Source organism: Stenotrophomonas sp. PS02301, assembly GCF_029959485.1.
Taxonomy (GTDB): Bacteria; Pseudomonadota; Gammaproteobacteria; order Xanthomonadales; family Xanthomonadaceae; genus Stenotrophomonas; species Stenotrophomonas maltophilia_Z.
Window position 1 is genome coordinate 1 of the sequence record NZ_JASCOO010000019.1, and the last position, 53,605, is coordinate 53,605.

Sequence of the window (53,605 nt, forward strand, 5' to 3'; positions counted from 1 at the left end):
TGGGCTATGCTCTGGGGCTCTGCTGAGTGCGTTTGCTGAGTGGCTTTGCTCTGTGGCTTTGCTCTGTGGCTTTGCTCTGTGGCTTTGCTCTGTGGCTTTGCTCTGTGGCTTTGCTCTGTGCTTGGCTACTCGGCTGCACGGCATCGCCTTGATGCTCTGCACTTCTGCTCTGAGCAGCTGCGTACTTCGCTGCTCAGCATCCGCACAGCGGATTGGCACTTGGACGTGCACCCCGGCGCTACCACTCAGCCTTGCCGCTCAGCGCTGTTCGCTGGCTTTTGACCTCAGCATGGCCACCAGCCAATTGTCAGGGGGCGGGCACGTGCAGGCTGGAGGGACCGTATGCCGCCATGGATGGCGGCATACGAGCTTATTTGGGTGAAGGCGCATTGCTTGCGAGGCACTGCCTCGCATGCGACTGAACGCACAGCCGCCAGCGGCTGGGCCGGGCCGCGGAGCGGGACTTGCAGCGGGTCCCGGAAGCCTGCACGTGTCCGACCTAACCATCAGACACGGGCACTCGCGAGTACCGACCAACGATCGGCACCTACCGCTTCAAGGCCAATCAGCAAGCACGCCAGCCGGCACATCCATACGCGTGCATGCGCGCGTCGCCAGGCCATCCTGCAGGGCACGTCGGAACAAAGGCGCCATGCCTCTCAACATCACCGCAGAGGCACGCGACTGCGCACGCTGCATTGGCGTGCGCGCCAGCATCGTCGTAGCCCAGTCCGGCAACAGCGCCGCGCCCGCACCGAGGAACAGCTCGCGCGACAACCCCGCCATCGGTACCGGCAAGCGGATGCCGGACAACACCGCCAGTACTTCTTGCGAACGGGCATCGAACACCAGCCCGGATTGCTGGCGCGCGAAGTACGCGTCGACCTCCGCTTCCGAGGCGGGTACATCGGTGGCGCCGAGCGCCTCGGCCACGCGCTTGTACTCGCGGTAATACCGGTCGGCGACCGCCGTGGGCACGTCGCGGCAATAGCGTCGGCAGCCCTGCAGGAAGCCGTAGGCTTCGGTGACGTGCACCCAGGTGAGCAGCGCCGGATCGTCGGCGGAATACGCGCGGCCGTCGGCGGTGTGCCCGCGTACCTGTGCATGGATGCGGGTCACCTTGGCGATCAGCGCCTCCACTTCCGCGCTCGGTGCGTACGTGGTGCCGGCGACGAACGCGGTGGTGCGGCGCAGGCGGCCCACCAGGTCATCGCGGAAGTTCGAGTGGTCGTACACCCCGGCCAGTGCCAATGGATGCAGGGTCTGCAGCATCAGGGCACACAGGCCGCCGGCGAGCATGCCGGGAAACTCGGAGTGCACGCGCCAGGTGATGCTGTCCGGGCCGAACCAGCCGGGATCGCCCAGCGGATGGTCGTAATCGATCCCGCTCTGGCCGCGGGGGAAGGCGCCCAGCACCCAGCGGCGGATCGGGGCGGTGGCAGGGCGGGCAAGCGAACGCAGCAGGGAAGACATCAACAGTACCGAGGGCGGAGCGGACCGGCGTTTCGCGCGGATGCGTCAATTCTGCGTGATACCGCCGGGGCTGGCGAGGGCACGGTGGCGCTGGGCCTGCGCATTGTGCAACTGCAGCATGAGAACCGGCGTCCGCGGCCTATTTACCCGGTGATTTACGTGCCGCAGTGCGCAAATCCGCTGCGAGTTTGCCCATTCAGGCAGGAATGACGCCGGATCTTTGCGCTTTGCCCATTGCCAAGCGCCGTGAAAGTGCTAGAACTGGACGTGCCACAACGTCGTCCAATGCGCTGCCGCACGTTCCAGAAGGAGCTCGTCATGATCGCTTTGTTCAAAGGTTTGGGTTTGCTGTTGCAGGACAACGAGCTGTACAGCAGCCCGTTCGAAAAACAGGTCGCGCATTGGCGTAACAAGAGTGAACAGCAGATCCGCGAAGAAGTCGCGGTGCTCGCCAAGGCCAAGGGCCAATGGCTGATGGCCTCGATCGTCGGGTGGCAGGCGTCCTCGCTGCTGATCCTGGGCCTGATCAGCAACTACCTGTGGAAGGATGACTTCCATATCACCTTCACCCGCGTGGTGATCGTGTTCGGGTCATGGGTCTCGATCCTGTTCGTGATCTGGTTCATGGCCAACATGTTCGATCACACCGCCGGCTTCGAGCGCTGGATGAAGGCCTTCAACAGCCGCGCCCGGATCACCTCCGATGCCGATACGGTGGAATGCGTGGCCGAAGCGCTGGACATGGCCCATCACTATCCGGAAGTCCTGGATTACAAGCAGGCCGTGAGCGCCAAGCGCGAGCTGCGCCACGAGGACATCCGCATCATGCGCGAGATCGGCCGGATGAAGCAGCACACCGAACTGGTCGGGCAGCTCAACCACGTCGGCGAGCAGCCCAACGGCACCAACCTGCATCTGCAGCCCGCGTTCTGACCCTACTGAAAAGCGGGGGGAGCCACGATGCCACCGTGATCATTCACGGTGGCATTGTTCTTTCTGGACTGCGCTGACGCAGTGCCGGAAGCCGGCCGGAAGCCCGGCCATCTGCTCGGTCTTGCCGACCGCCACTGCCAACCGGTGCAGAGGCGGATAGGGGCAGTCGGTGTCCTTCCCGCAGCGCGCGTCCAGCACCAGGTAATGGCAGTGGCCGCTGCTGCTGGCGATGCAATCGAAGTTGGCCACCCCGTTGTCGACCGTGGTCTTGCTGTACAGCGTATCCACGCCATTGGCGCGGATGCGGGTGACGGAGGTGTTGCTCGATTGCTGGCAGGCAGCCAGCACCAGCACGCAGAGACTGACGAGAACGGCGATACGCATGGCAGGCTCCAGACGAAAGAAAAGGCGCGTTACATCCCGCGGAACAGACTCATGAAGGGCTGGCTGACATTGAGCACTTCGGCGCGGTGCTTCAAGCGCAGCTGGCCGCGGCCGGTGTCATCGCGGGTGACCGCGGCGACGGCTTTCATGTTGACGATGGTGGAGCGGTGGATCTGGCGGAACCGTTGTGGGTCGAGCGCATCGAGCAGTTCGCGCAGTGAGGTACGCAGCAGGCTTTCGCCCTGCTCGGTGACCACGGTGGTGTATTTGCTGTCGGCACGGAAGTAGATCACGTCTTCGAGCATGATCAGCTGCGTGTCGCGTCCGTTGCTGGCCGTGATCCAGGCCAGTGGCGGCGCGCTTGAGGCGGCGGCGGGCTGATTGCCGAGGCGCTGCAGCAGCTGCTCGAGCATCCCGCTGTCCGGTCGGCCCAGCTGCATGCGGGCCAGGATCCGCTCGCGCGTGGCGAGCAGACGCTCATCGCTGACCGGCTTGAGCAGGTAGTCGATCGCGCCTTGTTCGAAGGCATCGATCGCATACTGGTCGTAAGCGGTGACGAACACCACCTGGGTGCGCGGGCTGATCTCGGGCAGCGCGCGGGCCACCTCGATGCCGGTGATGCCCGGCATGCGGATGTCGAGCAGGGCCAGGTCCGGCTTCAGCTCGGCCAAGCGCTCCAGCGCACTGGCGCCATCCTCGCATTCGGCCACCAGCCGCAGCTCGGGCCATAGCCGCTGCAGCTGGGCGACCAGCGACTGGCGCAGCAGGTCTTCGTCTTCGGCAATGAGTGCATCAAGCTGCATGGATCGCCTCCCGGGCATCGCGCGGCAGGGTGATCGTTGCCGCCACGCCGCTGGGGAAATTGGACACGATGGCCACGCCGGCGCGCTCACCGCAGGTCAGGCGCAGGCGCTCGCGCAGGTTCTTCAGGCCGATCCCGGTACCGCTGGTGCCCTGCCCGAAGCCGAGGCCGTCATCGGCCACGGTGAGGGTGACATGGTCCTCGAAGGCGCGCGCGATGATCCACACCGTGCCACCACCGGGCTTGGGTTCCAGCCCGTGTTTGATCGCATTCTCCACCAGGGTCTGCAGCGCCATCGACGGCAGCGGCAGGCTGGTCAGCGCCGGCGGCACATCCAGCTGCAGGGCCAGGCGTGCACCCATGCGGATCTTGAGGATTTCCAGGTAGGCCTGGGTGCGCTCCAGCTCCACGCCCAGGGTGGACATCGATTCGTCCACGCTGGGCAGCGAACTGCGCAGGTACTGGATCAGGTGCCCGAGCATCTGATCCGCGCGCGGTGGATCGGTGCGAGTCAGCACCTGCGCGTTGGCCAGGGTGTTGTAGAGGAAGTGCGGCTCGACCTGGGCATGCAGCAGGTTGAGTTTGGCCACCGAGAGTTCCTTCTCGGTCGCTGTCTGCTCGGCGGCGGCCTGCTCATCGCGGCGCTGCTCGGCCACCCGACGGGTGATCGCACGGCCGACCGCTTCGGCGTTCTCATGGTTGCTGCCTTCGTCGACGGCGAGCAGATCGGCCCAGACCCCGGCATCGGGCTCGAACAGCAGCGTCACGCTGCTGGTGCCCTGCCCCGGCGTGACCGTGGCGAGCACGCTGTTGCGCTTGATCGCCAGCCGCGCAGGCAGGTTCCAGCGTGACGGTGGGCGGCCGTTGTAGGGATCCACGCGGCGTACGTAGGCACGGACCTGCAGGCTGCCCGGAGCGCTTTCGATGTCTTCCACCCGCGGCAGCTCGGCGATGGCGGCTTCGACCAAGGCGAAGGCGGGGCCCGCATCCATTGGGACCTCGATCTGGCGCCGCTGGCGGCTGGACAGGGTGGCCGCGTCCAGGCGCCCGGCCGCATGCTGGACCCGGCGAATATGGGCGATGCAGCTGCCCAGGGCCGTCACCATCACGAACAGGGCCAACAAGCCGAACACCCAGCCGGGGCCTTCGTCCATGCCATGGAAGAAGCCACTCCAGACAAACCCCGCCACCACGATGGCGGCGGCCCAGGCCAACAGAATGCGGAAGATCAGGGAGAGGCTGGCGAACACGGCGGCGTCATCACATAGGGAGTGAGGCGAGCATAGCCCTGCCGCGAGTGCGAACAAGCGGCATGCGACGAAGGCGGGGTTTGGGGGGATGAAGCCGCGTAGCGCCACCCCATGGGTGGCTGGCGTTCGTTCCGGGATCGCGAAGCCACGCATGACGTGGCTCTACATCGGGATCCGGGACTGCCAGCCACGCTTGGCATGGCGCCGGGTTGGGGGTCCGGCCGGCGATACCGGCCGGACGCGGTCTTACTTCCGCTCGGCGGCGCTGGCGTCACGCGGGGCGCGGAACTGGGAGTCTTCGCTCCAGTTCGGCCAGGCGCGCGAGTTGGCCAGCTGGTTGCCCAGCGTGTACAGCACTTCCAGATCGCGCGAGGCACCGGCGAAGGTCCAGTCCGGCTGCCATTCGTCACCCTGCTGGTGATAGCGCTTGGCGGTGTAGTCATCCGACGCCGCCTTGCCCGCGGCGACGCCGCCTTCCACCCAATCCTGGCCCGCCGAGTACGACACCGCCGGCACGCCGCGCTTGGCGAACGGGAAGTGATCGGAGCGGAAGAACAGGCCGGCTTCCGGCTTCGGATCGGGGGTGTAGCGGATGTCCCAGCCCTTGGCGACGTCCTTGAGCTGGTCCAGCAGTTCCAGCTTGGCCGAGCCGTAGATGCCGAAATCACGCGACGGGCTGAAGGGCGCCATGCCATCCATGTTGATCAGCGCCACGGTCTTGCCGAGCGGATACAGCGGGTGGCTGGCGTAGTACTCCGAGCCGAGCAGGCCCTTTTCCTCGGCGGTGACGGCCAGGAACAGCACCGAACGCTCCGGACGCTTGGCCTTGGCGAAGCCGCGCGCCAGCTCGACCAGCGAGGCGGTGCCGCTGGCGTTGTCCAGCGCACCGTTGAAGATGGTGTCGCCGTTGGCGTCGGGCTTGCCCACGCCGATGTGATCCCAGTGCGCGCTGTAGATCACGGTCTCGTCGGGATGCTTGCTGCCTTCCAGGCGCGCGGCCACGTTGTGCGAGGTGATCACCTCGGTCTTGACCGCGTACTTGGCCGAGAAGGTCTCGCCCTTCAGCTCGACCGGCTTGAAGTCGCGGGTCTGCGCCTGCTTCTTCAGCGCCTCGAAATCCAGGCCCGAGCGCTTGAACAGTTCCACCGCCAGATCGCGCTGGATCCAGCCTTCCAGCAGCGGATGCGCTTCGGCCGGGTTGTCGCGGACCACGTCGAACATGGTGTTGGTGTTGGAGCCGGCCACGGTGGCCCAGCCATACGAGGCCGGTGCGGTCTCGTGCACGATCAGCACACCCAGGGCGCCCTGGCGCGCGCCTTCTTCGTACTTGTAGGTCCAACGGCCGTAGTAGGTCATGCCCTTGCCGTCGAAATCGCCCTGGCCGGTTTCGAAGTCCGGATCGTTGATCAGCACGACCGCGATCTTGCCCTTCAGGTCCACGCCCTTGAAGTCGTCCCAGTTGCGCTCGCCGGCTTTGACGCCGTAGCCCAGGAAGACCAGCGGCGCGTTCTTGATGTCCACCTCGCTGGCACCGTTCATGGCGGCACGCACGGCGATTTCCTTGCCCTGGCTCAGCGTCTGCGGCGTGCCCTTGCTGCTCAGCGACAGGCTCGGGGTGCCGACGATATCGCCTTTGAGCAGCGGCACGGCCTGTGTCCACAGGCGCTTGCCGTCCTTGAGGTCGCCGCCCGGCTGCAGGCCGGCCGCGGCGAACTGCTTGCTCAGGAAGGCGATGGTCTTTTCTTCACCGGCCGTGGCCGGCGAGCGGCCTTCGTAGGCATCGGAGGCCAGCTCCTTGACGTCGGCGGAGATCCGCGCGCCGTCGAATTTGGGCGTCGCCGCCATCAGGGCGCCAGACACCGACAGGGCCAGCACGCTCAGTACTACTCGCTTCATCGCTCTCTCCACAACGGGACCAAACCTGGACCCCGAGTGTAGGCGATGCCGCAGCTGGACAGGCGCCGGGCCAAGGCCCGGCGCCATCGTTTACCAGTTCGGATCTTCTGCCGGCTTGGCCGCCGCGGCAGGCTTGGCGGCACGGACTGGTGCCTTGCCGCTACCCGACGGCGCCGCAGCGGTCGTGGCCGGCTTCACCGCACCCAATTGCTTGCGCAGTTCAATGGCACCCGGGCGGAAGCCTGCGCCGCCGAGATCCGCACCTTCTTCCAGCGTCCCGTACGAGGTCTGCGCGGCCACGCGATCAATGCGGATCGTGCAGCACGGGGTCTCATTGCGCCCCAGCGAGCGGCCGGTCTGCGGGTCCTTCAGGGCCTCGCCCAGCATCACCGCCTGCCAGCGCTGGCCGACCTGCAGGGCGTCGCCGCCCTGGCTCAGCACCACCTGGTCACCGCTCAACGATACGACCGAGACCGGGAAAATCTCGGTGATGATCGCGGTCCCGATCTGGCCGGACAGCGAATCCATCATCGTCGCGGCCATGCCTTTGCCGTCCACCACACGCGGCAGCGTGCTCGGCCCGGTCGAGGCCAACTGGTGGTCGAAACTGTCGGACATCACCACTTCACCGGTGGCCGCGTTTATCAGCCGCAACGTGATGCGACCGCCGCCGGAGTACGAGCTCACCTGGCGATCGGACATGCGCAGCTGACGCACGCTGCGCGGGTACTCGAAACGCTCGATGCTCGGAATCAGGATCAGATCCGTCGCCAACTGCTGGCCCAGGCGTGCGGTGTCCTGCAGGCGCACGTTGCCGCTGTTGATGTGATCGATCTCGGCCTGCATTTCATCGCCGAACTCACGATCGAGCACGATGAAACGCTTGGTCTGGGTCAGCGTGTCGGACAGGCGTGCACGGATGGCACGCGCCACCTCTTCGCTGCTTACCCGGCCATCGCCGACGGCATAGCTACCCGACCGGACGTGCGGCAGGGCGACGACGATCTTCGGCCGGCCCTGCTCGTCCGGTGCGCGGTACTTGGCGATGTCGGCACGGATGCGGACCTTCCAGTAGCTGCGCATGGTGCGATGGCTGACGTCGGACTCGTACGAACTCGCCCCCCGCTTGGCATCGACCTTCGCGCTTTCCTTGTAGCTTTGCTTGACGCTGGCCGAAGCCGAACCGCCTTGTCCGCTCGCGTCGGCCTGCGCCTGTGCCGAGCCACTGGCCGACGCCGAGGCGGCGTACGTGAAGCCGGCATCGCTGGCCCGCACGCGTTCAATCACTTCCTCATCAATCTGACGGATTTCCTCCTGCGAGAGGATCTCGTAGCCCAGCACGGCTCCCTGCGACGCCGCGATCGCCTGCTGGGCGAAGGCATTGGCCTGGAGGCTGCCGACGTGGTGACCGTCGACATCGACATCCAGACCGGCGCGGAGCGTCTGCATCTGGCTGGCGACACGGACGCCGTTGACCTGCGCCACGGCCGACTGCAGCGCAGCCAGTACAGCCAGTTCCGGCGTGCTGCCGATACCGTCGGCTTCCCGCGCGACCTGGGTGGTGCCGCCGAAATCAGGCGTACCGCGCAACGCCCCGGTGTCGGCATTCGCAGCCGAAAGCACCTTGGATTCAGTCTTGCTGGCAACCTCGTCCACCGGCGCCTCCTGCTTGCCGCACGCGGCAAGCAGGGTAGCGGCGATGGCCAGGCTCAGCAGTCGGGTAGAAATCTGCATGCGTGGCCGTCCCGGATCAGTTCAGGCCGTCGAGCATCGCATCTGCATTGCCCGGCACCTTGATCTTGCTGGCGCGGGCGAACGTCATCGCCGACTTGGAGGTGTCGTACAGGCCCTTGAGGTAGCCCGGGGATTCCTTGGCGACCCACGCACCGGCGACCAGCTTGCGGCCCAGCGTGGCCATCTGCGCCGCGCCGAGGTTCTTCATGCCACCGGCGAAGTTGCTGGCTTCGCCACTCAGCTTCTGGCCTTCAGCCGCCGAGGCGATCAGCGAGACCAGGCCTTCGGTGTAGTACTGCTTGGATTCGGCGCTGAGTTCCGGCTGCGCGGCAACGCGCTCATCGATCGCCGCTTGGGCGGCTTCGCTGACGGACACGGACTTCTTCATTTTGCTCACGTCCACCGCACCGGACGACAGCGCCTGACGCTCGGCTTCCAGCAGCTGCACCTGCTCGGCCAGACCGAAGGCCTTGGCGAAGGAGGTCTGCGCGGCCAGCGAATGCGACTGCGACGCGACAAAACGGCGCACCAGTGCATCCTGCGCGGCTTCGTCCGGGGCGCCGGCGGCGCTGGCTTCGGTGGCGGTCGCGCCGCCGACCAGACCCTTGAGCTTGCTCAACTGAGCATGCGCGGGCGCGGCGAAGGAGGCAGCGACGGCGAGTGCGATGACGGTAGTACGGATCATGGGATGGGTCCTGTGTGAGGGAAGAACGCCCGTGCAGGCACGGGCGAAAAAAACGATCTGGAGGCAATGGGGCGTGCGGCGCACCGATGTTCGCCGCACGGCGTCAACGAACGGCTTTGACGTTCAGCTCGTTGATCATCTGCTGGGCGGCCTGTTCGGCAGCCTCGCGCAACGCATTGGTACGGGCGACGGTTTCGTTCGGGCCCAGGCCGGCGTACTGCACCGGGCCGACCGAAGAGACGGTGCGCGGGAAGCGGCCGGTCACGTCCAGCACTTTGCCGGTCACCGTGACGTACACGCGGGTATTGCCCGAGGCCGGATCGCGGTCACGCATGCCGATATCCAGGGTGCCGACCGCGATGTACGGAATGTTCGCGGCGCGGATGCCGTTGGCGGTATCACGCAGGGTGGCGGCAGACAGGTCGTTGCCGGTGCTGAAATCCTTGCGGATGCGATCGATGCTGAGCAGGCCGCCGCTTTCGCCTTCGACGTACTCCGCTTCAACCACTTCGTAGCCGGCGCTGCTGAAGGCACCGGTCATCGCGGTGTTGACCTCGGCGGCGTTGGCCACCTTCCAGCTGATGGTTTCGCTGCGCGCAGTGGTGCTGCCGCCGCTGGTCACCGACACCGACGCGTTCTGGTTGACGCTGCCGTTGGTGCTGACCGAGTTGCCACGGAAGGAGTCGCCTTCGCGGGTGTTTTCGTCATAGCTGCGGCTGGCGTCAACGCGGCGGTATTCCTTGTCCTGGAACGACTGCACGGTGTCCTGCGAGCGCGCCATGAACAGGAAGGTCAGCAGCGAGCGTTCGTTGCTGCGTGCGCCGGCCACGGCCGAGCCGGCATCCAGCTTGGTCTGCAGCAGCGTGGTGTTGATCTCGGCGCGAACGCTGATCGTGTAGGTCTTGGCCTTCTTGTCCTCGTTCTCCGACAGGGTCACGGTGGAGAGCACGAAGCGGTCGATCTCGCCGATGAACTCCGGACGGCGCGACTCGAACAGGCGCAGCTTGGCCGCGCCCGATTCGGCGATATAGGCTTCCAGTGCGTTGACCTTGGCTTTGTTCAGGGCCTGGGCACGGGTATCGGCGCTCAGGCGCAGACCATAGCTGGCCGAGCCCATGCCGCGGGAACTGGCGGTCTGCGCCGCGACCGGCGCGGTGACCATCAATGCAATGAGAATCAGCAGTACAGCACGAATCAACGACATGACTTGATCAACTCCTGGAGGGCCTGGATCTGTTGTTGCAGGGGGCGTCCGCCCGGCTTCTGCTCATCCAGCCAGGCGCGCGAATCCGCCCGTTTGGCAGCAGCGCCAGCGAACGCATCAAAGCCGGCCAACACGGTTTCGTAGTTGGCCGACCACTGGTCCACCCGCCACTGCGTGACCGGCACCACCTTGGTGGCACCCTTGCGCAGGGGCTGGTCGAAATACACCTTGCCGGAGAAGGGCTCGGTCACCTTTACCTGGAAGAACGCGCCGAACAGCATCGTCTTCATGGCCGCGGTTTCATTGACGACGCCGCTCTTCATTGCGTCGAGCGTCAGCGTGACCACGTAATCGGGTTCGGGAATCTTGAGCTGATACACCTTTCCGTCGGCAAAGCGCGCGGCCATCGCACCGCCGATCGCTTCCCCGGTGGCCGGTGGCAACAGGCCGATACCGGTGTTGGACGACAGCGTCTTGGACAGCTCATGGGCCAGCGTGGCGCGCAGGGTGCCTTCCATCGCAGGGTCGGGCAGCTTGACCCGGGCCGCATCGGACAACGTCACCCCACCCACCTGCAGCCGCCGCATCGAGGCGTTGGGAAGCTGCGCGTTGGCCAGGGTCTGTGCGAGTACCTGCGGCAGTGCGGTGGCAGCAGTGCCATAGAGCAGATCGGCGATGATCGCGTCGATATCCCCTTCGGACGGGCGGTCGTCCTGCAGGTCGATACGCTGCAGCGTCACCGGGTAGGAGGCGATGACCTGGCGCTCGCGGAAATCGAAGAACAGCGCCTGCAGTGCCACCTCCACCAGCACCTTGTACTGCTCGCCGATCGGCTCGACCGAGACCAGTTCACGGTCCAGCGCCGCGGCGAGCACGGTGGCGCTGGTGGTGCCATCCAGCTTGGCAAGCTGGTCGCTGATCAGCTGCAGGTGACTCGGCGGCTGGCGGCGCAGGGCACCGGCAAGCTGTTGGTTCAAGGCCTCCGCACCGCGCCGGTCGATGACCCGGGTGCTATGCGGCGCAACCTCGCTGCGGGCAGCCTGCTCGCCGGTATAGGCGAAGCCAGCCCAGTACGCCTGCTGTACCTTGTCGGCCGCATGCGCGAACGGGGTGATGAGGAACACGCACAGCAGCAACCACGCGCGCATCGCGCGTGGCGGTTTCTTCCCTGACGGCATCAGCCTTTGTCCCTGTGGTTGCTGACCGGGGGTCAGCCCCAGTCATGCTTGTGAAGGGCGCAACGATAGCCGCAACCATGCAGACCGACAAGATGAGATTGCGTCAGCCTTGTGCCAGAGCCTCCGCGCGCGCCTGCAACAGCGCGCGTTCGCGGCCGTTGGCGGTCAGCGCTGCTGCCCGCTCGAACGCCGCCCGTGCGTCGGCCGCACGGCCCAGCTGGGCCAGCAGGTCGCCCTGCACTACGGCCAGCGGCGCATAGCCGCGAAGGCGCGCATCAGCGCTGAGCTGCTCGACCAGCGGCCAGGCCGCCGCAGCTCCCTGCGCACGCGACACGGCAACGGCCCGATTGAGGTCCACCACCGGCGAAGGCTGCACCTGCGCAAGCCGCGCGTAAAGCGCCGCCATCCTTGCCCAATCGGTGTCTTCGGCGCGGCGTGCGCGTGCGTGGCACTCGGCGATGGCCGCCTGCAGTGCATAGGGATCGTCACCACCACCGAGCGCAATCGCCTGCTGCAGGGCCGCCTGGCCACGAGCGATCTGCAGCCAGTCCCAGCGCGTGCGGTCCTGGTCGGGCAGCAGGATCGGTGTGCCGGTCGCATCGGTGCGCGCGGCGGTGCGCGATGCCTGCAGTTCCATCAACGCGAGCAGCCCGTGCACCTGCGGCCAGCTCGGCAGCCGGCTGGCCAGCACGCGGCCCAACCGCAGCGCTTCATCGCACAACGCCGGGCGCATCCAGTCATCGCCGGCGCTGGCCGCATAGCCTTCGTTGAAGATCAGGTAGACCACCTCCAGTACCGAAGCCAAACGCTCCGGCAAGGCAGCTTGGCGCGGCACGTCGAACGGCACCTGCTTCTGCGCCAGGGTGCGTTTGGCACGCACGATGCGCTGGGCGATGGTCGGCTCCGGGGCGAGGAACGCGCGCGCGATCTCCTCGGTGGTCAGCCCGCCGAGCAGCCGCAGCGTCAACGCCACACGCGCATCGGCGGCCAGCACCGGATGGCAGGCGACGAACATCAACCGCAGCAGGTCATCGCCGATATCGTCTTCCAGTGCGTCGCTGTCGTCCGGCGCCGGCAATGGCAGGGGCTCCAGCTCACTGCCGTACTGCGCATGCTGGCCGGCGACGCGCTGGTGCTGGCGCAGCACATCGATGGCGCGGTTGCGCGCGGTGGTCATCAGCCACGCTCCGGGATTGTCCGGCACGCCCTGGCTGGGCCAGCGCTCCAGCGCGGCCAGCCAGGTGTCCTGGACCAGCTCTTCGGCACGGCCGACATCGCCGCCAAGCAGGCGGGTCAGGCGGGCGGTCAACACTGGCGATTCCATGCGCCAGATCGTCTCCAGTCGTTGCGTCAGTGCCGTGTCCATGCGGCCGATCAGAGCACCGGTGCGGCCGGGGCACAAGCCGCACCGCGGCGTGCCGTCACCCGGGTTCGCCCTCCATGTGCGCGATCTCCCACAGGTGCCCATCCAGGTCCTGGAAGCCGCGCTGGTACATGAAACCGTAGTCACGCGCGGGCTGCGGCTCACGGGCACCGGCCTTCAGCGCCGTGTCCACCAGCACATCGACCGCCTTGCGGCTCTCGGCCGACAGGCAGGTGATCACCTCGGTCTGGCGGCGTGCATCGCTGATCGGCTGGGTCGTGAACTGCGCGAAGAAGGTCTCCACCAGCAACATCACGAAGATGCTGTCGCTGATGATCATGCAGGCCGCTTTCTCATCGGTGAAAGTCGGGTTGAAGGTGTAGCCGAGGGCGGCGAAGAACGTCTTGGACGCCTCCAGATCGCGCACCGGGAGGTTGACGAAGATCATCTGCTGCGTCGTGCTGGTCATGCGGAGGGTTCCTGTTGAGCGGAGGAATCAAGGCTGCTTCATGCAGTTGACCATCCACGGCTTGCCGTAGCGGTCGATCAGAAAGCCCCAGCGATGGGCCCAGAAGGTTTCGGTCATCGGCATCTTGATCTCACCCCCGTCGGCCAGCGCCTTGAATACGCGCTCGGCCTCGTCGATCGAGTCGAGCTCGATGTTGATCGTGGTGCTGCCCTGACCGTCCGGCGACGGGCCATCGGCGGCCATCAGCACCGCCGAGCCAACCTCCAGCTGGCTGTGGGCAACGTGGTCCAGCGTTTCCGGCGGCATCTCGCCACAGCCCTCCTGGCTCTCCATCGGTGGCATATCGCGGTACTTCATCTCCGAGGTGACCTTGCCGCCGAGCACCTGCGCGTAGAAAGCCATGGCCTCATGGGTCTTGCCGTTGAAGCCGAGGAACGGAATCAGTTTCATGGGAATGCTCCAGGAATGCTCCAGGCATGCGGGATGGATTAATCGGCCGTGCCGATCTGGTCGCGCAGACGTTGTTCCTGCGCCTGTAATTCAGGAGTGAAGGCATCGCCGAAATCCTCGGCGCTGAGAATCGGGCGGAGCTCGACCACATCGCCCGGGGCGAACGGGGCGCGCTTGAGCCATTCGGTGGCCTCGTCCAGCGAGCGCACCTGCCAGAGCCAGAACCCGCAGACGAGCTCGCGGGTTTCGGCGAACGGGCCGTCGATCACCCGCGGCGGTTCGCTGCCGAACGCCACCCGGCGTGCGCGCGAGGTCGGGTGCAGGCCCTCGCCCGCCAGCATGATCCCGGCCTGGACCAGCTGCTCGTTGTAGGCGCCCATGGCGCGGATGTCCTGCTCGGTAGGCAGTTGACCAGCCTCGGTGGCTGCCGTCGCCTTGACCAGTACCATGACTTTCACGGGGTGCTCCTGTGTGCCAGCCCGTAACCCGGGCCGTTCACTGGATACAACGTACCCGCGGGGCGGAAATCGACACGCCGCACGGATGTATTTTTCCGCTCCTGAACAGGGCGCCGCTGCGGCGCTGCAACACGTCACGGGCGCGGGCTGGGGCATCATGCGCGTTCCCCCGCTCATCCCGGTCCGGCCATGCAATTCCTGTTGCTGATCTATATCGACGAAGGCCTGTTGCAGGCCCTGCCCGGCGACGAGTACGACCGCCTGATGCACGACTGCCTGCAGCACGCCGACCGGCTGCAGGCCGAAGGCACGCTGGTGCTCGCGCAGAAGCTGGAACCGGTCGACAGCGCGCGCACCGTACGTGTGCGTCAGGGCCAGACCCGGATCACCGATGGCCCGTTCGCCGAGACCCACGAACTGTTGGCCGGCTTCAACCTGATCAACGCGCCGGACCACGCCGAGGCGATGCGCATCGCCCAGCAATTCCCGTGGTCGCGTTTCGGCAGCATCGAGGTGCGCCCCCTGGCCGACATGGACGCCGAGCGCGTGCGCGTCGGCGCCTGATGTCGCTCAGGGAAGCAGCGTGATCTTCAGATCGCGCGGGCCGACCGCCTCATTGCCACTGTAGTCGCGCGCACTGGCACGCAGGGTGTACTCGCCGGCCGGCAACGCATCCGGCTGCCAGCGCCCGGTCTCGACCAGCCCATCGCGCACGGTGTTGGTGACCAGATAGCGGAACCGGGTGACCGCGCTGCCATGCACGGTGATGCCACTGTCCGGCGCATAGGCCACGCGGGTGGCGCTGTCTTCGCGCGGCATCCGGTTGAACACGATGTTGAAGCGCGGCTGCTCGTAGCCGGCCAACGGCTGGCCCTGCGCATCCAGCACCTGGTAGCCGACCTGGTACAGCCCCAGCCGCCGCCGTGGCAGATTGCGGTCCACCTGGTCCCACGCCTCCACGACGATCTGCACGCCCGGGCCCTGGCGCGGGACCGCAACGCGGCCATCGGCGCCGGCCTGGATCGGCTGATCCAGATCGTCCAGCACGGCCACCTCGGTGATGCGCGGCGCGAAGGTGTCGGCGTAATCGATGAAGCCCAGCGCCACCGCATTGCGCTCGAAGCCACTGGCGCCCACGCTCAGGTGGACATGCGCCATGCGGTTGATGCTGCCCAGCGCTTCGCCGGCGGCGAAACGGGTGCCGCGACGCACGCGGATGCGCTCCAACGTGCCGTCCTCACCGGACACCTGCTGCCAGCGCGGATCGAACGGACGATCGCGCGGGTCACGGCCGACCTTCATGTGGATGTACTTGAGCCGGCCCAGCGAAAGGCCTTCGGCCTGGCCGCCGACCGACCACGCCGCGAACGGCGTATCGACCTTGCCGTCGGCAATCGCCAGCACCGGCTGACCGACATCGCCGCGGATGTCGAAGCCACCGTGCAGGTGGTGGCGACTCTCGCCCTTGAAATCCCCGCGCACTTCACCCAGCGTGCCGACCACCTCATGCCACCCGTCCTGCGGGGCCAGTGGCCAACGGCCGGCGGTGTCGGGCAACGGCGCGTCCGGTGCCGGGCCGATCAGGGCCGGCGGCGCAGTCTGGCCCGCGGCCAGCGCACGCAGCCGGTGCACCCGGTAGGACGCGGCATCGGCCAGATACAGCCCGCCATCGGCATCCAGTGCGAGTGCGGTCGGCCGGGCGAAGCGCGGCTGCGGCGGCACACCGGCCAAGGCCAGCTGATGACCCTGCGCCGAGATCTGCACCACCTTGCCGTTGATGTCGCTGGCGTAGATCACCCCGTCATGGGTTACTGCCACGGACAGGGGCCCACTGAGCAGACCGCCGTCGGCCACGCGCGTGCTCAGCGTGCCATCCGGCGCAAGCTGGCGGATCGCGTTGTTGAACAGGTCGGCGATCAGCAGGTTGCCCTGCGGATCCAACGCCAGCGCCACCGGCGTATCCAGGCGGGTGGCCGCGCCGATGCCCTCCACCAGCCCTGGGCGCTCACCACCGGCGACGGTATGCACCCGTCCGTCGGGTTCGATGACGCGGATGCGGTCGTTGTAGGTATCGGCCACGTACACGCGGCCGCCGGCATCCACCGCCACGCCCATCGGCCCATCGAAGCGCGCCTGCGCGGCCGGGCCATCGACGAACCCCCGCTGGCCATCACCGGCCAGCGTGCTCACCGTGCCGTCCACCGCGATGCGGCGGATCACGTGATTGCCGGTATCGGCGACGAAGACGTTGCCGGCCGCATCCAACGCGATGCCGGACGGTGTATTGAACTGCGCCTGCAGCGCGGCGCCATCGCGCCAGCCCTCGCCGTGCCCGGCCAGCGTGTCCACGCGGCCGTCGGGGTGAACGCGGCGGATGCGGTTGTTGTCGCCGGCATCGGCGATGTAGACCACGGCGTGCGCGTCCACCGCCAGCCCGTAGGGATCGGCGAAGCGCGCCTGGGCGGCGGGGCCTTCGGTGCTGCCACCGACACCGTCGCCGGCCAGCACGCTGAACTGCGGCGTCCAGCCGAGCACGGTCGCCACCGGGCCCGGCGGCGGCGCGGGCGCGGCCGGTTCGCGCAGGAAAGTCCATGCCAGGGCCGCCGCCATCAGGGCTGCTATCAGCACCACCATTGCCCATCGTCCGCGCGTCATCGCTGTCCTTGCCTGCTGCTGTTCGGGACACGACCTTAGCCGCTCGTGGCGTGCCTGCAAACCCTGCGCGGCGACAGCGACCTGTGTGGATGCCTCGTTCCTGTTTCAATACGGGCTGACGCCATGGAAGGACGTACCGCATGAAACCAGTGATGTGCGGCACAGCGCGTGCCCAGCGCGGACGTTCCGCCCTGAAACGCCGCGCTATTTCGCCGGCGTTTCCACCTTGAACCCCATCGCTTCGCGGTAGCGCACGTACAGCGCACTGACCTTCTCCACGTAGGCCAGCGTTTCCGCATACGGCGGCACGCCCTTGTAGCGCGTCACCGCACCGATGCCGGCGTTGTACGCGGCGGCCGCCAGCACGCGGTCGCCCTTGTAGCGGCGCAGCAAGGCCTTCATGTAACGCGCGCCACCGCTGATCGACTGTTCGGCCGAGAGGGGATCGGCCACGCCGTATTCGGTGGCGGTATCGGGCATCAGCTGCATCACGCCCTGGGCGCCCTTGGGCGAGATCGCGCCCGCATCGAAGCCGCTCTCGGCATGGGCGATCGCGCGCAGCCAGGCATCGTCCACGCCGGTGGCCTTCGCGGCCGCCTTGAACTGCTTGGCATGCCGGTTCAACTGCGGCGTGCCGACCTTGCCCAGGCCTTCGTGCGCCGGCTCGCCCGGGGGCGTGGCCACGGTGAACTTCAGGAACACGCGCGAGCCGGGCAGGTTGCGGGTGGAGTAGACCAGCGCACCGTCCTGCTCACGCTCATACAGCGTGCCGCTGAAGACGCCCATGTTGCCCCACAGGTTGGGGGTCTGCACGGCGTTGTCGTCGATCTGCTGCGGCGTGCATCTGGAGCCCGGTTCGGGTGCGGTGGCCAGGCTGACCGTGTTGCTCTGCACGCAGCGATAGACCGTGCGCGCCGATGCCAGGCCAGGCAACAGCAACGACAACAGGGCCAACGCGGCAGGCAGGGTCGGATTCATCGGGCTCGGATCGGGGCACGGAAGGGTGCGGCGCGATGATCCGGCCGGGGGCGCGAACCGAAGGTGAATACCGGGTCGCTATGCCGGCAAGCGCCGGCGACCTGCCCAAGGGTGACGGATTCAACCCCTAATGGAGCGTCCCGCCTCCTATCCCGCCCGTCCCGGCGCGCGGCATTGTTTCAATCCCCGCGCACTGATGGTCATATAGCGGCTCGGGGCGGTGAGTCCCCTGGCCCGCCGGGCTGCCATGGAACCCCTTTTCGACTAGGCATCGAGGTCTGCTTGAACCGCGTCAGGATCATTGCCGTCACTGTAGTGCTCGCCCTGCTTGGCGCCCTGGTGCCGATCGCCACGGTGTTCTATTTCACCTGGAGCCGCGCCAGCGAGTTCGAACAGGTGCGGCTGCAGACCACCGCCGAGCGCACCCTGCAGCGCGCGCACCGCGCCTACGAGGGCGCGTTGAACACCCTGCGTGAACTCAACCGCAGCACCCTGGTGCCCTGCTCGCCCGAGCACCTGCAGGTGATGCGCGGACTGGTGATGCGCACCCACTCGGCCGAGCAGATCGGGTACTTCGAGAACGGCCGGCTGGCCTGCACCTCGTGGGGGCCGATGGACCCCGGGGTCGTGCAGCCCCCACCGACCTATGTCACCGCCGAAGGCGCCGGCATTACGCTGGACATCCGTCCGCTCGCCGGCACGCCGCAGCAGCCCTTGATGGCCCTGAGTTACGGCCACTACGACATCCTGATGGATCCGGCGCGGTTGATCGATGTGATCGTCGATCCCAACGTGCGGCTGGCCGTCGCCAGCCCCGACGGACGGCTGATCGCCCAGCAGGACATCCAGGACCAGGCCCTGCTGCAACGGCTGCTGCGCGAGCCGGCAAGCGGTATCGAAGGGCAGACGCTGTATGCCACCGCGCAGGACCAGGAATGGCTGGCCATCGCCACCGCCCCACGCACCGATCTGGTTGCCGCATTCCGCCACCAGATCGGGCAGTTCATTCCGCTGGGGGTGCTGGGCGCGCTGGCGGCGATCGGCGGCGTGGTGTGGCTGTCGCGGCGGCGGCTGTCGCTGCGAGGCGAACTGGCCACCGCCGTGCGCAGGCGCGAGTTCTTCATGCACTACCAGCCGATCATCGAGCTGGATACCGGCATCTGCGTGGGCGCCGAATCGCTGGTGCGCTGGCGCCGTCCCGACGGCAGCCTGGTGCGGCCGGATCTGTTCATCCCGCTGGCCGAGGAGGCCGGGCTGATCGAGGCGCTGACCGACCAGGTCATCGACCACGTGATCGCGGACATGCGCGCGTTGCTGGTGCAGGACCGCAGCGCGCACATCGCGATCAATCTGGCCGCCGAGGATGTCAGCAGCGGACGGGCACTGAAGGTGCTGAGCACCAAGCTGCACGGGACAGGCATCCATCCCCAGCAGATCTGGCTGGAGGCGACCGAGCGCGGTTTCATCGATATCCGCCGGGCGCGCACCAGCCTGGCCAATGCACGGCGGATGGGGCACTGCGTGGCGATCGACGACTTCGGTGTCGGCTATTCCAGCCTGCAGTACCTCCAGCAACTGCCGCTGGATGCGCTGAAGATCGACAAGTCGTTCATCGATGCGATCGGGACAGACAGCGCCACCAGCCCGGTCACCTCGCACATCATCGACATGGCCAAGACCCTCGGGCTGTTCACCGTGGCGGAGGGCGTGGAAACCCCGGCCCAGCTTGCCTACCTGCAGGCGCGCCAGGTGGAGTTCGGGCAGGGCTGGCTGTTCTCCAAGGCCCTGCCGCCGGCCGAGTTCATCGCGTTCCACCAGCAGCGTCAGCAGCAGTACGGGCAGGCACCGGAGGACATGCAGAACCCCAACAGCGACACGCCGGCCTGAGCGGTTGCGTTATTCCGCCTCCAGGCCGGCCAGCGTCATCACCCACGCCGGTACCTGGGGCTCGCCTGCGTAGAAGGCCTTCGGTGCGTTCTCCGCCATCGCCCAGCGCTGGATCCAGCTGATGCCGCCGGCCCCGTTGTAGCCATCGGCATGCTGATACGCCGGATCCTGCAGGGCCACCTCCAGCGAGATGAAGCGATAGCCGCGCCGGCGCGTGGCTGCGACCAGTTCTTCCACACAGTCCGCGCTGAGCGCATTGGCGTGGATCAACCACACCTGTGCAGGCAGCCGGCCCAGCAGCTGCTGCCCCTGCTGCTCGTAGTAGTCCAGCTTGTTGAGCATGTAGGGCACATAGCCACGGCGCAGCTGGCGCAGGCGGGCCTCCCGCGCGATGGGATCGCTCTCGGTATCGCGCACGTGATCGTAGGCGAACGCCCAGATCCACTCGCTGTTGTCGACCGTCACCGGCGCGACCTGATAGCCGTGCTGCTGCAGGAACACGCCCAGCGCAGCACGTTCTTCCGGGGATTGCCCGGCACGCAGATAGGGATGCCGGAACCAGCGCGGTGCCTGCCCGGTTTCGGCCAGCAGTGGGCGCAGGGTAGCTTCACCGCGCAGGATGTCCTGCTCATACGCGGCCAAGCCGATCGCATGCAGATCGACATGGCCGAACGTGTGGTTGCCCAGCTCGAACCCGGCATCGCGCCAGTCGCGCAGCATCTGCACGCGCGCAGGTTGCACCTGTCCATCCACCTCGAGTTTGACCTCATTGACGAACCCCACCACCGGCACGTCGGCCCGCTTCAGGGCTGCGATCAACTGTGCATGACGGGCGGCAAGCGCCGGCTCGGCGCGTTCGTCCAGACGCTGCCAGGGCAGATCATCGATCGTCAGCGCGATGCGTCGCTCCGGCTCGGCTGCGTGCGCGCTGCCGGCCACGCACAGCAGTGCCAGCACACCCCATCGAACGAATCCCTTGCGCACCCGCTGCTCCCATCGCGATACCCGGCCCCAGCATAGCGCCGGGTATCGCGGCCCACCTTGCCGTGTGCGGCGGCTGGGCTCAGTGCGCGATCGGGGCCCACGCACGCGGCTGGCGCAGCACCACCACCAACGTGGCCAGTAGCAGCACCAGCAGGACCGCGGGCAGCCAGCGTTCACCGACGGTTTCCAGCATCACGCCGCCGACGATGCCCGCCAGCGCGATGGCCAGATTCCAGCCCGTCACCACGAACGACTGCGCGATGTCCCCGGCCTCGTCGGCACGACGCGCCACGGCAGTCTGGAACAGCGTGGGGACGCCACCGAAGGAGATTCCCCAGACCACCGTGCCGATCACCAGCACCCACGGCGAGCCCGGCCACAGGCCGAACGCCACGGCCGAGAGTGCAAAGGCTACCGTGCTGGCGACCACCAGCGCGCGCAGCCAGCGGTCCACCAGCAGCCCGGTGATCCAGATGCCGACCAGCGCGGCCACGCCGAACACCAGCAGCAGGCGATCCAGCCAGGCCGCCGCGCCGGACAGCGCCGCAAACGGTTCGATGTAGGTGTAGAGCACGTTGTGCGCCAGCACGTACAGGAACATCGTCAGCAACGCGGTGCGCATGCCGCGCAGCCGCAGTACGTTGCCCAGCGGCTGCTGGGCCGCCGCGCCCGGGGCCGGCAAGGGCGGCAGCACCAGCCGCGCCCACACCAGCAGGCCGACGCTGAGCAGCGACATCAACCCGAACGCCCAGCGCCAGCCGATGGTCTGGCCGAGCAGCGTGCCGGCGGGGATGCCCAACGACAGTGCCAGCGGCGTGCCGACCATCGCCACCGCGATCGCGCGGCCCTGCAGCTGCGGCACCACCATGCGGCTGGCATAACCGGCCACCAGCGACCACAGCAGGCCCGCGCTGATGCCCGCGCAGAAGCGCGCGACCAGCATCAGGCCGTAGTGGTGCGTCATCGCGGTGATGGTGTTGACCACCACGAAGCCGGCGATCGCGGTCAGCAGCAGCGGGCGGCGCGGCCAGCGCCGGGTCAGCGCGGTCATCGGCAGCGCGGCGACCAGCGAGCCCAGCGCGTAGATCGTGACCAGCTGGCCGACCAGCGCGCGGCTGACGCCGAGATCGGCGCTCATCGGCGAAAGCAGGCCGGCCGGAAGCGCCTCGGTGAGGATGGTGATGAAACCCGCGCAGGCCAGCGCGAGCAGCCCGCCGAACGGCAACCGGCTGGCGGCGTTGGGCTGGGGGATGGCGGTGGAACCGACCGCGTGCCCGCTCATGGGCGCGCCTGGGTGGGTAGCGCATCGAAGGAGGTGGGCTCGCGGAGCTCTGGTAGGGAGGACATGGGGGCACCAGCAGAAGGGGGAGCGCCACGGTAGGCGGTGAGCCGCCAGGGAAACAGCCGGTTGGCGCTCCGCACATTCCGGACCGGCCAGGCCGCAATCGGTGAAGTGCCCTCCCGCCAAGGTCTTCGGCCGGAACCAAGCACCGGCGCACCGCAGTGTTGCGGGCCGATGCCCCCGCCTCCCGCCCCGCCAGCGCTGCCGACCGCTACAGTTCCCCCCTTCCCCCCCCGTGCAACCGCCCATGTCAGCCTTGGACAATCTCGGCAACCTGCAGACCTTCGTGCAGGTCGCCGACACCCGCAGCTTCGTCGAGACCGGCCGCATGCTCGGCATCTCCGCCTCGGCGGCCGGCAAGACGGTGTCGCGGCTGGAGCAGGCACTCGGCGTGCGGCTGTTTCATCGCAGCACCCGCAGCGTCACCCTCACCGCCGAGGGCGAGCGCTTCCTGGTCCGGTGCCGGCGCATCCTCGATGAGCGTGACGCCGCCCGTGACGAGCTGGTCCAGCAGACCGAGGCGCCCACGGGGGTGCTGCGGGTCAGTCTGCCGCTGGTCGGCGACATCTCGCTGCCGCTGCTCACCGAGTTCATGGCCGCGTATCCCGGCATCCGCCTGGAGCTGGATTTCGATGACCGGCTGGTGGATGTGATCGAGGAAGGCTTCGACGCCGTGCTGCGGGTCAGCGAGCCGACCGACTCGCGCCTGAGCGCCCGACAGCTCGGCGTGTTTCCGCGCTATCTGGTCGCCTCCCCGGATTACCTGGCCCGCCGCGGCACCCCATGCGCGCCTGAGGATCTGTTGCACCACGACTGCCTGCACTACCGCTTCCCCAGCAGCGGCAAGCTGGAGCCGTGGCCGCTGCCGCAGACGCCGGGCGCCGCGCCGCTCGCACTGCCGGTCTCGATGGTCAGCAATACGATCGAAGCGCGGCTGGCCTTCGCGCTGGCCGGGCGCGGCATCGCCTACATCCCCGAGCACTCGGTGCGCGAGGCACTGGCCGACGGCCGCCTGCAGCGGGTGATGGCCGACCGTATCCATGCCTGCGGCACCTTCTACCTGCTGTGGCCCTCCGGCCGTCATGTGCTGCCCAAGCTGCGGGTCTTCATCGATTTCATCAGCGCCCGGCTGACCGGCGTCAGCTGCTGAGCAGGCGGCGTTCATCGCCCTGCCGCCGGGCGGTTTTATACTGGCCGCGCGGCAGTCAGCCGCCTTTGTTGCCGAGGTAGGCCTACATGCGCCATTGATGCCGCCGTCGTCTGACGGCCCGTCTCCACCCACCTGTTCCGCAGGAGGGGAGTCTTTGGCATCCAATGGAGGTCGCATGACCGCATTCGCTCTCACGCTCGATCGCGTGACGCATACCCTGCCCGACGGCCGGGTTCTGTTTTCCGAACTGTCCGCCGCGTTCGACGGCACCCCGACCGGCCTGGTCGGGCGCAACGGCGTGGGCAAAAGCCTGCTCGCGCACCTGCTCAGTGGCGATCTCACGCCCACGGCCGGCCGCATCGTGCGCAGCGGGCCGGTGCACCTGCTCACGCAGCACAGCGGCGTACCCGCAGGCCGTATCGCCGATCTGGCCGGTGTCGGCGCAGTGCTCGACGCCCTCCACCGGATCGAAGCCGGCAGCGTCGATCCGGACGACTTCACCCGTGTGGGGGAGCGCTGGGACCTCCGCGAGCAGTTGCAGGCGCAATGGCAGCTGCTCGGGCTGCCCGCGCTGGATCCCCTGCGGCCGGCGGCCACGCTCAGTGGTGGCCAGGCGATGCAGGTCGCGCTGGCCGGTGCGTTCCCGTCCGGTGCCGAGGGCCTGATCCTGGATGAACCCAGCAACCACCTCGACGCCGCCCATCGCGCACGCCTGATCGAGGCGCTGCAGCGCTGGCACGGCGGCCTGATCGTGATCAGCCACGACCGCACGCTGCTGCGGCACATGGCGCGCACCGTCGAACTGTCGCCCGGCGGGCTGCGCCAGTACGGCGGCAACTACGATCTCTACACCGAACAGAAGCAGGACCAGCGGCGCAGCGCGGATGCCCAACTGGCCCTGCGCAAGCGCGAGCGCCGCCAGCAGCAGACCGAGCTGCGCGATCAGCGCGAAAAGATGGCGCATCGGCAGGCGCGCGCCACACGCGAGGCACGCACCGCCAACCAGGCACCGATCCTGCTCGGTGGCATGAAGAACCGCAGCGAGCACAGCGCCGGCCGCTTGCAAACGCAGCAGAGCGAGCGCCGCACCGAACTGGATGCGCGCGTGCGCGAGGCCGCCGGCGAGGTAGAGCAGGACGTGGAAATCGCCCTGCTCGCCCCGGTGATCCGTCAGCCAGGGCCCCAGCGCGTGGCCGAGCTCATCGCCGCCGAACTGCCGTGGGTGCAGGCGCCCGGGAACACGCTGGATCTCACCGTGCAGCGCGGCCAGCGGATCGGCGTGCAGGGCCGCAACGGCAGCGGCAAATCCACGCTGCTGCGGCTGCTGGCCGGCACGTTGGTGCCGGTGTCGGGGCATGTCGAGGTCTCGGCCAGCGTCGCCCTGCTCGATCAGTCCCTCACGATGCTGCCCGATGACGCATCAGCGCTGTCACTACTGCAGCGCGCGCATCCGGTGGCCGACGAAGGCACGCTGCGCACGCAGTTGGCCCTGCTCGGCCTGGATGCCGAGCGCAGCCTGCGGCCGTTGGCCACGCTCAGCGGTGGCGAACGCTTGAAGGCGGCGCTGGCGTCGGTGCTGTACGCACAGACGCCGCCGCAACTGCTGCTGCTCGACGAACCCGGCAATCACCTCGACCTGCCCTCGCTGACCGCGCTGGAGCAGATGCTCCGCCAATACAGCGGCACGTTGATGATCGTGTCGCATGATGTCGCGCTACTGGAGGCGGTCGGCTTGAGCCATACCCTGCGCGCATCTGGTCAGGGGTGGCAGCTGACGCCGGTGTAAAGCGTTCGGCTCATGCGCGCGCCCACGCCGGGAACGCATCCGGCAACGACTGCCACAACAGCGGCCCGGCGCGCAGTTCCTCATCGTTGAGCAGGCAGGCATCCAGCTCGGCACGCACCGCGTGTTCGTCCATCGCCACGCCGATCACCGCCAGTTCCTGGCGGCGGTCGCCCCACCAGGGATGCCACAGCCTGCGCATCGCCTGGTACTCGCCGGCATCGCCGACCTGTTCCACGCTGGGCAGCGGCGCGGTCCAGCATGCCGCCTGCTGGCGGGCCCAGCCGATATCCGTGTAGGGCACGCGCGTGGGTGGCAGCTCGGGCACGGTGTTCTCCAGGCCCGCCTCCATACGCTCGCGTGAGGCGTACCAAACCCCCGCGACCGAGGTCTGCGTGGCCGCACCGACACTGGAGAGCTCCCCCACCGAGTCCATGCGGTTGGCCAGCCAGAAGAAGCCCTTGCTGCGGATCACGCTGCCCAGCCCGGTCTCCAGCAAGCGCGCAAAGCGTTGCGGATGGAACGGCCGGCGCGAGCGGTAGACGAAACTGGTGATGCCGTATTCCTCGGTCTCCGGCGTGTGCTGCCCGCGCAGCGCCTGCATCCAGCCTGGTGCCAGCTGGGCTTTGACGAAGTCGTAACGGCCGGTATCGAGCACCTCGTGCAGCGGCACGTTGCCGTGTTCGGACAGCACCAGCCGCGCATCGCGGTTCATCGCGCGCAGCACGGCCAGCGTGGACTGCAGCGTGTCGTCATCGATCACATCGCACTTGCTCACCACGATCACGTTGGCGAACTCGATCTGCTCGGCGAGGAGATTGACCACGCCACGGTCGTCGTCCTCACCGGCCTGCTGGCCGCGGTCGATCAGCCGATCGCTGGAGCCGAAGTCGTGCAGGAACTGCGCGCCATCCACCACCGTCACCAGCGTATCCAGCCGTGCGATGTCGCTGAGGCTGAAGCCGGCCTCATCGCGCACCGAGAAGGTCGCCGCGACCGGCATCGGCTCGGCGATCCCGGTCGATTCGATCAACAGATAGTCATAGCGCCCTTCCGCCGCGAGACGGCGCACCTCGTGCAGCAGGTCATCGCGCAGCGTGCAGCAGATGCAGCCGTTGCTGAACTCCACCAGCGTCTCCTCGGTGCGGCTCAGCGCCGCGCCGCCCTCGCGGACCAGCTGCGCGTCGACGTTGATCTCGCTCATGTCGTTGACGATCACCGCCACCCGGCGGCCCTCGCGGTTGCGCAGCAGCTGATTGAGCAGGGTGGTCTTGCCGGCACCGAGGAAGCCGGACAGCACCGTCACCGGAAGACGGGAATCATGAAGGGCAGCAGAGGCAGTCATGGCGGAGCAGGTCTGGAGGGGAAGTGAAATGTTACTATATAACATTCACAGACCAAGACCCCCACGCCCCATGAAGCGATCCTCTGCCCTGTTGGATGCCGGCGCCATCGCGCTGTCCGGCCTATGCCTGCTGCACTGCCTGGCCCTGCCGCTGCTTGCGGCGATGCTCCCGCTGATGGGGGTGTGGGCCGAAGCCGAGTGGGTGCATGCCCTGTTCGTGGCGATTGCTGCGCCGGTGACCGGCTTCGCGCTGTGGCGCGCGCACCGTCAGCACCGTCTGCCCGTGCTGGCGATGGCCACCGCGTTGGTCGGGCTGCTGTTGCTGCTGGCCGGTGCGATGGGCTGGCCGAGCCACGAGGCCGAGACCCCGATGACGGTAGTCGGCAGCCTACTGTTGGCCAGCACGCATGTGTGGAACGCCTGGCGGCGGCACCGGCACTGAGCCGGGGCGAGCGCTGCGCCGCCTACTTGCCGTAGGCGCGCAGCAGCTTGACCAGCACCTGGGCCTCGGCCGCGCGCTCGGCCGGATCGTCCGGGCCGACCACGTGCTCCTGCAGGTGATCATCGAGCAGCGCCATCAACAGTGCGTGTGCCGCCCCGCGCACGGCCGAGGCCTGCATCAGGACATCGGTGCAATCGGCATCGGCCGACTGCAGGGAGGCTTCGAGTGCGGCGACCTGGCCCGCCATGCGGCGGACCCGGGCGAGCAAGGGTTTGCGGTGATGTTGAACGTGCGACATGGGGCCGGAGCATATACCCTATGGGGGTATCTTCCAATGGCTGGATTGCCCCATGATCCTCAACGCTGCCGCCGACGCCCGCCGCCACACCCATCGGTTCGACGATGGCAATCCCCTGGCCGAGCGCAGCACGCAGCGCGCGCTCTGGCTGACCACGGCGATGATGATCGTGGAAATCATCGGCGGGTGGTGGTTCAACTCCATGGCCGTGCTCGCCGACGGCTGGCACATGAGCTCGCACGCACTGGCGCTGGGGCTGTCTGTGTTCGCGTACGGTTTCGCACGCCGCCATGCACACGACCATCGTTTTACCTTCGGCACCTGGAAGGTCGAGATCCTGGCCGGTTACACCAGTGCCATTGCCCTGCTCGGCGTCGCGCTGCTGATGGCCGTGCAGTCCGGGCAGCGGCTGTTCGTGCCCAGTGCCATCCACTACAACGAGGCCATTGCGATCGCGGTGGTCGGGCTGGCGGTCAATCTGCTGTGCGCATGGTGGCTGCGCGACAACCATGACCACGGGCATCACCCGCATGGCCAACACCATGGGCATGGGCACCACCACGCGCATGAGCAGAGCGGTCACGGCGGTCACGCAGACCACCACGACCACGGTCATGGCGCCCATGGCACCCAGGACCTCAACCTGCGCTCGGCCTACCTGCACGTCATCGCCGACGCCGCCACCTCGATGCTCGCGATCGCCGCGCTGATCGGCGGCAAGGTCTGGGGGGCAGCGTGGCTGGACCCGGTGATGGGCCTGGTGGGCGCAGTACTGGTCACCGTCTGGGCGATCGGCCTGCTGCGCGACACCAGCCGCGTGCTGCTGGATGCGCAGATGGACGCGCCCGTGGTGGCGGAGGTACGCGAGGTGATCGAACAGGGGCCGTGGTCGGCGCAGCTGTCCGACCTGCACGTCTGGCAGGTTGGCCGCGGCAAGTACGCGGTCGTGGCCAGCCTGGTCAGCGCCGATCCACTCAGTGCCGATCAGATCCGCGAGGCGCTCTCTGTGCATGAAGAGCTGGTGCACGTCACGGTGGAAGTGCACCGACTGGATGCGGCGCTGCCTGCTTGATCGACGCACCACCGCACGGAGTGGCCACGTCGGCAGCCGTGCCTCACTGGCTGCCTCAGTGCTTGAACATCATCCCGACCAGGAACAGCACCAGCGGCGCGGCACTGAGTAACGCGCCGATGATGCCCAGCCACGGCCAGCGCTCCTGACGCACGCGAGAGCCGACCGTCGCGATCAGGCCGACGGCCGCTGAAGCGAGTACGCCGATGGAGACGCCGGTGGTGCTGGCGCCTGCGGTGACCCCGTGGTTGGCGGCGGTGGCGACGTGGGCAGCGGCGGCGCCGATGGGGAGGCCGAGGAAGCTGGCAAGGCCGAGCAGCGGCAGTCGCTGAGCCTGTCGTTCAACCGGCGCAGAGGATCGAACGGGGCGGATCTTCTCTTCGTGCACGCGCATGCCTCTTTTGGGGAAGCTAAAACCTACACCCTTCCGTGCTGAATGCCGATGGTAGATCGCCGCCCATGTAGTGCATCACCAAGGAGAGTATTGGGCCGGTGAACGTGCGCTAGGCAGACGATCCGAAACACGAATCACATCCGCTTCAATTGTATGACCCTCGGCACGTCTTGGCAGTAGGCAACGAACCAGACTGGACACTCCAACAACCACTGCATTCGAGTTCAGTATGCGATATCTCAATCTTCTCCTGATTGCCTCCATCCCTTTTTCGTCACATGCAGATGAGCAATCAACGATAGACGACCGAATTGAGTTCGACTCACTAGGTCAACGCGTAGTCATTCGCACCAGTCCGTGGGCGGGCCTCAAGGGCACAACGGTAAATGTTGAGCAGAAGCTGTACGTCAATGAGGACGGAAACCTTCACTACAACTATCACCAGCAGAGCACTTCCACACAGCTATTCCATCAAACGCTGTGCGCTGAGGATGGAATGCTCCCTGCGATGGGCGGCGAGACCGTTTTTATCGGTAGTACTACAGGATGGCACTGCAGCAGGGTAGTGGAGTACGACCCAGATGCCCCGCCACTCCAAACGGAGAGCTCTCTCAATCCAGTGAAATCAGTGGACTACGTGTTCACCAATGCCCCCAGCGGAAGCGCCGCTGTTGGAGTCAACTTCTATTCAACGGGATCAGCTCGTTTCCAGAGCTCGCAGGCCGGATCGCTACGGGGAAGCGTTCAAGTAGACGGTCGCTGCAGCACATATTTCTCCCAGTACTATGGCACTCCGTTCACCGGTGATCACAGTGCTCGCGTGGTGTGCATCGTCCACCAGCCTAGGTTCGTCTCCACGGGTGCGGAAGCCTGTGTACCGAAGCAATGCGGTCGAAGCACCGGCACCATTTCGGTGAGATGACGAAGCATGTCTACACCGGATCCTGCGCGGCGGTGCTTACAATGCCCCACCACCCGCCGCTAGGATCCGACATGCGCCTGTTGCCTTTCCTGCTCCTCCTCTCCCCGCTCCTGCTGACCGGTTGCGGCAAGGACAACAGCGCCGGCGTGTTCTCCTCCGATCCGATGCTCGGCTGCTTCTCCACCCACGCGCGCAAGCCGGCGGAGTTCCGGATCGATCATCAGCAGGGCCAGTACTACGTGTCCTTCAACCGCGATGAGCAATGGCAGCGCGATGCCACGCCGCTGCAGGAATCCAGCCGCGCCGAGATCGCCCAGTTCTTCCGCGACGATGCCGACCAGATCAACAAGGCCCTGGTGCGCCCCGGTGGCGGCTTCGGCATCTTCAAGTTCAACCCGGGAGCCACGCTCAAGGGTAAGGCCAAGGACAGCGACTACATGGCGCTGGTCCTGATCGGCGCTGGGCCGGTGTTCCCGGTGAAATGCCCCTGATCGCCACGATGCGTCGCGCCCGCCTGCCGGGCCACTGGTGCTGGCTGCGGCCCATCGCACCCCCGCACCGGTGACCCGGCCCGCAACACCCATCCCCTGCACCGCCCCACCCGCAACCCCACGCAGGCGGGGATCCCATCCCCGTACTTCAACATGGCTCTTCCGGTTCGCGGCGCCCGCGATGAATCGAGCTGTATGGCCATTGCGTCGCGTCACGCACATGCCCGTGCTTGACCGGGTTGTGGTGCACATACGCCACATGCCGCTGCAGATCTTCGGCATCCACGATCCGATGCTCGCGAAACCCGTTGTGCCAGAGCGGCCGCAGGCTGCGATCACGCCGGAGCTGCAGCCGTGGATCGGTCATCGGCAGCTGGCGGTCGAAGATCGCCTGGATCTGCGCCCAGCGGCGGTGCCCTTCCTCGTCGCCCTCCGGCAGCGTCCACACCCCATGCAGATGGTCCGGCAGCACCACGATCGCATTGATCCGGAACGGCCGCGCCTGCTGCGCCACCCGGAACGCCAGCCGCAGGATCTGCGCCTGTTCCACCAGCAGGCTGCTGCTGCGATCGCGCAGGTGCGCGCTGAAGAAATAGGTGGTACCGGTCGGCCAGAGGATGTGGTCGTAGGACATGACCCAAGTATCCGAAGCGTCCCTGCGCAGTTCGATCAGCGCACTCCCCGCCGGCGCCTCGGATACCCGCGCACACGTGGGTCGGAATCCTCGCAGCTCGGGGCCGCATGACGGCCGGCCAGCGGCTTCTCAGGTACGATGCCCACCCCTGACTGCCCTACCGTCTGGCGCTCGCGCCGCGGCCTGAGATCCCGTGCCCCACTACACCGGCCCCCTGCTGACCCGCCCGCTCGCCGAGAGCCTGACCCGCGCCCGCGATGCCGGCACCGGGGAATGGACCGGCTCGCTCGACCTCGGCCGCTCCACCGGCACCGCCACGCTGGCCGCCGACCACTGGCAGTGGAAGGGCGAGACCTACGCCTATCCCGGCAAGACCAAGGACCGCACCCTGTACTACTGGGACGGCGAGGAATTCCTGGCCATCTCGCGCTTCGGCTCGGCGTTGATCAAGCTGGTGCCGACCGACTGGGACGCGCCGACCTTCGAGATCGACGGGATCAAGATGCTGCCCAGCGCGCAGGTCTCCCCGTTCGAGGATGCCCGCCGCAAGGTCGCGTTGATCGCACCGGCCGGCAAAACCGTTCTGGATACCTGTGGCGGCCTGGGCTACTTCGCGGCGTGCTGCCTGGAAGGTGGGGTGACCCGTATCCGCTCGTTCGAGAAGAATCCGGATGTGCTGTGGCTGCGCACGCTCAATCCGTGGTCGCCCGATCCGGACGCGGAAAGCAGCGGCGGTCGTCTGGCGCTGAGCCAGGGGGACGTGTCGCAGGAGATCGAAGGGCTGGAGACCGCCTCGGTCGATGCGATCCTGCACGATCCGCCGCGCTTCGGCATCGCCGGCGAACTGTATTCACAGGTGTTCTACGACCAGCTCTCACGCGTCATCCGCAAGGGCGGCCGGATGTTCCACTACACCGGTGCGCCGAACAAACTGACCAGCGGCCGCGATGTGCCGCGCGAGGTCGCCAAGCGGCTGGAAAAGGCAGGCTTCAAGGCCGAGCTGGCGATGGATGGGGTGCTCGCGGTCAAGCGCTGAGCAAGGGGCTGGTCAACTGCCGCGTGGCAGTTTGGCCGCCCACATGTTGTCGACCAGATTGGGATTCTCTTTACAACAGAGACAACAGATAGGTCTTAGTGTGTTGCTTCTGACTGATGCGTAGAGCAACGCACAGTTCAAGAAAATGATAGTGGGCAGCATGATCTGACCGAGCTGAGCTCGTTCACCAGAGAACGCCGATGCCCATGTTTATTCTTCTACTTTCCGCAGCAGTCACCATGCCGGTCACGCCCCCGCCCGCTGCCTATCGTGATGAACACACCCAAGAGCGCGACGGCACCAAGCGCATCGTGCGCACCACACAATGGTCTGATCTGGACGGCGGTTTACTCCCTGTGGAGCAGAAGCTTCGACCCAATCCAGATGGCTCCTTTTCCTATTTTTTCTCAGAGCAATCAATCGCGACCCAGTTGTACCACCACGCACTATGTGAGCAGGATGGAATGACAGCGGGCCAAGGCGAAGGCATTTTAAGCGGCCCCGATGCAATCGGAGGTTGGTCATGCGAACAAGACGACGACGAAGATCTCCCCGTGCCCCGACTGGAGCAGGATCCAGAGTCGACATCATCGTCAGAAGGAACGCTTTTGCATGACGACCGCTCAGCGGACTACGTGTTCGCCTACGCGCCGTCTGGCAACGTGGGAGTGAGTGAGAACTTCCGCGCTCACGGTAGCGTTCGTTTTCGCACAACCCGCGCCGGCAACGCGGAGGCCCTGATTGGCGTCGACAACAGGCGTTGTGTCTACAGAGTATCTCGATACTACTCGGCAGGTACAACCGGAAGCTTCGCACCTTGGGTGAATTGCATCGTACATGTACCCACTACTGTCCCCACAGAGACAGTCGGATGTATACCTTGGGGATGCGCCACCGACCGTGGACGGGTTGTCGCCTATTAGTCAGCTGTGCCACAACGAGAAAGCATAGAAGCGCGAGCGATCAACTGCCGCGTGGCAGTTTAGCCGCCCACATGTTGTCGACCAGATTAGGATAGCGCCGCCCGTTTTCCTCGGCGCGCTGACGGGCCGCGCTCTTCTGCGCCTCGGAGAGCGGCTGCGACTTCTTCTTCCCATTGGGACTGGGCTTCTTCCAGGGCGGTGTCTGGGACTGGCGCATGGACGATCTCGTATGGGCGGGCGCTGGATTCCAGCTCAGCGGGTACAGCGTACAAGAACGCCCGACACGTGATCTCAACGTGCCGGGCGCGCATGGCGGAGAGCGACCTGCGACTTACTTCTTCAGGAAGTCCAACAGTGCCTTGTTGAACGCATCGGCATGGCTGGCATTGCAGCCGTGCGGCGCGTCCTTCAGGACCACCACTTCACTGCCCGCGATGGCCGCATGGGTGCGCTTGCCCGAGCCCTCGAACGGGACCGTGCCATCGCTGTCGCCGTGCAGCACCAGGGTCGGCACCGTGACCTTCTTGAGGTCGCCGCGGAAGTCGGTCGTGCCGAACGCCTTCATGCAGCCCAGCGCGGCGGTCTGGTCGGACTGCTGGCACAGCTTGATCGCGGCCTGGCGTTCTTCTTCGCTGACCTTGAGCTCGCCGTTGGCACTGAAGAAATCCTTGGTAAAGCCATCGAAGAAGGTGTCGCGGTCCTTCTCCAGGCCTTCGCGCATCTCATCGGCCTTTTCCTGGGTCAGCGGGCCCTCGGGGTTGTCGCTGGTCTTGAGCATGTAGGGCGGCACCGCCGAGGCGAACACCACGCTGTGCAGGCGCGATTCGCCGTGCTTGGCGACATAGCGCGCCACTTCACCACCGCCCATGGAGAAGCCGACCAGGGTGGCGTCCTTCAGATCCAGATCCTCGATCACACCGGCCAGATCATCGGCGAGCGTGTCGTACTCGTAACCATCGGACGGCTTGTCCGAGCGCCCGAAACCACGGCGGTCGTAAGCCACCACGCGGTACCCCGCCTCGCGCAGCGCGGGGACCTGGGCCTTCCACGATTCGGCCGACAGCGGCCAGCCATGGATCAGCACCACCGGGCGGCCGGTACCACCGGAATCTTCAACGTGCAGACGAACGCGGGAAGCAGCCATGGGAACTCCTTGGAGCGATGGGGAAGGAATGTTCGATCCTAGGGAGAGGGGGTTGGGTGAGCCGTGAAAGAAAGCGCGATGTCGCTGACGTGACGTGCACAGGGCTGACTGGTGCCGGCCGGGGTGTTCAAGGGGTAAGAGGGAGGAATGAGAGGCCACGATCTCAGGATTTGCGACACCTCAGGACGATAGTTGTCATGGGGCATCGTCGACACTGGGAACCGGTACATGGACTGTCGTGAGATCACGCCGGACACTGATGCGGGCGCAGGGCCCAGCCAGTCCGGGGTATCCTGCTGTGGGCTGGCCGTCACCTTGCTACTGCATGGATTCGGTACGCACCCGGCATCGCGCAAAGCGTTGAGCGCTGCACTGCGGCGGATACCGGCGAGCGAGTGCTGTGCCAGCTGTCTGCTGTTGCGTGGACACCGCACGGTTTAGACCTCGCCGTCACTCAGGTAGATCGGTGCACACGGCTCAAGCCAGCGCGGTACCGGCCGATATGGCTGCGACACAACACGAGTCAGGCACGCCACCATGGAAGGTACCCTCCGCAGCTTTCTGCCCAGCAAGGGCTATGGCTTTATTCGCGGCGACGACGGCCGCGACTACTTCGCACATCAATCCCAGTTCGTCGGAACGCAGGCACCCATAGAGGGCCTGCGGGTGAGATTCGAGGAAGCCGCATCTCCTAAGGGCTACCGCGCGATGGCCATCCGCACGTTGGAGGTGGTGGAAGCTGACCGGTGGACTACCCCTAATGAAATCCTGCATTCCCGTGGCCCCACGTTCCAAGATTGGGAAACGCTGGAGTCGTCGCTTTGGACGGTACACAGCAGCAGTCGCGAGTCACCTGATGCGGCGCGCTTGGAGGCACTGCTGCATGCAAAAGCACTAGGTGCCAGTGGTTTAGCGCTCATGAAGTACTACACCACCACCGGCAGCGAGCCGGCAAATGGCGGCAGCCGTGGCACGCATCGCTACACCATTCATCATTTTTGCGCCCATCCAGTCGTTCTAGGCCGACTAAGCGCAGAGGGTCAGTACCGAGCTGCGGAGCTGAAGGGCTTGGATGCACGCATCACTGCCGCGAAGACGGCCGCCGTGATGCGAACCGACGCGAGCACGCGAAAGGCGTGGCTGTCTTTTGGGATGTTGGGAGTTGCCCCTGCTTCCGTTATCGCACTCTGGGCGCTGATAAAGGGCATACCGATCTCCCTCACGGCCGGCATGCTCGGCTGCGGCTTAGCGCTGATGATGGGAATGGCTACGTTGGCAGCACGGAAGAACCATGACGCTTGGCTGCAACCGCCGTTGACGTAGAGATCGACAGCGGCCTAGCAGAGGGCCGCTTCGCAGCCCTCCCTCCGTCTCAAATCTGTAGCCCTGGCAATTCCTATCAGCGGCCGATTACTTCCGTAGGATCTCGCTTCGGTGATAGGCCATATAGAGCCGTTGCTGCTCGGACAGAGGCTTCGTAACCGCGACCTGACCCAGATCCCACTTGGATTTGACCTCCGCAGGCAGCTGAGCGCTAATCAACAGGTCACCAAGATCGTCGAAGGAGATGTATCCCTTGTCGAACAATCGATCAATGTGAGGCGAGAGCATCAGCCCGTTGTTGCCGTCAAGCCGCGCCTCATTGTCGCTCTTCGACCAAGGCTTGATGTGGCTCGCTGTCAGAAATCGCTCATCGTCTATTCCGGTGACACGGCAACGAATCTCGGTGGCGCTCACACGGCGGCGGAATAGACCTTGTCCCCTACGGGCCTTGATCAGCTGCTCCTTCTCCGTGACCGTCAGATTCTTGTCCTGAAAAATCCCGGCTGCTGCTGCCTCGGCGAGCTTCTCGTCACCTTCTTCACCGATAAGTGAAAGGAGCGCTTTAGCCAAGGAAGGAGAGATATGAGCCAGGTACACCTGGTTCGCATCCCCGTTGGCCTGAAGGGGTGAGTACTTGTCGGGCAGCAGGGGGGCCAAGAGATCCATGCGATCCCGGGGTCGCACCTTGTTCTCCAGCAAGGTGTAATCAACCTTGACGTACCAGCCCTTCTCCGTCCAATTGGGATCCGCCGTCTTGAACTCCGCGGGCTTATCTCGGCTCTTATGCGGCTCCACGACAACCGCCAGTGCTTGGATGTAGGTGTCCACGAACGAAAAGACGATGTCGCCCGGCTGGACCTTCGTCATGTTGTCGTAGAACTCACTCCTGCCTCCGTCGCTCCGTTGCTTGGGCGACCATAGGTAGCCTCCGTTCAGCGCGATCTTAAAGGTCTTATTCTGGTTAACCCACCAATAGTTCATCCCTGTTCCTATCTCTTAAGTCATTAGCCCGTCTATTGACGGGTCGACTTGCGATAGTAACTAGCTATTGTCGTGTTTGGCACCATTTTGACCGTGGACACAGCGTTACTTAGGGACTCTGACGAGTAACCCTAAACTTCGCAGAAGGTTGGCCGATGTTGTTGTGCGGACCTATCCGGGGCAGCTTTACTGCCCCGGATGTATAGCGCTGGCGCTCGCAGATGCGACGGCCCCACCAAAATAGCTAGCTGGACGCTGCTGCGATGGCGCGTGCCGGACAGACGTACTGTGCACCGTCGAAGTAAGGCATCGACCGCGATTTACCTGCCCAACGCATGAATAGAAATGCGACCGCCTGCTTAAGGATCACCACACTTGGACGTAGCAAGCTGCCCGGCGCATATCTGCTACCGGGCAGCGCGTCCCTACTATTTGTTACAGCGCAATCCGGGCAACAGACTCTTCACTTCCCTTCGGCTCGCTGTCACCATTCTTGACAGTCACGTACAGCACGTTCTTCTTGGCATCCAGCGCCAGGCTGTTCGGGTGCGTCGGCACCGCGTACGTGGCCACCTGCTTGTAGGTGTCGCTGTTGTACGCAGTAACGGTGCCGCCATCGCGATTGGTGACGTACAGACGCTTGCGCGGTGCGTCCAGCAGGATACCCAGCGGACCGGCATCAGTCGGGATGCTGGCAAGTTCCTTGCCGGTGGAACGGTCCAGCACCAGCACACGCTGGCCCGGATGCTTCGATTCGAAGGCCGAGCTGCTGGCCTGGTACTTGCGGATCATCTCCGAGCCCTGGTCGGTCACGAACAGGCTCTTGCCGGCGGGATCCAGCGCGATGTTCATCGGCTGCTCGGCACTGACCTTGAAGCGCTGCTCGACCTTGCCGCTGTCGGTACCGACAGTGACGACCTCGGCCAGCAGGTTGGAGGTGTACACGCGCTTGGCCTTGGCATCCAGCGCCAGACCCGGTGCCTTGGCGTTGCCCAGGCCCGGAATGGTGTTGATGACCTTCAGCGACTGCGTGTCCACCACGAACAGCACGCTGCCCTCACCCGAGTGACCGGTGACGTACAAGCGGTTGTTGGCGCCATCAACGACCAGCTCGCGCAGATCGTGCGTGTAAGCGGCCTTGCCGTCCTTGCCGACCTTCTTTTCCATCAGCTGCACGATGCCGACGGAGGTGTTGGCGGCGGTGTCCACCACGGTGACCGAGGTATCGACGGTGTTGCCGACGTACAGGCGGTTGTTGGCGTCGTCCAGCACCACGCCGAAGGCCTTGCGCTGCAGCGGAATGGCGGTTTCGACGGCCAGGGTTTCCGGGTTCAGGCGCAGGACATGGGACGGACCAGCGGCATCACCGAAGCCGCCCGAGGAGGCGACGAACAGGGCGTTCTGCTTGGGGCTGAAGGCCAGCTCATAAAGGCCCTGGGCGACGGCTTTACGCTGGACGGCGGTGCTGCTGGCAGATGCGGTGGCCTGGTCAGCGGCGAAGGCCGACGGGGCGCCAAGGCTCAGGGAGATGGCGAGGGCCAGAGCGGCCGAGCAGATTACGGAATTGCGGTACATGCGAGCTTCCTTGAAGGGGCACGGGAGGGTGTCCTGGCTCGCTGGGCCGTACATGTGACGGCCGGCCCCGCATCTGTCTGCGCTGGGTGGGCTGGCTGGGTTTGCGGGGGAATGGTAGCAGGATGGCCAGAATGGTGCCGCCAACGAGTTCGGGCCTGCCTGCGACACCCGTTGTCGCATCAGATCGCAGACTTAAACGGGACGGAACGAACGACGGGCAAGGATGCCCGATCTCCCAAGACAAAAGGAAATGCAATGTTCAGGATCATTGGAGCCGCGGTTGTGTATGGATTTGCCCTGTACGGTCTTGGAGCCTGGCTGGCCGATCAGCAGAGCGGCGACTCAGCGAACTGACGCAGCGCTGGTACAGTCAGATCGCACGCTTAGATGATGCGGCCTGATCGCCGCGTGCGCCGGATGCCTGCCACGCAAATACGCGCATGGCGCGTTTGCAGTGCTTTCGCAGAGTCGTTCGACAAACCAAAAGACAATAGGAGCCAGGTCTACCAATCGGTGGAGCTGGCTCTTATTGCTATGGAAGATGCTCCAGATGATGTGACCCATCCGCGTCCGGACCTGCCGCCGCTGCTGCCTGCAGAAATCTACACGCCTGCAAGTTCACATCGACAAAGGCATCCCATGACATTGTCGCTGCGTAGTGTCGGCTGAACTGCAGATCGACCCGACAGATGTCGGGCCGATCTTCGTAAATGCCACACCTTCGCGTAGCCACTACGTAATGGCGACAGGTGCCATCGCCACGATCCAAGAATTGAGTCTGCTCAGCCGCGTTGACGTGCTGGCAACACAAGCCACATGCGCTGCACGGAAAGACCTCGCTCATGCCTTCGCAAGGCCACTCAACCAGGAACGGGTGGCAACAGTGTCGCCCAGCTGGAATGGCAGCTCAATCCCGCGCCGCTCGGCCTCCACTGTCAGCAACCATGCGCACTCAAGCTCGGAGTTGCAGGAGCTGAGATCTTCAGCGAATGCCACCATCGCACAAGGATCGACATTCAACTCCAGTTCTGCGAGCTGCTGAAGATATGCATCAAGTCGTCGATTGATCTCAACAAAATCGGCCAATGTCTGCACATGCGCGCTGCGTGCGACGAAGTCCCATATCTTCGCCGCTAATGGACTGTGCAACAGCGACCATGTCAGGCCAAGCGTCACCACGCCACTGATCAGTGCCGCCAAGAAGGAGGTAATTGGCCCACCCACGATAGGTGTTGCGGCTAGCGCCCCCAACTGGGTCAACACCAGCGACGCCGCAACGGCGCCTGCACCTACGGTAAGGGCCGCCAATGCCGCTCGCTTCTTCTCCGTGTCATTCAATCTTCCCGGATTGAGGCACATAATCTTGATCGATTTGACCAAGGATCCCCACATTTCTCGCATGACTTTGGCTGCGATCTTTGCTGACTTTGCAAAGATGTTGAATACCGTGGTCGTTATGCTCGCAGCGACCCCGCCGAGAAAGGCATCCCCGAACTCCGTCATGAGGTCCCGGAATCGTCGCTGCACTCGTCGCCAAATGCCCTGGAGCATCACACTGACGCGGCGCAAGAAGCGATCGAAGGTGAAGTTCCTGCCAAGGCTTTTCATGGCCGCCGGCAACCTGGCGCGCAGCTCGAACCAGACTTCACCCGCAACCAGTCCTAGAACTTGACGCAACCCCATGCGGAAGCCGGTATTGACCGACGCAATGGCCGTGTTCTTAAGGAAACGACTGCCGGTGTAGTAGGTGACATTCACCTCCTTCTCGTAGGCTTCGCGGGCTTCCGCGTCGCGCTTGCGCATTCCATCGGCATCAATGGACTTCAGCGTCTCGTTCCGCTTGCCAATCTTGTTGATGCCGGCTTCCAGCGTCCGCGCCTCATGCTGCTGCTCAGGCGTGTCGCGCGGCATCGCATCAAGCTTTCGCTGAAGCGCGGCGATATTAGCTTCGTTCTTGGCAATGGTCTTGGAGACGTCCGCCAGGTACTGATCAATCGGCTTGGCACCCTTCGACGCGTTGATTGTCTCGTGCGTCGACTGCAGATTGCTGCTGCGATTTGCGACTTCAACGCCGTTCAGACCAGCCAGTACGCGGCCTGGGTCCTCGTGGATCTCCTTGGCTGCGACAACGTGGTCGAGTGCGCGCTTGTCAGCAGCCGTCATCAAAGTGTCACGGTACGGATCTCGCAGCGAACCCAATTGGTGTGCGGCCTTGTCTGCCGCACCCTTGCTCTTGTAATTCGGGTGCGTATGGTAGGCAGTAGAGTCGTAGTGACCACGATCTTCGTACCGGTGTTTCTCGGTCAACGTCGCGTAATGCCCTTGGCGAGCATTGTGGATGGTATCCACATCCCCGCCTTCCTTGTCCTTTAGCAGCAGGAAATCTAGGCCAAAACTTGTCACCAGGCTGCTGACAACTGTCTTCTCCAGCTCGGGAATCCAGTCGAAGTCGTGGTTTGCGTATGTTGTGTTCATATGGGTGGCCGGAGGCGAGATCCAGGGGGGGGGCGACGGACGTGTCTGGTCCGCCGCCAAGGAGATCACTGCGCGTTAAAACGCATCGCACTATTGCGGCCAGTGCCCAACGCAGCATCGATCCCTTCCGAGTTGAGGATCAACGATCCGTCTTCATCGGTTTCCATCTCTGGCATGCCTTCGGCGTTGACGACCACATCGTCGTTCGTGACCTTCACCTTGAACAGAGGAGTGGAGATGATGTCCGTGAGAATTGCAGCGAGTGCGTAGCCGTTGCCAATGGCCAACATGATCTCTTGTTCGAACTTTGCGAGCTCTTCGTCAACATCGCGGCCAAGGCGCTTCAAGCTGCCGATGAGACTATCGATACCTTCAAGAGTATCCAAGTAGTGGTCAAAGTTGACCCGGATCTCCTCTAGTGCGGACTTAACTTTGCGAGCTGCCAAGTCTGTCTTCGCCATCAGCTTGGACGCCGCCTCGAGCTTGGGAATTGCCTTGTCTACTTCAGCGCTCGCCTGCTTGGCGTTCTTCAATGCCATTTCGCCATGGCTGTCATACGCCCAACCAGCAATGGCCAAGATGGGGGCGGCAACCGCGGCACCTAGAATCGCAGTGCCGCCTGCCATGCCCAGACCACCGGCTGCCAGGGAGCCGCCACCAATAGCTGCCAACGTGGCATTGGTGGCCGCGACGCCCGCCAGGCTTGAAATGGCCGTACCTGTCGACGCAGCGGCAAAGGTCATGACACCCCCATATACCGCAAAGCCAGCGGCTACACCGCCTGCACCCGCACCCGCGATACTACCCAGCACGCCTACTGCAGAGTAGGTATATGCCTCCACTTTCTGCAGGGTATGCCTGGGCAGCTTGACCTCCAGCTTGAGCTCGCGACTCTGGTTCAACTGCTGCAACAGTGCAGCGGATAGTGTCGAGAATCGCTCGAATTCCTTACCGATGCTCAGCTCCAGGTTCCCTAGCGTATCCAGGGATTCCATGGTCTTTTTCTCTTGCCTATCGAACTGATCACGACGGACCTGATAGCGCGAACGAGCGGAATCGACGATTCCGTCGGATTCACTATGCTTCTTGTAACCATCGTAGGCCTTCTTGGCGCCGATGGAGGCGGCAGCTGCTACGCCGAGACCGATGAGAATGGGGATGGGCATGTCCGTATTTCCTAGCAGTGGTGGGTTGTGGGTTTGAATGCGGGGTGGCCGATCGTTACGACGAAATGGTGGGGCTGTAAGAAGCTGCTGCATCACGAATGCGATTGGCGACGCGTGTACGCATTGATTCAGGTGCAATCACGCGGATGCGCTCGGCCTGGCTGAGCACCCATGTCACCATCTCCTGGTCTTCTGGCACCACGACCTTCAGGCTGTGCCATTCGCTACCCTCAATTGGCTGCAGTGTCTGATCCAGCGCCAGCGGCGTCTCAGCGAGTGCCCATGCGAGTTGAGGGTGCACTTCGGCATCCAGGACTATCGCTTCGTCGCTGATGCGCGGGCTAAAAGCAGCAGACTTGAGATAGGCCGGCATATCGAATCCGCGATCGTCGGCTACTTCATCGGTCACGACCACGTCGATGAAGCGATGCAACGCAAAGTGCCTCAGGTCGTCGAAATTCCCTACACGGGCGATTAAATATGTAGTTGCCCCTCGGGCCGCTAGCCCCGCGGGATGCAATGTCATTTCAATAGGCTGTGCTTTGGCGCGACTGAGGTAGCGTCCCTTCAGCAGGCGACCAGTCAACAAGGCCGTCGCAACGTCATCCCAGATCTTCGGCTCCACCACTGCCGGCAGCAATGGTTTCACGGGCGGCACCACGCGCACGCGCCTTGACCATTGCGAAAGCCCATTTTGTTCCATGGTTTGCAGCAGTTCCCGGGCCTCATTGAAATGAGGGTCGAGAAGGCCGAGCACCGTAGGCGGTAGCACATGACGCAGATGCTCCTCAGCCATGGTCATCGCCAACGCCGCCGCTGGGCTGATTACCGGCACGGTAGTCTGCGCGGATGCGGCGAACGACCAACGATAAGGGCGAGCGCGACGCACATCCTCATCGCTATCTTCAGAGCTGCACACCAATTGGAAAAGCGTGCTGAGCTTGCCTGAGAGATCACGCTGCAGTGAGCGCAGATTGATGTCAAACCCTTCTGCCGAAAGTGAGTCACGCAGCTCAACAGTGGAGATGCTGCGCGGGAAACGTGGAATTAACCTCAGCAGGACGAGATTCCTGGCAAGCGGATCTTTGATTGGTCGTTGCGTCATGGCGTTATGCTGGGCGCGGCTTTTTGCCGCCCCCTCTCTCATTCAGGACTGGGAGTAGATTGCGGCCGGCATACGACATACGGTGTCGCGTAGCCAGTTTCGGCGCGATGCCGAGGAAGCTCGCAAGCAATGATCAGCCGCTGAGCCCTTGTTGGGCTCGGCAACTTCCGAGCGCCACCTGGAGAGCAGCGCAGAATTTCAGTCTTGAATAGTGATCTACGTGACCTACATGGTCATCCGATGACGCGCGTACTGCGGTACGCATGCCTGCGAGAGAAGTCCTTTTCATCTCCAGCCCCCCTGTGGGCCGCTTTATTTTGGGCAAGTCTACGTCAATGAGCGCAGCGTTTGGGCGCCCCTCTAAAAGGACCTTCTGCAACTCTCGCATCCCGCTATGAGCCTAAAGTCCGCCGTGGGCTGGCCGTTAATCCAGCCGAGATCGCCGAGAATCAGCACAAAACCAGTTTGCGATGTCTGTCGTGCAAGCACATCACGTGCAACGAAACGTTGGCAGAGTGTGACGTCATTCTTATGCGCGTCTAGGCCGGTTGGCAGATTCCTCGTTCAGTGAGGATGTCGGAAATGGACGCATCTGCGAGTGACTCCATCTTGCAGCCCAAGACGCTTTCCGCCAGGGCGCTGCTCGGGGCGGCTGGCGGCATAAGCTCGAGGTTCCGCGGGTGCTAGCGATGGAGCATCCATTTGAGTGCCCAAAAAAAAGGGCGGCCTATTGGCCGCCCAGATTTAAAGCTCGTCCTTCTAGATCAAACCCCGACAGGATTAGCCTTCTCAGGATCAATCTTGTACTGCTTGATCGCTCTCGCCACATCCTTACCCGTCATCTTCCCTTCCTTCGCCAGCGCCGCAATCGCGGCATGCGCGATGTAGTACCGGTCAACCTCGAAGAAGCGACGCAGGTTGGCACGGGTGTCCGAACGACCAAAGCCATCCGTACCCAGCACCGTGTACGACATCGGCACGAACGCGCGGATCTGGTCCGCATACGCACGCACATAGTCGGTCGCGGCAATCGCCGGGCCCTGGCGGCCTTCCAGCAGCTCGGTCACGTAGGCCTTGCGCGGCTCGGCTTCCGGGTGGAAGCGGTTGTAGCGCTCAGCATCGAAACCATCGCGGCGCAGTTCGTTGATGCTCGGGCAGCTCCAGATATCGGCGGTCACGCCGAAGTCCTTGTCCAGCAGCTCGGCCGCAGCAATGGCTTCGCGCAGGATGGTGCCCGAACCCAGCAGCTGCACGCGCAGCTCGCCCTTCTTCGGCTTGCCGGCGTCGGTGAGCAGGTACATGCCCTTGACGATGCCGTCGGCCGCGCCTTCCGGCATTTCCGGGTGGGTGTAGTTTTCGTTCATCAGGGTGATGTAGTAGTACTCATCAATCTGATCTTCCATCATGGCCTTGGTGCCGTGCTGCAGGATCACCGTCACTTCGAAGCCGAAGGTCGGGTCATAGCTGCGCACGTTCGGGATGCCACCGGCGACGATATGGCTGAAGCCATCTTCGTGCTGCAGGCCTTCACCGTTCAGCGTCGTGCGGCCGGCGGTGCCGCCGAGCAGGAAGCCACGGGTACGCATGTCCGCGGCCTGCCAGGCGATGTCGCCCACGCGCTGGAAGCCGAACATCGAGTAGTAGATGTAGAACGGCAGCATCGGCACGTTGCTGACCGAGTAGCTGGTACCGGCGGCCATCCAGGAGCTGATCGCGCCCGGCTCGCTGATGCCCTGCTGCAGCACCTGGCCGCTCTGGTCTTCGCGGTAGAACATCAGCTGGTCCGCATCGACCGGCTTGTACTTCTGGCCGAACGGGGCGTAGATGCCGATCTGGCGGAACAGGCCTTCCATGCCGAAGGTACGGGCTTCGTCGGCCACGATCGGCACGATGTGCGGGCCCAGTTCCTTGTCGCGCAGGGTGATGTTGAGGCTCTGCACGAAGGCCATGGTGGTGGAGTAGCTGCGCTCGCCGCTGCTCTTGAGCAGACGCTCGTAGCTTTCCAGCTTCGGTGCGTTGAAGCTCTTGGTCGCCTTGCGGCGGCGCTGCGGCAGGTAGCCACCCAGGGCGGCACGGCGTTCCTGCAGGTACTTCACTTCCGGCGAATCCGGGCCCGGGTGGTAGAACGGCACCTGGCCATCGGCCAGCTGCGCGTCGGTCACCGGGATGTTGAAGCGGTCGCGGAAGTGGCGGACGGCGTCGTCATCCAGCTTCTTGGTCTGGTGGGTCGGGTTCAGTGCTTCACCCGCGCTGCCCATGCCGTAGCCCTTGACCGTCTTGGCCAGGATCACGGTCGGCATGCCCTTGGTGTTCACGGCCTGGTGGTAGGCGGCGTAGACCTTGTGCGGATCGTGGCCACCACGGTTGAGGCGCCAGATATCGTCGTCGGACAGGCCGGCGACCATCGCAGCGGTTTCCGGGTACTTGCCGAAGAAATGCTCGCGGGTATACGCGCCACCGAAGGCCTTGCAGTTCTGGTATTCGCCGTCGACGGTTTCCATCATCAGCTTGCGCAGGACGCCATTGGTGTCCTTGGCCAGCAGGGCATCCCAGTAACCGCCCCACAGCAGCTTGATGACATTCCAGCCGCCGCCACGGAAGACACCTTCCAGTTCCTGGATGATCTTGCCGTTGCCACGCACCGGGCCGTCGAGGCGCTGCAGGTTGCAGTTGACCACGAAGATCAGGTTGTCCAGGCCTTCGCGGCCGGCCAGCGCGATCGCGCCGAGGGTTTCCGGCTCATCGCTCTCGCCGTCGCCGATGAAGCACCACACCTTGCGGTCGGACTTCTCGATCAGGCCACGGTTTTCCAGGTAACGCAGGAACTGCGCCTGGTAGATCGCGGCGAGCGGGCCCAGGCCCATCGACACGGTCGGGGTCTGCCAGTAATCCGGCATCAGCCACGGATGCGGGTAGCTGGAGAGGCCACCGCCGTCGACTTCCATGCGGAACTTGTCCAACTGGGCTTCGTCGATGCGGCCTTCCAGGAAGGAACGCGCATAGATGCCCGGGGCGCTGTGGCCCTGGATGAAGAGCAGGTCGCCCGGGTGGTCTTCGCTCGGGGCGCGCCAGAAGTGGTTGAAGCCCACGTCATACAGCGTGGCGCCGGAGGCGAAGGAGGCGATGTGGCCGCCCAGGTCGCCCGGCTTGCGGTTGGCGCGCACGACGGTCGCCATCGCGTTCCAGCGGATGATGGAACGAATGCGCCATTCCAGTTCGGCGTTGCCCGGGCTCTTGGCCTCCAGGGTCGGCGCGATGGTGTTCACGTACTCGGTGGTGGGAGAGAACGGCAGGTAAGCACCCGAACGACGGGTCAGTTCCACCATGCCTTCCAACAGCTGATGCGCGCGCTCGGGGCCCTCGACATCAATTACGGCCTTCAGCGACTCGATCCATTCCTGGGTTTCCACAGGATTCGGGTCGTTGTTCAGCACCTCGTTCAACCAGTTCATTTGCGCTCCCATGACCGCACGCACGCGCGCGACTGTTTTAGATTTCTAGCCGCAAAGTGTAGCGCACCAAGGGGTTTGCTTACTTCGCTACGGTTGCGTATGGAACCATCCCGGCGTGTCCGGAAGGACAGCCGGCGACAGCGCGCGGGCCGCGCCGGAAGGTTCCACGCTGGATTTCAGCCTGCCCGGTGGCGATGACACCGGCGCGTCAGCGGGACACCGATGGACAGCACGGGCACTGCGGCGCAGGCGATTGGCGTGGATCGTGCGCGAAGCGACGGCATTCGAGCGCGCATCGGCGTGGATCATTGGTGCCGTTGGGATGCGGCAACCGGGTGCAGTGTTCCACCACAAGCACGCACCGTCACAGCAGGAATTGACCTGAACGCATCCCTGCCATGCGTGCGCGAGTGCTGGCCGAACCGGAGTTTTCGATATATCGTTCCGCCACTGCATTCGATATATCGAAATGACCTCTCCGCGCGACCTCGACCGCCCTGCCCGCCCGCTGACCGCCCGGCCCCTCAGCCGTGGCGACCTGCGCCTGCTGGTGCTGTCCCTGCTCGCCGACCAGCCGCGCCATGGCTATGAGCTGATCCAGCTGATCAGTGACATGTTCGTGCGGGTCTACACGCCCAGTGCCGGCTCGATCTACCCGGTGCTGGCGCAGTTCGAGGCCGCCGGCTGGGTTGGCGCGGTCGAGGACGGTGGGCGCAAGCGGTACGCACTCAGCGCACTGGGCCTGGCCGAACTGGAGGCGCAGCGCGACGAGGTCGATGCCGCAGTGCACCGGGTACGCGACAGCGCGCGCACGATCACCAAGGCCAACCTGCCGCCGTTCGTGCGCGATGCGCTGCGCGAGCTCAAGCACGCGCTGGGCCTGTGCCACGGCCGCTGGCAGGACGACAACGCCGCTGCCGTGGCCGAGGCGCTGCGCGAGGCCGCCGCGCGGATCCGTGCCCAGGGCCGCTGACCTCCCTTCTTCGTTTCAGACCCAGCCAGCCACCGCCCGCCAGGTCCTTCTTTCTCAACGCCGCGCTGCGGCACTGATCCAGGTATTCCCCATGGCTCTGCATGAAAACCGACTGCTCCGTCATACCGTGACGTTCCGCCCGCTGCAGGTGCTGCGCACCGAAGAGATCAGCCCGTGCATGCGCCGGGTGATCGTCGGTGGCGAGGCGCTGGAGGGCTTCGATTCGCCCTCACCGGATGACCACGTCAAACTGTTCTTCCCAAACGCCGAGGGCCAGTTCGTGGTCCCGACGATGACCCCGGAAGGCCCGCGCTACCCGGACGGGCAGACGCCCTCCCCCTCGCGCGATTACACCCCGCGCTGGTGGGACTTGGAGACCCACGAGCTGGCGCTGGATTTCGTCATGCACGGCGACGGCCTGGCCTCGACCTGGGCCGCCAACGCGCAGCCGGGCGATGCGATCGCCGTGGGCGGCCCGCGTGGCTCGCACATGACCGCCGATGACTTCGACACCTACGTGCTGATCGGCGATGAAACCGCGCTGCCGGCGATCGGCCGCTGGCTGGAGACGCTGCCGGACGGCGCGAATGCCGATGTCTACATCGAGATCCCCGAATCCGGCGATCGCCAGGAGCTGCCGGAGGACGACCGCATCCGCATCTCGTGGCTGGAGCGCAACGGCTTCGACGCCGCCAGCAGCACCCTGCTGGAGGACGTGCTGACCGATTTCGAGGAACCGGACGGCGACACCTTCTACTGGATCGCGGCCGAATCGCGCCGGGCCCGGATGATGCGCAAGTACATCGAGGGTCACCTGGGTGTGCCGAAGGACTGGATCCGCTCCACCGGCTACTGGAAGGCCCACGGCAGTGAGCACCACGACGACTGAGCCCGCGACGGGCACCGGCCGCGAATGCGACAATCGCGTTTTGTGCCGGTGCCTTTCATGCAAGCCTCTCCTCTTTCGGCACTGACCGATCTGATCGACCGCGCCGAGCGGGCCGATCCCGCGCTGGATGCCGCCCTGGCGGCGCTGGCGCCTTCCGTGGGCGAGCACATCGCCCCGCTGCGCACCGCCCTGGTGCCATTGGCCCGTGCGCAGGCCGCGCTGGTGCAGGCGAACATCGATATCGACCTGGTCGCCGATGAGCTGCGCCGTTACCAGAAGTACGCGATGCCGGGTAAGCCGAGCCTGCAGATCGTGCAGCTGCGCAAGCAGCAGGCCTCGGTGAAGCAGGCCGCGCTGCTGGCCCGCCAGGCGTTTGCGCAGGCCACCCATGCGTTCCTGCGTGAGAGCGGCTTGACCGCGCCGGCACGGCGCACGCCGACCGATTTCACCACGCTGTGGCTGGGCAAGGTGAGCGCGCAGGTGGCGGCGGGTTGATTAACACCGCAGAACGGTAGTGCCGGCCGCTGGCCGGCTCGCCCCATAAAGAAAGCCCGCCAATTGGCGGGCTTTCTGCCTTCTCACGACGAGTGAGGAGAAACTCAGGCAGCCGGCTTTTCGCCAGTGGCCTCGGTGGTGATGCGGATGTTCACTTCATCGCTGACGTTCGGGGCGTACGCGCCGACGCCGAAATCGCTGCGCTTGATGGTGGTGGTGGCATCGAAGCCCGCCGCCGGCACCTTGGCCATCGGGTGCTCGCCGCCGCCGTTGATGGTGACATCCAGGGTCACCGGCTTGGTGATGTCCTTGATGGTCAGGTCGCCGGTCACGGTCAGCTTGTTGGTGCCGTTGGCTTCCACCTTGGTGCTCTTGAAGGTGGCGGCCGGGAACTTGGCGGCGTCGAAGAAATCGGCGCTCTTCAGGTGCTCGTCGAACTTGGCGGTGAAGCTGTTCAGGCCGGTCAGCGGCAGCTTCACTTCCACGGTGGACTTGGTCACGTCAGCGGCGTCATACACCAGGGTGCCTTCGGCGCTGCCGAAATGCGCGGTCGGGTGCGAGAAGCCGAAGTGGCTCCACTGGACCAGCACGTCGGTGTGGGTCGGATCGAGCTTGTAGGTGCCCGAGGCGATCTGGATGGCCTCGGCGGCCGGGGCGGCAGCCGCGGCGTCCGCAACCGGGGCGGCGGTTTCGGTGGCGGCCGGCGCGTCAGCGGCCGGAGCAGCGGCTTCGTCAGCCGGCTTGGAGCAGGCGGCGATGGCCAGGGTCAGGGCGAGCGGCAGCAGCAGTTTGCGGGTCATGGTCATGTCAGGTCTCTCTCGAATCGAAGGGAAAAGAAGCAAAGGTCATGCAGCCCATCCGCACGGACGGGCCACGATCCGGCGGTAACGCTTATGCGATGCGGGCGGCTTCGTCGAAGGACAGGCGAGGCAGCCGCGGGAACAGGCCCGAGGCGTCACCGTACCCCAGGTTGACGAGGAAATTCGACTTGATGGCGGTGCCCTTGAAGAAGGCTTCGTCGACCTTGGCGTTGTCGAAGCCGGACATCGGGCCGGCATCCAGACCCAGCGCGCGGGCGGCCAGGATCAGGTAGGCGCCCTGCAGGCTGCCATTGCGGAACGCGCCTTCGGTGCGGCCTTCACGCGGGCCGTCGAACCACGCCTTGGCATCGGTGTGCGGGAACAGGAACGGCAGCTTCTCGTGGAAGTCTTCGTCGAAGGCGACGATCACCGTGACCGGGGCGGCCAGGGTCTTGTCGTGGTTGCCTTCGGACAGGGCCGGGGCGAGCTTGGCCTTGGCTTCCGGGGATTTCACGAACACGAAGCGCGCCGGGCTGCCGTTGGCGGCGGTCGGGCCCCACTTCAGCAGCTCGTACAGCGCCTTCAGCTGGCTGTCGTCGACCGGCTTATCAAGGAAGGCGTTCTGGGTGCGGGCGGTACGGAACAACTGATCGAGCGCAGCATCGTCAAGGACGTGGGACATGAAGCCTCCGGAAACAAGGGGAATCGTTCGCGCATCGGCTACCGTGGCAGGGCGACCGCGCGATCGGCGAAGGCTGGCAGTGTAGAGTGTCGCGACAGTTGCAACACCCAGCCTGACTGAAACGAATTAATGCCATACGTGAAACGATGGAGTCCGCCCTGGACGATCACTGACGGCCGTGCCGGCAATGTGCGGCAGGCGGTGGCCCTGGCCACGGCATTGAAGCTGGGGGCGCATCGTCCGCTGGTGCTCACCCCGCGCGCGCCCTGGCGCTGGCTGGCCCCGCGGTGGCTGCCCGGTGCCGCCAAGGGCTACGGTGACGCTTTCGCAGCCCTGGCCACCGACGCCCCTGAGCTGGCCGTCGGTTGTGGCCGCCAGGCGGCCGGTGCGCTGCGCGAACTGCGCCGCCGTGGCACCAAGGTCGTCCAGATCCTCGACCCCCGCCTCAGCCCGCGCCACTGGGACCTGCTGGTGGTGCCTGAGCATGACCGGCTGCGCGGCAGCAACGTGCTCACTCTGCTCGGCAGCCTGAATCCGGTCAACGATGACTGGCTGGCCTGCGGCCGTGCCGCCTTTGCAGCATTCAGCGCCCTGCCTGGCCCGCGCACCGCGCTGCTGGTCGGTGGCCCTACCCCGCATGCCCCGTGGCATGAGCCGGACATGGTGCAGGTGTTCCAACAGCTCGCCTCCCAGCTGCGCGAGGAAGGCGGCAGCCTGCTGGCCACGACCTCGCGACGTACCCCACCGGCCCTGGTCGGGGCGCTGCGCAGTGCGTTTGCCGATGTGCCGAATGTGATCTGGGGCGATGGCGGCGACGGCGTGAACCCGTATGCCGGGCTGCTCGGCTGGGCCAACCGCGTGGTGGTCTCGCCGGATTCGGTGAACCTGCTCTCTGAAGCGTGCGCCACGCGCATGCCGGTCGCCGTGGCCCTGGCCGACCAGGCGCAGGGACGGCTGGCGCACTTCCAGCACGCGCTGCGCGACCGTGGCCGGTTGCAGGCGCGCTGGCTGGACTGGCAGACGCAGGGCCGCATCGAGCCGCTGCGCGAGACCACGCGCGTTGCCGAGGACGTACGCGCGCGGTTGGAGATTCAGGCCTGACGGCATCGCACAGCGTTATGATGCGGCCGCGGCCGGTGCCGCCGGAGACTGTGTGACATGGATGTACCCTTCGCTGCACTGATCAAGCGCCTGCACCCCGTTCTGCTGTGTGGTGTATTGCTGGGCGCTGCGCTGACCGCACACGCCGAACCGCAGTGCACCGAACGCTATCCCACACCGGCTGCGTTGGCCTCCATGTTCGATGTGGCCCTGGCCACCACCGACGCATTGGATGCACTCGATGGCGTGGACGTGGTGCTGATCGCCCGCGGTGGCCAGGACCTGAGCAAGTACGGCCTCCGCCACAGCCATCTGGCCTTCCTGCTGCGCGAAGACGATGGGCAGTGGCGCGCGGTGCACCTGCTCAATCCGTGCAAGACCGCCGAGTCGCACCTGTTCCGCGAAGGGGTCGCCACCTTCATCGGCGAGACCTCCAGCCATACCGACCTGCGCATCGGCGTGCCGACGCCTGCGCTGCGCGATGCACTCAAGGCGATGCTCACCCAGCCGGCGATCCAGGCCAAGGCGCTGCATGAAGCGCGCTACAGCGTGGTGGCGTATCCGTTCCGCACCGAGTACCAGAATTCCAACCAGTGGATCCTGGAAGTACTGGGCGCGGCGATGGCGCAGGTGGAAGAGCGCACCCTGATTGTCAACCGCACCCAGGCGCAGCAATGGCTGCAGCGGCACATGTATACGCCCAGCACGCTGCACATCGGCGTGGCCAAGCGGCTCGGCGCGCGCTTCTTCGTGCCCAATGCGGCCGTTACCGACCACCCGGCCAGCGAGCGCATTTCCGGCAATTACTCGGTGGTGACGGTGGAATCGATCTTTGATTTCCTGCAACTGCGCAGCAGCCTGCAGCAGGAGCTGGCCGTGCCGCATGTACCGGTGAAAGGCATTACCGCCCCCAAACCGTGAGTCAGCAGCGGGCATACTGCGGACCCAAGTTGAGACATCAGAAGGATCTTCGATGACACGTGTTTCGCGCAGCGTCGTTGCACCGCTGCTGGCCATTGCCGTGTGCGCGGCCAGCCTGCCCGCGCCCGCGCAGGTGGTGGGCATCAATCACCCGGTGACCAGCAGCGTCATCGTCACCTCGGTGGTGAGCGTGGTGGTGGTGACCGCACCGGTGTGGCTGGTCTCGGCCGGCCTGAGCAAGGCCAGCGACGCTTCGGCCCGACGCAGCCGCGCGGCCAAGGACGCACGTGGCAAAGCCGGGCCGCTGCCGCCGCTCACCGTGGAGAAGGTGGAGCACACGCCAGAAGGCGGCATCGAGATGGCCCTGCAGAATCCGCAGGCACCGGACGAGCCGGCCGTGATTGCCTGGCCCGCGCGCGAGGACAACCCGGCAGCCGCGGTGGCGGTGGGCGACGTACTGGCGCTGACGCCCACCCAAGGCGGCGCCGGCTGGACCGTGACCACGGCCGAAGGCACGGCCTTGGCCTTCCTGCCCATCGATGCGGCGGCGGCGCAGCCGAGTGCACGTTGGTAACCCCTCGCTGTCCGCTGTCTCGTGGAGCTGCTGAATGAACCGGATATCCCGTCCTGCCGTTGCGCCACTGCTGGCGCTGACCTTGCTCGCGACCAGCGTGTCGGCCGGCGCCCAGAACCTCAGCAATGCCTCGCCGGTCACCAGCAGCGTCCTCACCACCTCGGTGGTGAGCCTGGCGGTGATCACCGCACCGGTCTGGCTCAGCGCGCTGGGCGTGAGCGAGTTGCATGACGCCGCCATGCCGCACAACCGCGCCGCCCGGGCCGCGAAGCGACAGAAGGCCGCTCCGATGCCGCCACTCACGGTGGAGCGCGTGGCGCAGCAACCGGACGGCAGCTACCAGGTGGAGCTGAAGAACCCGCAGGCCCCGGATGCACCGGCCGTGGTGGCCTGGCCGGCGCGTGCCGACAACCCGGCGGCAGGCGTGAAGGTGGGCGATGTGCTGGCGTTCACCCCGACCCCGGCCGGTGCGGGCTGGATGGTGGCCGATGCCGAAGGCGCCGCGCTGGCGTTCCTGCCGACCCAGGATGCGGCGGCCACCAGCATGAGCGAACGCTTCTGACTGAACCGGCCCGGGCTGGCCCTCGGCCGGACAAGCCCGGATAATCCGCCGCTTCCCCCGACTTCCCCGGCTCGCCATGTCCGCGCGTCCTGCCATTGCCTTTGCCCCGTTGACCCCGCGCTCGCTGCTGCTGGCGGTGCTGGCCATGGGCGCGGTGGTGCTGGGCTCGAACGTGCTGGTGCAGTACCCGATCAATGACTGGCTGACCTGGGGTGCCTTCAGCTACCCGGTGGCATTCCTGGTCAGCAACCTGATCAATCGCCGCTTCGGCCCGGCGGCGGCGCGGCGGGTGGCCTGGGCCGGGTTCGCGTTGGCGGTACTGCTGTCGATCTGGATCGCCACGCCGCGGATCGCGGTGGCCTCGTGCCTGGCCTTCATCGCCGCGCAGCTGCTGGACATCACCGTGTTCGACCGGCTGCGCCGCGGGCACTGGTGGCGCGCCCCGATGGTCGCAACGACCTGCAGCGCGACGCTGGATACGACGATTTTCTGGAGCATCGCCTTCGCCGGTTCCAGCCTGCCGTGGGTGAGCTGGGCGCTGGGCGATCTGGCGGTGAAGCTGACGATCGGCGTGTTCCTGCTGGCGCCGTTCCGCGCGTTGCTGTGGAAGATGGCACCGCGCGCGGTGTGACATCGTGCGCCGATCGTCCGGTGTAGCGCTGGCGGTCGGGTATCGCCCTGGGTCGGGCATCGCTCTCGGCCGGGTATCGCTATCGGTCGGGCATCACGATGGGTAGTGCCGGCCGCTGGCCGGCTCAGCAGAGTTCATGGG

Annotated in this window: 50 protein-coding genes; 19 read left to right on the plus strand and 31 right to left on the minus strand. The window is 65.5% G+C overall.

Annotated features, from left to right (window positions below; translation table 11 throughout):
* Nucleotides 1–555 precede the first annotated feature (555 nt).
* A complete protein-coding gene (locus tag QMX81_RS07435) occupies nt 556–1,473 on the minus strand; it encodes an oxygenase MpaB family protein (RefSeq protein WP_121042422.1) in 918 nt (305 codons plus the stop codon).
* A gap of 318 nt (nt 1,474–1,791) precedes the next feature.
* Between QMX81_RS07435 and QMX81_RS07440 the strand changes: the two genes are divergently transcribed.
* Entirely contained in the window at nt 1,792–2,406 is a 615-nt protein-coding gene (locus QMX81_RS07440; RefSeq protein WP_183073795.1) for a hypothetical protein, read from the plus strand.
* 39 nt (nt 2,407–2,445) lie between these two features.
* Here QMX81_RS07440 and QMX81_RS07445 read toward each other — a convergent pair whose 3' ends face one another.
* From QMX81_RS07445 to QMX81_RS07500, 12 genes are all read right to left on the minus strand, one after another.
* Entirely contained in the window at nt 2,446–2,790 is a 345-nt protein-coding gene (locus QMX81_RS07445; protein ID WP_152153013.1) for a hypothetical protein, read from the minus strand.
* Between the two features lie 29 nt (nt 2,791–2,819).
* Nucleotides 2,820–3,593 (minus strand): LytTR family DNA-binding domain-containing protein, encoded by a 774-nt coding sequence (locus QMX81_RS07450; protein ID WP_121042416.1) that lies wholly within the window; start codon nt 3,591–3,593, stop codon nt 2,820–2,822.
* A complete protein-coding gene (locus QMX81_RS07455; RefSeq protein ID WP_282260154.1) occupies nt 3,583–4,842 on the minus strand; it encodes a histidine kinase in 1,260 nt (419 codons plus the stop codon). Before QMX81_RS07455 ends, QMX81_RS07450 begins: the two co-directional genes overlap by 11 nt.
* A 246-nt stretch (nt 4,843–5,088) precedes the next feature.
* Nucleotides 5,089–6,738, minus strand: coding sequence for a M28 family metallopeptidase (locus QMX81_RS07460; RefSeq protein ID WP_152153011.1), 1,650 nt, complete (start codon nt 6,736–6,738; stop codon nt 5,089–5,091).
* 90 nt (nt 6,739–6,828) lie between these two features.
* Nucleotides 6,829–8,472 (minus strand): CsgG/HfaB family protein, encoded by a 1,644-nt coding sequence (locus QMX81_RS07465; protein WP_282260156.1) that lies wholly within the window; start codon nt 8,470–8,472, stop codon nt 6,829–6,831.
* Nucleotides 8,473–8,488: 16 nt separating this feature from the next.
* Nucleotides 8,489–9,157: a hypothetical protein gene (locus tag QMX81_RS07470; protein ID WP_121042407.1), complete on the minus strand. Its 669-nt coding sequence runs from the start codon at nt 9,155–9,157 to the stop codon at nt 8,489–8,491.
* 103 nt (nt 9,158–9,260) lie between these two features.
* Nucleotides 9,261–10,361 carry a hypothetical protein gene (locus tag QMX81_RS07475; protein ID WP_282260160.1) on the minus strand — a complete coding sequence of 367 codons (1,101 nt, stop codon included), beginning with the start codon at nt 10,359–10,361 and terminating at the stop codon, nt 9,261–9,263.
* Nucleotides 10,352–11,509 (minus strand): hypothetical protein, encoded by a 1,158-nt coding sequence (locus QMX81_RS07480; protein ID WP_121042403.1) that lies wholly within the window; start codon nt 11,507–11,509, stop codon nt 10,352–10,354. Before QMX81_RS07480 ends, QMX81_RS07475 begins: the two co-directional genes overlap by 10 nt.
* 133 nt (nt 11,510–11,642) lie before the next feature.
* On the minus strand, nt 11,643–12,905 hold the full coding sequence (locus tag QMX81_RS07485; RefSeq protein ID WP_282260164.1) for a sigma-70 family RNA polymerase sigma factor: 1,263 nt from the start codon (nt 12,903–12,905) through the stop codon (nt 11,643–11,645).
* 55 nt (nt 12,906–12,960) lie between these two features.
* Nucleotides 12,961–13,371 (minus strand): VOC family protein, encoded by a 411-nt coding sequence (locus QMX81_RS07490; protein ID WP_282260166.1) that lies wholly within the window; start codon nt 13,369–13,371, stop codon nt 12,961–12,963.
* A gap of 27 nt (nt 13,372–13,398) precedes the next feature.
* Entirely contained in the window at nt 13,399–13,821 is a 423-nt protein-coding gene (locus tag QMX81_RS07495; RefSeq protein ID WP_282260168.1) for a VOC family protein, read from the minus strand.
* Nucleotides 13,822–13,859: 38 nt separating this feature from the next.
* Complete coding sequence (locus tag QMX81_RS07500; protein ID WP_282260171.1) at nt 13,860–14,279, minus strand: YciI family protein; 420 nt, start codon at nt 14,277–14,279, stop codon at nt 13,860–13,862.
* 189 nt (nt 14,280–14,468) lie between these two features.
* On the opposite strand from QMX81_RS07500, the gene QMX81_RS07505 reads away from it, so the two are divergent.
* Nucleotides 14,469–14,843, plus strand: a complete 375-nt coding sequence (locus QMX81_RS07505; RefSeq protein ID WP_282260173.1) for a YciI family protein — start codon at nt 14,469–14,471, stop codon at nt 14,841–14,843.
* Nucleotides 14,844–14,849: 6 nt separating this feature from the next.
* Here the strand turns inward: QMX81_RS07505 and QMX81_RS07510 are convergent, their stop codons facing one another.
* Both QMX81_RS07510 and QMX81_RS07515 read right to left on the minus strand, forming a co-directional pair.
* The gene (locus tag QMX81_RS07510; RefSeq protein ID WP_336619083.1) at nt 14,850–16,889 is read right to left on the minus strand and encodes a gluconolaconase; all 2,040 of its coding nucleotides are present in this window, start codon (nt 16,887–16,889) and stop codon (nt 14,850–14,852) included.
* A 249-nt stretch (nt 16,890–17,138) separates the two neighbouring features.
* Nucleotides 17,139–17,912, minus strand: coding sequence for a lytic transglycosylase domain-containing protein (locus QMX81_RS07515; RefSeq protein ID WP_070426523.1), 774 nt, complete (start codon nt 17,910–17,912; stop codon nt 17,139–17,141).
* Nucleotides 17,913–18,194: 282 nt separating this feature from the next.
* Here QMX81_RS07515 and QMX81_RS07520 point away from each other — a divergent pair, with 282 nt between their 5' ends.
* Entirely contained in the window at nt 18,195–19,799 is a 1,605-nt protein-coding gene (locus tag QMX81_RS07520; RefSeq protein ID WP_121042389.1) for an EAL domain-containing protein, read from the plus strand.
* 9 nt (nt 19,800–19,808) lie between these two features.
* Here QMX81_RS07520 and QMX81_RS07525 read toward each other — a convergent pair whose 3' ends face one another.
* Together QMX81_RS07525 and QMX81_RS07530 are read right to left on the minus strand one after the other, a co-directional pair.
* Nucleotides 19,809–20,783 carry a polysaccharide deacetylase family protein gene (locus tag QMX81_RS07525; protein WP_226956650.1) on the minus strand — a complete coding sequence of 325 codons (975 nt, stop codon included), beginning with the start codon at nt 20,781–20,783 and terminating at the stop codon, nt 19,809–19,811.
* 79 nt (nt 20,784–20,862) lie between these two features.
* Nucleotides 20,863–22,065: an MFS transporter gene (locus QMX81_RS07530; RefSeq protein WP_282260189.1), complete on the minus strand. Its 1,203-nt coding sequence runs from the start codon at nt 22,063–22,065 to the stop codon at nt 20,863–20,865.
* Between the two features lie 307 nt (nt 22,066–22,372).
* Between QMX81_RS07530 and QMX81_RS07535 the strand changes: the two genes are divergently transcribed.
* Both QMX81_RS07535 and QMX81_RS07540 read left to right on the plus strand, forming a co-directional pair.
* On the plus strand, nt 22,373–23,275 hold the full coding sequence (locus tag QMX81_RS07535; RefSeq protein ID WP_121042383.1) for a LysR family transcriptional regulator: 903 nt from the start codon (nt 22,373–22,375) through the stop codon (nt 23,273–23,275).
* A 175-nt stretch (nt 23,276–23,450) separates the two neighbouring features.
* Entirely contained in the window at nt 23,451–25,061 is a 1,611-nt protein-coding gene (locus QMX81_RS07540) for an ABC-F family ATP-binding cassette domain-containing protein (protein ID WP_282260192.1), read from the plus strand.
* Nucleotides 25,062–25,071: 10 nt separating this feature from the next.
* On the opposite strand, the gene QMX81_RS07545 is transcribed toward QMX81_RS07540, so the two are convergent.
* Complete coding sequence (locus tag QMX81_RS07545) at nt 25,072–26,403, minus strand: GTP-binding protein (RefSeq protein ID WP_282260193.1); 1,332 nt, start codon at nt 26,401–26,403, stop codon at nt 25,072–25,074.
* A gap of 70 nt (nt 26,404–26,473) precedes the next feature.
* Between QMX81_RS07545 and QMX81_RS07550 the strand changes: the two genes are divergently transcribed.
* Nucleotides 26,474–26,845 carry a MerC domain-containing protein gene (locus tag QMX81_RS07550; protein ID WP_282260195.1) on the plus strand — a complete coding sequence of 124 codons (372 nt, stop codon included), beginning with the start codon at nt 26,474–26,476 and terminating at the stop codon, nt 26,843–26,845.
* 22 nt (nt 26,846–26,867) lie between these two features.
* Here QMX81_RS07550 and QMX81_RS07555 read toward each other — a convergent pair whose 3' ends face one another.
* Nucleotides 26,868–27,143, minus strand: coding sequence for a metal-sensing transcriptional repressor (locus QMX81_RS07555; protein WP_282260197.1), 276 nt, complete (start codon nt 27,141–27,143; stop codon nt 26,868–26,870).
* A gap of 52 nt (nt 27,144–27,195) precedes the next feature.
* Here QMX81_RS07555 and dmeF point away from each other — a divergent pair, with 52 nt between their 5' ends.
* Entirely contained in the window at nt 27,196–28,215 is a 1,020-nt protein-coding gene (gene dmeF / locus QMX81_RS07560; protein WP_282260199.1) for a CDF family Co(II)/Ni(II) efflux transporter DmeF, read from the plus strand.
* Between the two features lie 55 nt (nt 28,216–28,270).
* On the opposite strand, the gene QMX81_RS07565 is transcribed toward dmeF, so the two are convergent.
* Nucleotides 28,271–28,609, minus strand: a complete 339-nt coding sequence (locus QMX81_RS07565; protein WP_282260201.1) for a hypothetical protein — start codon at nt 28,607–28,609, stop codon at nt 28,271–28,273.
* Nucleotides 28,610–29,602: 993 nt separating this feature from the next.
* On the opposite strand from QMX81_RS07565, the gene QMX81_RS07570 reads away from it, so the two are divergent.
* On the plus strand, nt 29,603–30,022 hold the full coding sequence (locus QMX81_RS07570; RefSeq protein WP_282260203.1) for a hypothetical protein: 420 nt from the start codon (nt 29,603–29,605) through the stop codon (nt 30,020–30,022).
* Nucleotides 30,023–30,170: 148 nt separating this feature from the next.
* On the opposite strand, the gene QMX81_RS07575 is transcribed toward QMX81_RS07570, so the two are convergent.
* Complete coding sequence (locus QMX81_RS07575; protein ID WP_259261682.1) at nt 30,171–30,656, minus strand: transposase; 486 nt, start codon at nt 30,654–30,656, stop codon at nt 30,171–30,173.
* 193 nt (nt 30,657–30,849) lie between these two features.
* On the opposite strand from QMX81_RS07575, the gene QMX81_RS07580 reads away from it, so the two are divergent.
* Nucleotides 30,850–31,692 (plus strand): MnmC family methyltransferase, encoded by an 843-nt coding sequence (locus QMX81_RS07580; protein ID WP_282260213.1) that lies wholly within the window; start codon nt 30,850–30,852, stop codon nt 31,690–31,692.
* Between the two features lie 963 nt (nt 31,693–32,655).
* On the opposite strand, the gene QMX81_RS07585 is transcribed toward QMX81_RS07580, so the two are convergent.
* Together QMX81_RS07585 and QMX81_RS07590 are read right to left on the minus strand one after the other, a co-directional pair.
* Entirely contained in the window at nt 32,656–32,832 is a 177-nt protein-coding gene (locus QMX81_RS07585) for a hypothetical protein (protein WP_183073794.1), read from the minus strand.
* 114 nt (nt 32,833–32,946) lie between these two features.
* Complete coding sequence (locus QMX81_RS07590; RefSeq protein ID WP_121042364.1) at nt 32,947–33,759, minus strand: alpha/beta hydrolase; 813 nt, start codon at nt 33,757–33,759, stop codon at nt 32,947–32,949.
* A 537-nt stretch (nt 33,760–34,296) separates the two neighbouring features.
* On the opposite strand from QMX81_RS07590, the gene QMX81_RS07595 reads away from it, so the two are divergent.
* Complete coding sequence (locus QMX81_RS07595; RefSeq protein WP_282260217.1) at nt 34,297–35,082, plus strand: cold shock domain-containing protein; 786 nt, start codon at nt 34,297–34,299, stop codon at nt 35,080–35,082.
* Between the two features lie 87 nt (nt 35,083–35,169).
* Here the strand turns inward: QMX81_RS07595 and QMX81_RS07600 are convergent, their stop codons facing one another.
* Nucleotides 35,170–36,063 carry an HNH endonuclease gene (locus QMX81_RS07600; protein WP_282260219.1) on the minus strand — a complete coding sequence of 298 codons (894 nt, stop codon included), beginning with the start codon at nt 36,061–36,063 and terminating at the stop codon, nt 35,170–35,172.
* A gap of 435 nt (nt 36,064–36,498) precedes the next feature.
* Complete coding sequence (locus tag QMX81_RS07605; protein ID WP_282260221.1) at nt 36,499–37,638, minus strand: YncE family protein; 1,140 nt, start codon at nt 37,636–37,638, stop codon at nt 36,499–36,501.
* A 408-nt stretch (nt 37,639–38,046) separates the two neighbouring features.
* Here QMX81_RS07605 and QMX81_RS07610 point away from each other — a divergent pair, with 408 nt between their 5' ends.
* The gene (locus QMX81_RS07610; protein WP_282260224.1) at nt 38,047–38,307 is read left to right on the plus strand and encodes a hypothetical protein; all 261 of its coding nucleotides are present in this window, start codon (nt 38,047–38,049) and stop codon (nt 38,305–38,307) included.
* Between the two features lie 171 nt (nt 38,308–38,478).
* On the opposite strand, the gene QMX81_RS07615 is transcribed toward QMX81_RS07610, so the two are convergent.
* The 4 genes from QMX81_RS07615 to aceE form a co-directional block, all read right to left on the minus strand.
* Nucleotides 38,479–40,113 (minus strand): hypothetical protein, encoded by a 1,635-nt coding sequence (locus QMX81_RS07615; protein ID WP_282260226.1) that lies wholly within the window; start codon nt 40,111–40,113, stop codon nt 38,479–38,481.
* 65 nt (nt 40,114–40,178) lie between these two features.
* The gene (locus tag QMX81_RS07620) at nt 40,179–41,279 is read right to left on the minus strand and encodes a hypothetical protein (RefSeq protein ID WP_282260228.1); all 1,101 of its coding nucleotides are present in this window, start codon (nt 41,277–41,279) and stop codon (nt 40,179–40,181) included.
* A 55-nt stretch (nt 41,280–41,334) separates the two neighbouring features.
* Entirely contained in the window at nt 41,335–42,384 is a 1,050-nt protein-coding gene (locus QMX81_RS07625) for a WYL domain-containing protein (protein WP_282260230.1), read from the minus strand.
* A 764-nt stretch (nt 42,385–43,148) separates the two neighbouring features.
* Nucleotides 43,149–45,836 (minus strand): pyruvate dehydrogenase (acetyl-transferring), homodimeric type, encoded by a 2,688-nt coding sequence (gene aceE, locus QMX81_RS07630; RefSeq protein ID WP_088434592.1) that lies wholly within the window; start codon nt 45,834–45,836, stop codon nt 43,149–43,151.
* A 469-nt stretch (nt 45,837–46,305) separates the two neighbouring features.
* On the opposite strand from aceE, the gene QMX81_RS07635 reads away from it, so the two are divergent.
* From QMX81_RS07635 to QMX81_RS07645, 3 genes are all read left to right on the plus strand, one after another.
* On the plus strand, nt 46,306–46,809 hold the full coding sequence (locus QMX81_RS07635) for a PadR family transcriptional regulator (protein WP_282260235.1): 504 nt from the start codon (nt 46,306–46,308) through the stop codon (nt 46,807–46,809).
* 91 nt (nt 46,810–46,900) lie between these two features.
* Nucleotides 46,901–47,698: a siderophore-interacting protein gene (locus tag QMX81_RS07640; RefSeq protein ID WP_282260237.1), complete on the plus strand. Its 798-nt coding sequence runs from the start codon at nt 46,901–46,903 to the stop codon at nt 47,696–47,698.
* A gap of 57 nt (nt 47,699–47,755) precedes the next feature.
* Nucleotides 47,756–48,193 (plus strand): hypothetical protein, encoded by a 438-nt coding sequence (locus QMX81_RS07645; protein WP_282260239.1) that lies wholly within the window; start codon nt 47,756–47,758, stop codon nt 48,191–48,193.
* A gap of 104 nt (nt 48,194–48,297) precedes the next feature.
* On the opposite strand, the gene QMX81_RS07650 is transcribed toward QMX81_RS07645, so the two are convergent.
* Together QMX81_RS07650 and QMX81_RS07655 are read right to left on the minus strand one after the other, a co-directional pair.
* Entirely contained in the window at nt 48,298–48,999 is a 702-nt protein-coding gene (locus tag QMX81_RS07650) for a YceI family protein (RefSeq protein WP_282260242.1), read from the minus strand.
* Nucleotides 49,000–49,084: 85 nt separating this feature from the next.
* Nucleotides 49,085–49,675 (minus strand): malonic semialdehyde reductase, encoded by a 591-nt coding sequence (locus QMX81_RS07655; RefSeq protein ID WP_088434587.1) that lies wholly within the window; start codon nt 49,673–49,675, stop codon nt 49,085–49,087.
* A gap of 129 nt (nt 49,676–49,804) precedes the next feature.
* On the opposite strand from QMX81_RS07655, the gene QMX81_RS07660 reads away from it, so the two are divergent.
* The 5 genes from QMX81_RS07660 (at nt 49,805) to QMX81_RS07680 (ending at nt 53,464) form a co-directional block, all read left to right on the plus strand.
* Nucleotides 49,805–50,776: a mitochondrial fission ELM1 family protein gene (locus tag QMX81_RS07660; RefSeq protein WP_121042321.1), complete on the plus strand. Its 972-nt coding sequence runs from the start codon at nt 49,805–49,807 to the stop codon at nt 50,774–50,776.
* A gap of 57 nt (nt 50,777–50,833) precedes the next feature.
* A complete protein-coding gene (locus tag QMX81_RS07665; protein ID WP_121042320.1) occupies nt 50,834–51,697 on the plus strand; it encodes a DUF2145 domain-containing protein in 864 nt (287 codons plus the stop codon).
* A gap of 52 nt (nt 51,698–51,749) precedes the next feature.
* Nucleotides 51,750–52,271, plus strand: coding sequence for a hypothetical protein (locus QMX81_RS07670; RefSeq protein WP_282260247.1), 522 nt, complete (start codon nt 51,750–51,752; stop codon nt 52,269–52,271).
* A 34-nt stretch (nt 52,272–52,305) separates the two neighbouring features.
* Nucleotides 52,306–52,833, plus strand: a complete 528-nt coding sequence (locus tag QMX81_RS07675) for a hypothetical protein (protein ID WP_282260249.1) — start codon at nt 52,306–52,308, stop codon at nt 52,831–52,833.
* A 76-nt stretch (nt 52,834–52,909) separates the two neighbouring features.
* The gene (locus QMX81_RS07680) at nt 52,910–53,464 is read left to right on the plus strand and encodes a queuosine precursor transporter (RefSeq protein WP_046272868.1); all 555 of its coding nucleotides are present in this window, start codon (nt 52,910–52,912) and stop codon (nt 53,462–53,464) included.
* The last annotated feature ends 141 nt before the right edge of the window (nt 53,465–53,605 follow it).

What these genes read in the sequence shown, in the direction of transcription:
- QMX81_RS07435 (WP_121042422.1), bottom strand. Translation starts at nt 1,473, where the DNA reads ATGTCTTCCCTGCTGCGTTCGCTTGCCCGCCCTGCCACCGCCCCGATC.
- QMX81_RS07680 (WP_046272868.1), top strand. Translation starts at nt 52,910, where the DNA reads ATGTCCGCGCGTCCTGCCATTGCCTTTGCCCCGTTGACCCCGCGCTCG.
- QMX81_RS07575 (WP_259261682.1), bottom strand. Translation starts at nt 30,656, where the DNA reads ATGTCCTACGACCACATCCTCTGGCCGACCGGTACCACCTATTTCTTC.
- QMX81_RS07625 (WP_282260230.1), bottom strand. Translation starts at nt 42,384, where the DNA reads ATGACGCAACGACCAATCAAAGATCCGCTTGCCAGGAATCTCGTCCTG.
- QMX81_RS07650 (WP_282260242.1), bottom strand. Translation starts at nt 48,999, where the DNA reads ATGACCATGACCCGCAAACTGCTGCTGCCGCTCGCCCTGACCCTGGCC.
- QMX81_RS07600 (WP_282260219.1), bottom strand. Translation starts at nt 36,063, where the DNA reads ATGAACTATTGGTGGGTTAACCAGAATAAGACCTTTAAGATCGCGCTG.
- QMX81_RS07470 (WP_121042407.1), bottom strand. Translation starts at nt 9,157, where the DNA reads ATGATCCGTACTACCGTCATCGCACTCGCCGTCGCTGCCTCCTTCGCC.
- QMX81_RS07440 (WP_183073795.1), top strand. Translation starts at nt 1,792, where the DNA reads ATGATCGCTTTGTTCAAAGGTTTGGGTTTGCTGTTGCAGGACAACGAG.
- QMX81_RS07635 (WP_282260235.1), top strand. Translation starts at nt 46,306, where the DNA reads ATGACCTCTCCGCGCGACCTCGACCGCCCTGCCCGCCCGCTGACCGCC.
- QMX81_RS07670 (WP_282260247.1), top strand. Translation starts at nt 51,750, where the DNA reads ATGACACGTGTTTCGCGCAGCGTCGTTGCACCGCTGCTGGCCATTGCC.
- QMX81_RS07605 (WP_282260221.1), bottom strand. Translation starts at nt 37,638, where the DNA reads ATGTACCGCAATTCCGTAATCTGCTCGGCCGCTCTGGCCCTCGCCATC.
- QMX81_RS07480 (WP_121042403.1), bottom strand. Translation starts at nt 11,509, where the DNA reads ATGCGCGCGTGGTTGCTGCTGTGCGTGTTCCTCATCACCCCGTTCGCG.
- QMX81_RS07545 (WP_282260193.1), bottom strand. Translation starts at nt 26,403, where the DNA reads ATGACTGCCTCTGCTGCCCTTCATGATTCCCGTCTTCCGGTGACGGTG.
- QMX81_RS07490 (WP_282260166.1), bottom strand. Translation starts at nt 13,371, where the DNA reads ATGACCAGCACGACGCAGCAGATGATCTTCGTCAACCTCCCGGTGCGC.
- QMX81_RS07505 (WP_282260173.1), top strand. Translation starts at nt 14,469, where the DNA reads ATGCAATTCCTGTTGCTGATCTATATCGACGAAGGCCTGTTGCAGGCC.
- QMX81_RS07460 (WP_152153011.1), bottom strand. Translation starts at nt 6,738, where the DNA reads ATGAAGCGAGTAGTACTGAGCGTGCTGGCCCTGTCGGTGTCTGGCGCC.
- QMX81_RS07655 (WP_088434587.1), bottom strand. Translation starts at nt 49,675, where the DNA reads ATGTCCCACGTCCTTGACGATGCTGCGCTCGATCAGTTGTTCCGTACC.
- QMX81_RS07660 (WP_121042321.1), top strand. Translation starts at nt 49,805, where the DNA reads ATGCCATACGTGAAACGATGGAGTCCGCCCTGGACGATCACTGACGGC.
- QMX81_RS07590 (WP_121042364.1), bottom strand. Translation starts at nt 33,759, where the DNA reads ATGGCTGCTTCCCGCGTTCGTCTGCACGTTGAAGATTCCGGTGGTACC.
- QMX81_RS07615 (WP_282260226.1), bottom strand. Translation starts at nt 40,113, where the DNA reads ATGAACACAACATACGCAAACCACGACTTCGACTGGATTCCCGAGCTG.
- aceE (WP_088434592.1), bottom strand. Translation starts at nt 45,836, where the DNA reads ATGAACTGGTTGAACGAGGTGCTGAACAACGACCCGAATCCTGTGGAA.
- QMX81_RS07495 (WP_282260168.1), bottom strand. Translation starts at nt 13,821, where the DNA reads ATGAAACTGATTCCGTTCCTCGGCTTCAACGGCAAGACCCATGAGGCC.
- QMX81_RS07570 (WP_282260203.1), top strand. Translation starts at nt 29,603, where the DNA reads ATGCGCCTGTTGCCTTTCCTGCTCCTCCTCTCCCCGCTCCTGCTGACC.
- QMX81_RS07510 (WP_336619083.1), bottom strand. Translation starts at nt 16,889, where the DNA reads ATGGCGGCGGCCCTGGCATGGACTTTCCTGCGCGAACCGGCCGCGCCC.
- QMX81_RS07665 (WP_121042320.1), top strand. Translation starts at nt 50,834, where the DNA reads ATGGATGTACCCTTCGCTGCACTGATCAAGCGCCTGCACCCCGTTCTG.
- QMX81_RS07530 (WP_282260189.1), bottom strand. Translation starts at nt 22,065, where the DNA reads ATGAGCGGGCACGCGGTCGGTTCCACCGCCATCCCCCAGCCCAACGCC.
- QMX81_RS07645 (WP_282260239.1), top strand. Translation starts at nt 47,756, where the DNA reads ATGCAAGCCTCTCCTCTTTCGGCACTGACCGATCTGATCGACCGCGCC.
- QMX81_RS07620 (WP_282260228.1), bottom strand. Translation starts at nt 41,279, where the DNA reads ATGCCCATCCCCATTCTCATCGGTCTCGGCGTAGCAGCTGCCGCCTCC.
- QMX81_RS07595 (WP_282260217.1), top strand. Translation starts at nt 34,297, where the DNA reads ATGGAAGGTACCCTCCGCAGCTTTCTGCCCAGCAAGGGCTATGGCTTT.
- QMX81_RS07475 (WP_282260160.1), bottom strand. Translation starts at nt 10,361, where the DNA reads ATGTCGTTGATTCGTGCTGTACTGCTGATTCTCATTGCATTGATGGTC.
- QMX81_RS07555 (WP_282260197.1), bottom strand. Translation starts at nt 27,143, where the DNA reads ATGTCGCACGTTCAACATCACCGCAAACCCTTGCTCGCCCGGGTCCGC.
- QMX81_RS07450 (WP_121042416.1), bottom strand. Translation starts at nt 3,593, where the DNA reads ATGCAGCTTGATGCACTCATTGCCGAAGACGAAGACCTGCTGCGCCAG.
- QMX81_RS07465 (WP_282260156.1), bottom strand. Translation starts at nt 8,472, where the DNA reads ATGCAGATTTCTACCCGACTGCTGAGCCTGGCCATCGCCGCTACCCTG.
- QMX81_RS07585 (WP_183073794.1), bottom strand. Translation starts at nt 32,832, where the DNA reads ATGCGCCAGTCCCAGACACCGCCCTGGAAGAAGCCCAGTCCCAATGGG.
- QMX81_RS07540 (WP_282260192.1), top strand. Translation starts at nt 23,451, where the DNA reads ATGACCGCATTCGCTCTCACGCTCGATCGCGTGACGCATACCCTGCCC.
- QMX81_RS07535 (WP_121042383.1), top strand. Translation starts at nt 22,373, where the DNA reads ATGTCAGCCTTGGACAATCTCGGCAACCTGCAGACCTTCGTGCAGGTC.
- dmeF (WP_282260199.1), top strand. Translation starts at nt 27,196, where the DNA reads ATGATCCTCAACGCTGCCGCCGACGCCCGCCGCCACACCCATCGGTTC.
- QMX81_RS07485 (WP_282260164.1), bottom strand. Translation starts at nt 12,905, where the DNA reads ATGGACACGGCACTGACGCAACGACTGGAGACGATCTGGCGCATGGAA.
- QMX81_RS07515 (WP_070426523.1), bottom strand. Translation starts at nt 17,912, where the DNA reads ATGAATCCGACCCTGCCTGCCGCGTTGGCCCTGTTGTCGTTGCTGTTG.
- QMX81_RS07675 (WP_282260249.1), top strand. Translation starts at nt 52,306, where the DNA reads ATGAACCGGATATCCCGTCCTGCCGTTGCGCCACTGCTGGCGCTGACC.
- QMX81_RS07550 (WP_282260195.1), top strand. Translation starts at nt 26,474, where the DNA reads ATGAAGCGATCCTCTGCCCTGTTGGATGCCGGCGCCATCGCGCTGTCC.
- QMX81_RS07445 (WP_152153013.1), bottom strand. Translation starts at nt 2,790, where the DNA reads ATGCGTATCGCCGTTCTCGTCAGTCTCTGCGTGCTGGTGCTGGCTGCC.
- QMX81_RS07565 (WP_282260201.1), bottom strand. Translation starts at nt 28,609, where the DNA reads ATGCGCGTGCACGAAGAGAAGATCCGCCCCGTTCGATCCTCTGCGCCG.
- QMX81_RS07640 (WP_282260237.1), top strand. Translation starts at nt 46,901, where the DNA reads ATGGCTCTGCATGAAAACCGACTGCTCCGTCATACCGTGACGTTCCGC.